Origin of the sequence: Stagnihabitans lacustris (genome assembly GCF_025950525.1) — a bacterium.
Taxonomy (GTDB): domain Bacteria; phylum Pseudomonadota; class Alphaproteobacteria; order Rhodobacterales; family Rhodobacteraceae; genus Stagnihabitans.
Window position 1 is genome coordinate 109,329 of sequence record NZ_JAPDGS010000005.1, and the last position, 56,333, is coordinate 165,661.

The 56,333-nt window shown below is 64.7% G+C and carries 51 protein-coding genes, 1 tRNA gene and 1 pseudogene (2 of these 53 cut by a window edge); 18 read left to right on the forward strand and 35 right to left on the reverse strand.

The window, feature by feature from the left end; translation table 11 throughout:
• From NX862_RS13495 to xylF, 5 genes are all read right to left on the reverse strand, one after another.
• On the reverse strand, positions 1–153 hold the beginning of the coding sequence (locus NX862_RS13495; RefSeq protein ID WP_264494445.1) for a YciI family protein. 204 nt of this gene lie to the left of the window's left edge; the window shows 153 of its 357 coding nt (coding positions 1–153); its start codon is at positions 151–153; its stop codon lies off the left edge, out of view.
• A gap of 340 nt (positions 154–493) precedes the next feature.
• The gene (locus NX862_RS13500) at positions 494–1,555 is read right to left on the reverse strand and encodes a Gfo/Idh/MocA family protein (protein ID WP_264494446.1); all 1,062 of its coding nucleotides are present in this window, start codon (positions 1,553–1,555) and stop codon (positions 494–496) included.
• On the reverse strand, positions 1,552–2,295 hold the full coding sequence (locus tag NX862_RS13505; RefSeq protein WP_264494447.1) for an ATP-binding cassette domain-containing protein: 744 nt from the start codon (positions 2,293–2,295) through the stop codon (positions 1,552–1,554). Before NX862_RS13505 ends, NX862_RS13500 begins: the two co-directional genes overlap by 4 nt.
• 1 nt (position 2,296) lies before the next feature.
• Positions 2,297–3,562, reverse strand: coding sequence for a sugar ABC transporter permease (locus tag NX862_RS13510; RefSeq protein ID WP_264494448.1), 1,266 nt, complete (start codon positions 3,560–3,562; stop codon positions 2,297–2,299).
• A 60-nt stretch (positions 3,563–3,622) separates the two neighbouring features.
• Positions 3,623–4,645: a D-xylose ABC transporter substrate-binding protein gene (gene xylF / locus NX862_RS13515; protein WP_264494449.1), complete on the reverse strand. Its 1,023-nt coding sequence runs from the start codon at positions 4,643–4,645 to the stop codon at positions 3,623–3,625.
• Between the two features lie 210 nt (positions 4,646–4,855).
• Here xylF and NX862_RS13520 point away from each other — a divergent pair, with 210 nt between their 5' ends.
• Complete coding sequence (locus NX862_RS13520) at positions 4,856–5,716, forward strand: MurR/RpiR family transcriptional regulator (protein WP_264494450.1); 861 nt, start codon at positions 4,856–4,858, stop codon at positions 5,714–5,716.
• 178 nt (positions 5,717–5,894) lie between these two features.
• Here NX862_RS13520 and NX862_RS13525 read toward each other — a convergent pair whose 3' ends face one another.
• Genes NX862_RS13525 through iolD form a run of 3 tightly spaced genes read right to left on the reverse strand, consistent with a single transcriptional unit; the run spans position 5,895 to position 9,476 of the window.
• The gene (locus tag NX862_RS13525) at positions 5,895–6,704 is read right to left on the reverse strand and encodes an SDR family oxidoreductase (protein WP_264494451.1); all 810 of its coding nucleotides are present in this window, start codon (positions 6,702–6,704) and stop codon (positions 5,895–5,897) included.
• On the reverse strand, positions 6,701–7,603 hold the full coding sequence (iolE, locus tag NX862_RS13530) for a myo-inosose-2 dehydratase (protein WP_264494452.1): 903 nt from the start codon (positions 7,601–7,603) through the stop codon (positions 6,701–6,703). Before iolE ends, NX862_RS13525 begins: the two co-directional genes overlap by 4 nt.
• 1 nt (position 7,604) lies before the next feature.
• Positions 7,605–9,476, reverse strand: a complete 1,872-nt coding sequence (gene iolD / locus NX862_RS13535; RefSeq protein WP_264494453.1) for a 3D-(3,5/4)-trihydroxycyclohexane-1,2-dione acylhydrolase (decyclizing) — start codon at positions 9,474–9,476, stop codon at positions 7,605–7,607.
• A 137-nt stretch (positions 9,477–9,613) separates the two neighbouring features.
• Here iolD and NX862_RS13540 point away from each other — a divergent pair, with 137 nt between their 5' ends.
• Genes NX862_RS13540 through NX862_RS13565 form a run of 6 tightly spaced genes read left to right on the forward strand, consistent with a single transcriptional unit; the run spans position 9,614 to position 15,610 of the window.
• A complete protein-coding gene (locus NX862_RS13540; protein ID WP_264494454.1) occupies positions 9,614–11,044 on the forward strand; it encodes an NAD-dependent succinate-semialdehyde dehydrogenase in 1,431 nt (476 codons plus the stop codon).
• Positions 11,041–11,847: an HpcH/HpaI aldolase family protein gene (locus tag NX862_RS13545; RefSeq protein WP_264494455.1), complete on the forward strand. Its 807-nt coding sequence runs from the start codon at positions 11,041–11,043 to the stop codon at positions 11,845–11,847. The genes NX862_RS13540 and NX862_RS13545 overlap by 4 nt, the downstream gene beginning before the upstream one ends.
• Positions 11,847–12,785 (forward strand): hydroxyacid dehydrogenase, encoded by a 939-nt coding sequence (locus NX862_RS13550; RefSeq protein WP_264494456.1) that lies wholly within the window; start codon positions 11,847–11,849, stop codon positions 12,783–12,785. The genes NX862_RS13545 and NX862_RS13550 overlap by 1 nt, the downstream gene beginning before the upstream one ends.
• Positions 12,785–13,897 carry a Gfo/Idh/MocA family protein gene (locus NX862_RS13555; protein ID WP_264494457.1) on the forward strand — a complete coding sequence of 371 codons (1,113 nt, stop codon included), beginning with the start codon at positions 12,785–12,787 and terminating at the stop codon, positions 13,895–13,897. The genes NX862_RS13550 and NX862_RS13555 overlap by 1 nt, the downstream gene beginning before the upstream one ends.
• A complete protein-coding gene (locus tag NX862_RS13560; RefSeq protein WP_264494458.1) occupies positions 13,894–14,814 on the forward strand; it encodes a Gfo/Idh/MocA family oxidoreductase in 921 nt (306 codons plus the stop codon). The genes NX862_RS13555 and NX862_RS13560 overlap by 4 nt, the downstream gene beginning before the upstream one ends.
• 1 nt (position 14,815) lies before the next feature.
• Entirely contained in the window at positions 14,816–15,610 is a 795-nt protein-coding gene (locus tag NX862_RS13565) for a TIM barrel protein (RefSeq protein ID WP_264494459.1), read from the forward strand.
• Between the two features lie 2 nt (positions 15,611–15,612).
• Here the strand turns inward: NX862_RS13565 and NX862_RS13570 are convergent, their stop codons facing one another.
• The 4 genes and pseudogenes from NX862_RS13570 to NX862_RS13585 form a co-directional block, all read right to left on the reverse strand.
• Positions 15,613–15,768, reverse strand: a complete 156-nt coding sequence (locus NX862_RS13570) for a hypothetical protein (RefSeq protein WP_264494460.1) — start codon at positions 15,766–15,768, stop codon at positions 15,613–15,615.
• A pseudogene (locus NX862_RS13575) lies at positions 15,765–16,508 on the reverse strand (GMC family oxidoreductase); the annotation flags it as partial. The pseudogene NX862_RS13575 and the gene NX862_RS13570, both read right to left, overlap by 4 nt.
• Before the next feature lie 49 nt (positions 16,509–16,557).
• Positions 16,558–17,544, reverse strand: coding sequence for a substrate-binding domain-containing protein (locus NX862_RS13580; protein WP_264494461.1), 987 nt, complete (start codon positions 17,542–17,544; stop codon positions 16,558–16,560).
• Between the two features lie 345 nt (positions 17,545–17,889).
• Positions 17,890–18,330, reverse strand: coding sequence for a hypothetical protein (locus NX862_RS13585; RefSeq protein WP_264494462.1), 441 nt, complete (start codon positions 18,328–18,330; stop codon positions 17,890–17,892).
• A gap of 104 nt (positions 18,331–18,434) precedes the next feature.
• Here NX862_RS13585 and NX862_RS13590 point away from each other — a divergent pair, with 104 nt between their 5' ends.
• The gene (locus NX862_RS13590; protein WP_264494463.1) at positions 18,435–18,845 is read left to right on the forward strand and encodes a SufE family protein; all 411 of its coding nucleotides are present in this window, start codon (positions 18,435–18,437) and stop codon (positions 18,843–18,845) included.
• A 104-nt stretch (positions 18,846–18,949) separates the two neighbouring features.
• Here NX862_RS13590 and NX862_RS13595 read toward each other — a convergent pair whose 3' ends face one another.
• On the reverse strand, positions 18,950–20,725 hold the full coding sequence (locus tag NX862_RS13595) for an aminopeptidase P family protein (RefSeq protein WP_264494464.1): 1,776 nt from the start codon (positions 20,723–20,725) through the stop codon (positions 18,950–18,952).
• A gap of 74 nt (positions 20,726–20,799) precedes the next feature.
• Positions 20,800–22,665, reverse strand: a complete 1,866-nt coding sequence (gene cobT, locus NX862_RS13600; RefSeq protein WP_264494465.1) for a cobaltochelatase subunit CobT — start codon at positions 22,663–22,665, stop codon at positions 20,800–20,802.
• Between the two features lie 220 nt (positions 22,666–22,885).
• Here cobT and NX862_RS13605 point away from each other — a divergent pair, with 220 nt between their 5' ends.
• On the forward strand, positions 22,886–23,470 hold the full coding sequence (locus tag NX862_RS13605; protein ID WP_264494466.1) for an NADPH-dependent FMN reductase: 585 nt from the start codon (positions 22,886–22,888) through the stop codon (positions 23,468–23,470).
• A 43-nt stretch (positions 23,471–23,513) separates the two neighbouring features.
• On the opposite strand, the gene NX862_RS13610 is transcribed toward NX862_RS13605, so the two are convergent.
• From NX862_RS13610 to cobS, 3 genes are all read right to left on the reverse strand, one after another.
• A complete protein-coding gene (locus NX862_RS13610; RefSeq protein ID WP_264494467.1) occupies positions 23,514–23,879 on the reverse strand; it encodes a hypothetical protein in 366 nt (121 codons plus the stop codon).
• A gap of 49 nt (positions 23,880–23,928) precedes the next feature.
• Positions 23,929–24,252, reverse strand: a complete 324-nt coding sequence (locus tag NX862_RS13615) for a thermonuclease family protein (protein WP_264494468.1) — start codon at positions 24,250–24,252, stop codon at positions 23,929–23,931.
• A gap of 373 nt (positions 24,253–24,625) precedes the next feature.
• Positions 24,626–25,642 (reverse strand): cobaltochelatase subunit CobS, encoded by a 1,017-nt coding sequence (gene cobS, locus NX862_RS13620; RefSeq protein ID WP_413694572.1) that lies wholly within the window; start codon positions 25,640–25,642, stop codon positions 24,626–24,628.
• 87 nt (positions 25,643–25,729) lie between these two features.
• On the opposite strand from cobS, the gene NX862_RS13625 reads away from it, so the two are divergent.
• Both NX862_RS13625 and NX862_RS13630 read left to right on the forward strand, forming a co-directional pair.
• Positions 25,730–26,524: a class I SAM-dependent methyltransferase gene (locus NX862_RS13625; protein ID WP_264494470.1), complete on the forward strand. Its 795-nt coding sequence runs from the start codon at positions 25,730–25,732 to the stop codon at positions 26,522–26,524.
• Positions 26,479–28,173 (forward strand): glycosyltransferase family 4 protein, encoded by a 1,695-nt coding sequence (locus NX862_RS13630; RefSeq protein WP_264494471.1) that lies wholly within the window; start codon positions 26,479–26,481, stop codon positions 28,171–28,173. The genes NX862_RS13625 and NX862_RS13630 overlap by 46 nt, the downstream gene beginning before the upstream one ends.
• 88 nt (positions 28,174–28,261) lie before the next feature.
• Here the strand turns inward: NX862_RS13630 and NX862_RS13635 are convergent, their stop codons facing one another.
• Positions 28,262–28,888 carry a J domain-containing protein gene (locus tag NX862_RS13635; RefSeq protein ID WP_264494472.1) on the reverse strand — a complete coding sequence of 209 codons (627 nt, stop codon included), beginning with the start codon at positions 28,886–28,888 and terminating at the stop codon, positions 28,262–28,264.
• 104 nt (positions 28,889–28,992) lie between these two features.
• On the opposite strand from NX862_RS13635, the gene NX862_RS13640 reads away from it, so the two are divergent.
• Together NX862_RS13640 and NX862_RS13645 are read left to right on the forward strand one after the other, a co-directional pair.
• Positions 28,993–29,250 (forward strand): BolA family protein, encoded by a 258-nt coding sequence (locus NX862_RS13640; protein ID WP_319800883.1) that lies wholly within the window; start codon positions 28,993–28,995, stop codon positions 29,248–29,250.
• 118 nt (positions 29,251–29,368) lie between these two features.
• A complete protein-coding gene (locus NX862_RS13645) occupies positions 29,369–30,622 on the forward strand; it encodes an aspartate kinase (RefSeq protein WP_264494473.1) in 1,254 nt (417 codons plus the stop codon).
• Between the two features lie 224 nt (positions 30,623–30,846).
• Here NX862_RS13645 and NX862_RS13650 read toward each other — a convergent pair whose 3' ends face one another.
• Positions 30,847–31,704 (reverse strand): hypothetical protein, encoded by an 858-nt coding sequence (locus tag NX862_RS13650; protein WP_264494474.1) that lies wholly within the window; start codon positions 31,702–31,704, stop codon positions 30,847–30,849.
• A 228-nt stretch (positions 31,705–31,932) separates the two neighbouring features.
• Here NX862_RS13650 and NX862_RS13655 point away from each other — a divergent pair, with 228 nt between their 5' ends.
• A complete protein-coding gene (locus tag NX862_RS13655; RefSeq protein ID WP_264494475.1) occupies positions 31,933–34,170 on the forward strand; it encodes a phosphoenolpyruvate--protein phosphotransferase in 2,238 nt (745 codons plus the stop codon).
• Here the strand turns inward: NX862_RS13655 and NX862_RS13660 are convergent.
• The 4 genes from NX862_RS13660 to NX862_RS13675 all read right to left on the reverse strand — a co-directional run bounded on the left by NX862_RS13660 (position 34,167) and on the right by NX862_RS13675 (position 38,891).
• Complete coding sequence (locus NX862_RS13660; RefSeq protein WP_264494476.1) at positions 34,167–35,699, reverse strand: DHA2 family efflux MFS transporter permease subunit; 1,533 nt, start codon at positions 35,697–35,699, stop codon at positions 34,167–34,169. The genes NX862_RS13655 and NX862_RS13660 overlap by 4 nt on opposite strands.
• Before the next feature lies 1 nt (position 35,700).
• Positions 35,701–36,768: an HlyD family secretion protein gene (locus NX862_RS13665; RefSeq protein WP_264494477.1), complete on the reverse strand. Its 1,068-nt coding sequence runs from the start codon at positions 36,766–36,768 to the stop codon at positions 35,701–35,703.
• Positions 36,765–37,217 carry a MarR family winged helix-turn-helix transcriptional regulator gene (locus NX862_RS13670; RefSeq protein ID WP_264494478.1) on the reverse strand — a complete coding sequence of 151 codons (453 nt, stop codon included), beginning with the start codon at positions 37,215–37,217 and terminating at the stop codon, positions 36,765–36,767. The genes NX862_RS13665 and NX862_RS13670 overlap by 4 nt, the downstream gene beginning before the upstream one ends.
• A gap of 183 nt (positions 37,218–37,400) precedes the next feature.
• Entirely contained in the window at positions 37,401–38,891 is a 1,491-nt protein-coding gene (locus NX862_RS13675) for an alpha-glucosidase/alpha-galactosidase (RefSeq protein ID WP_264494479.1), read from the reverse strand.
• 79 nt (positions 38,892–38,970) lie between these two features.
• On the opposite strand from NX862_RS13675, the gene NX862_RS13680 reads away from it, so the two are divergent.
• Positions 38,971–39,837: an AraC family transcriptional regulator gene (locus NX862_RS13680; RefSeq protein WP_264494480.1), complete on the forward strand. Its 867-nt coding sequence runs from the start codon at positions 38,971–38,973 to the stop codon at positions 39,835–39,837.
• Between the two features lie 75 nt (positions 39,838–39,912).
• On the opposite strand, the gene NX862_RS13685 is transcribed toward NX862_RS13680, so the two are convergent.
• From NX862_RS13685 to NX862_RS13715, 7 genes are all read right to left on the reverse strand, one after another.
• Positions 39,913–41,400, reverse strand: a complete 1,488-nt coding sequence (locus NX862_RS13685) for a tryptophan halogenase family protein (RefSeq protein WP_264494481.1) — start codon at positions 41,398–41,400, stop codon at positions 39,913–39,915.
• Between the two features lie 88 nt (positions 41,401–41,488).
• Positions 41,489–42,850 carry an alpha-glucosidase/alpha-galactosidase gene (locus tag NX862_RS13690; RefSeq protein WP_264494482.1) on the reverse strand — a complete coding sequence of 454 codons (1,362 nt, stop codon included), beginning with the start codon at positions 42,848–42,850 and terminating at the stop codon, positions 41,489–41,491.
• 10 nt (positions 42,851–42,860) lie between these two features.
• A complete protein-coding gene (locus NX862_RS13695) occupies positions 42,861–44,900 on the reverse strand; it encodes an alpha-galactosidase (RefSeq protein WP_264494483.1) in 2,040 nt (679 codons plus the stop codon).
• A complete protein-coding gene (locus tag NX862_RS13700) occupies positions 44,897–46,492 on the reverse strand; it encodes an ABC transporter ATP-binding protein (protein WP_264494484.1) in 1,596 nt (531 codons plus the stop codon). Before NX862_RS13700 ends, NX862_RS13695 begins: the two co-directional genes overlap by 4 nt.
• A 10-nt stretch (positions 46,493–46,502) precedes the next feature.
• Positions 46,503–47,600: an ABC transporter permease gene (locus tag NX862_RS13705; RefSeq protein WP_264494485.1), complete on the reverse strand. Its 1,098-nt coding sequence runs from the start codon at positions 47,598–47,600 to the stop codon at positions 46,503–46,505.
• Position 47,601: 1 nt separating this feature from the next.
• Entirely contained in the window at positions 47,602–48,621 is a 1,020-nt protein-coding gene (locus tag NX862_RS13710; protein ID WP_264494486.1) for an ABC transporter permease, read from the reverse strand.
• A 169-nt stretch (positions 48,622–48,790) separates the two neighbouring features.
• Positions 48,791–50,857, reverse strand: coding sequence for an ABC transporter substrate-binding protein (locus tag NX862_RS13715; RefSeq protein ID WP_264494487.1), 2,067 nt, complete (start codon positions 50,855–50,857; stop codon positions 48,791–48,793).
• A gap of 169 nt (positions 50,858–51,026) precedes the next feature.
• Here NX862_RS13715 and NX862_RS13720 point away from each other — a divergent pair, with 169 nt between their 5' ends.
• Positions 51,027–51,929 carry a helix-turn-helix domain-containing protein gene (locus NX862_RS13720; RefSeq protein WP_264494488.1) on the forward strand — a complete coding sequence of 301 codons (903 nt, stop codon included), beginning with the start codon at positions 51,027–51,029 and terminating at the stop codon, positions 51,927–51,929.
• A 58-nt stretch (positions 51,930–51,987) separates the two neighbouring features.
• Here the strand turns inward: NX862_RS13720 and NX862_RS13725 are convergent.
• Positions 51,988–52,064: transfer RNA gene (locus NX862_RS13725), tRNA-His, on the reverse strand.
• A gap of 74 nt (positions 52,065–52,138) precedes the next feature.
• A complete protein-coding gene (locus NX862_RS13730) occupies positions 52,139–52,651 on the reverse strand; it encodes a VPLPA-CTERM sorting domain-containing protein (RefSeq protein ID WP_264494489.1) in 513 nt (170 codons plus the stop codon).
• A 180-nt stretch (positions 52,652–52,831) separates the two neighbouring features.
• Between NX862_RS13730 and NX862_RS13735 the strand changes: the two genes are divergently transcribed.
• A complete protein-coding gene (locus NX862_RS13735) occupies positions 52,832–53,047 on the forward strand; it encodes a DUF6324 family protein (RefSeq protein ID WP_264494490.1) in 216 nt (71 codons plus the stop codon).
• 217 nt (positions 53,048–53,264) lie between these two features.
• Here NX862_RS13735 and NX862_RS13740 read toward each other — a convergent pair whose 3' ends face one another.
• The 3 genes from NX862_RS13740 to purD all read right to left on the reverse strand — a co-directional run bounded on the left by NX862_RS13740 (position 53,265) and on the right by purD (position 56,007).
• Complete coding sequence (locus tag NX862_RS13740; RefSeq protein WP_264494491.1) at positions 53,265–53,702, reverse strand: MmcB family DNA repair protein; 438 nt, start codon at positions 53,700–53,702, stop codon at positions 53,265–53,267.
• A 575-nt stretch (positions 53,703–54,277) separates the two neighbouring features.
• Positions 54,278–54,580, reverse strand: a complete 303-nt coding sequence (locus NX862_RS13745; RefSeq protein WP_264494492.1) for a hypothetical protein — start codon at positions 54,578–54,580, stop codon at positions 54,278–54,280.
• A gap of 164 nt (positions 54,581–54,744) precedes the next feature.
• Positions 54,745–56,007, reverse strand: a complete 1,263-nt coding sequence (purD, locus tag NX862_RS13750) for a phosphoribosylamine--glycine ligase (protein WP_264494493.1) — start codon at positions 56,005–56,007, stop codon at positions 54,745–54,747.
• A 270-nt stretch (positions 56,008–56,277) separates the two neighbouring features.
• On the opposite strand from purD, the gene NX862_RS13755 reads away from it, so the two are divergent.
• Positions 56,278–56,333, forward strand: the beginning of a protein-coding gene (locus NX862_RS13755) for a hypothetical protein (RefSeq protein ID WP_264494494.1). Its footprint extends 277 nt past the window's final position; the window shows 56 of its 333 coding nt (coding positions 1–56); its start codon is at positions 56,278–56,280; the stop codon falls past the right edge of the window.

Genomic DNA, 56,333 nt, shown 5'->3' on the forward strand with positions numbered 1-56,333 from the left:
CGGCTGTTTCAGCGGCTCGCCCAGAATGTAATGGCCCGAGGCGATCAGGCTTTCGTCGTAATCCAGCATGGCATTGCCAAAGCCGTCGCGCTCGGCCTGGGTCATGGCGGCGAACTTGGCTTCGTCCAGATAGATCAGGAACATGTATTTCATGGCGGCCTCCCTTGGGCATGGTGATGCCATGTAACCGGATGGGGAAGGCGGTTTTCGACAGGGGGTTGGGAAAAACTGGGGGTGGGTGGGAAAAAACTGGGGGGATGGGAAAAAACTGGGGGGATGGGAAAAAACTGGGGGGCGGAACGGGCGCTTTGGTCGAAATCGCCGGCCCCGGCGCGGTTATCTTCAGGTGCGATCTCCGCGCCCGGAGGTGAGGATGATCGACCTGTTTTCCGCGATGATGATAGAGGCGCTGCGCAATCCAACGGTCCCCAGGCCGCACAGAGGAGGTCTGGCGGCCTGGTTCAGACGGGTTTGGCGCCTTTAGGCCCCGGGGTCAGAGCAAAAGCCGATGCGTCGTGGGGGCAAAGCGGCGCTCCATCGTCGCATCCGGGTGGCGGGGGCGGGGCGGCAGGGTCAGGGGGACCGTGGCGCCGGTCCGGATGGCCTCTTCGATGGCCAGAAGGGCGGCCATGTCGGCCAGACCCTCGGCGCCATCGGCCTCGGGCGGCTGGCCCGTGGCGATGCAGTCCGAGAAATAGGCCAATTGCCCCGCGAAATGATCGACCGCTGGAAAGTCGGTGACGGTGACGCGGTCGCCTTGCCGCAGCCGCAGGGACATCGCCGGTTCGAAGCGGAAGGCCGGGTCGACCGTCAATTCGCCATGGGTGCCAAGGACGCGGTAATATTCGACCGCCTCGGTGCCAAAGCTGCAAAAGAACTGCGCGAGGCCTTGGGGAAAGCGCAATGTCACCGCGATATGGGCGTCGATCTCGGCAAATCGCGGGTCATCGGGGCTGTGGGCCATGGCCTGCACGGCCAGAGGCTCGGCGGCAAAGACATGGCGGGCGGCGTTCAGGCAATAGACGCCGATGTCCTGCAAGGGCCCGCCCCAATGCGAGGCCTGAAGCCGGTGGTTGCCGATGGCGCTTTGGAAGCCGAAGGCCGAGGAGAAATGCACCGGTTGCCCGATCTTGCCATCGCGGATCGCTTGCAGCGCCGCCAGCGTGCCGGGTTCATTGTGCAGCCGGTAGGCGGTCATCAGGAACCGCCCCGCGGCCTCGGCGGCTGCGATCATCGCGCGGGAGTCCTCCAGCGTCGTGGCCAAGGGCTTTTCCACCAGGACATGTTTGCCCGCCTTCAGCGCCCGGATCGCATAATCGGCATGCATCGAATTGGGCAGCGCGATATAGACCGCGTCGATCCGGTCAGAGGCCACCAGCGCGTCGTAATCGGCGTAGCCAAGCACCTCGGGGATGGCGTGGAAATCGGCCAGCTCCCGCGCGCGGGGATGGCCCGAGACCAGGGCCTGCACGCGGGAGTTGCCGGTGGCGGGGACGCCGGGCAGGAAGGCTTCTTGCGCGATCCAGCCCGCGCCGATGACAGCATAACGGATCATGCGCGCACCGGCTTCTTGCCCAGGATGATCATGGCCAGGATCTCTTCGTCGGTCACCTCGTCGACCTTCACCGTGCCGACCAATTGGCCATTCTTCATCACCGAGGCGCGGTCGCACAGCTTCATCACATTGTGGATGTCATGTTCGATCAGGATGATGCCCAGACCCTGGGCTTTCAGCTCCTGGATCAGCTCGGCCACCATCTGCGTCTCATGCGGACCAAGAGCGGCGGTGGGCTCGTCCATGATCAGGATCTTGGCGTTGAAATAGACCGCCCGCGCAATAGCCACCGACTGGCGCTGACCGCCCGAAAGCGCGGAGACCGGCACCGAGAACTTGCGGAAGTTTGGGTTCAACCGGCCCATGATGCGGCGGGTCTCTGCCTCCATCCGGGCCTCGTCGATGAAGCCCAGGCGGGTCATCATCTCGCGCCCCAGAAAGAGGTTGGCCGCCGCATCCAGGTTGTCGGACAGCGCAAGGGTCTGATAGATCGTCTCGATGTTCAGCGCGCGGGCGTCGCGGGGGTTCTGGATCGTCACCGGGCGACCCTCGACCAGGATCTGGCCCTGGTCCGCCTGATAGGCGCCGGACAGGCATTTGATCAGCGTCGATTTGCCCGCGCCATTGTGACCCAGAAGGCCCACGACCTCGCCCGGCATCAGGTCGATGGTGACGTGATCCACCGCCTTGATGCCGCCGAAGGAAATCGAGATGTCGCGCATCTCCAACAAAGGTGTCATGTCAGGCCCCCATGCGCTTGCGATAGAAGATGTCGATCCAGACGGCGATGATCAGCACGCCGCCCACGACGATGTTCTGAAAGGGCGTATCCACCCCGATCATCGCCATGCCCGATTGCAGGGACTGCATCACCAGGGCGCCCAGAAGCGCGCCATAGATCGTGCCGACGCCGCCGGCCAAGGCCGTGCCGCCGATGACCGTGGCCGCAATCACCTTGAGTTCGTCCAAAGTGCCGATGTCATTGCCGTGGCTTTGCAACCGCGCCTGCGCCACCAGCGCCGCCAGACCACACAGGAACCCCATCAGCGCAAAGATCTTGACCGTCATCATGCGGGTGTTGATCCCCGACAGCTCTGCCGCATCCGGATTGCCGCCGATGGCATAGATATAGCGCCCCAGCCGGGTCTTTTGCGCGATCACGGTCATGGAGACCGCCACCGCCACCAGGATCAGCACGGAAATCGGCAGGCCGTGATAGGCCACAAAGCCCTCGGGCACCGCCATGCCCTGCGCCTCGAAGATGCGCTTCAGCTTGCCGACCGGGATTTCATAGGAATTGACCAAGGCCACAAAGCCCAGGATGCCGCCCGCGATCATGGCGATCAGCAGGCCCTCGGCCCAGACCGGCTTGACCAGGAAGCCGTGGCGCTGCTTGCCGCGCCGGGCCGAAAGCACCGCAGCCGAGGCCGCCAGCGTGGCCAAAGCGCCCAGAACCCAGCTCCACTCCGGCCCCATCACGCCCTCGGTCCCGCCAAAGGCCAAAAGCCGCGGGTCCCGCAGGGCCACCGATTGGCCATTGGTCGTATACCAGGCGACGTTGCGCCAGATCAGCAGCCCGCCCAGCGTCACGATGAAGGACGGGATGCGCTGATAGCCCACCATCCAGCCGGTGGCGGCGCCAATCAGCGTCCCCGCGCCAAGGCCCACCACGATCGACACAACCAAAGTCGTCCCCGTGCCAAGCCCCGTCACCTGCACCAGCCATTGGGTCTGCAGCATCCCCATGATCGCCGAGCAGGTGGCCAGCACCGATCCCACCGACAGGTCGATATTGCGCGAGACGATGACAAAGACCATCCCCGTCGCCATGATGCCCACGGAGACCGTCTGCACCGAAATGTTGAAGATATTGCGCGCCGACAGGAAGGTTCCGCCGGTCTGATATTGAAACACCAGGCACAGCACCGCAAAGGCGATGATCATGCCAAACAGGCGCTTGTCCAGCTCCAGCGTGTCGGCAAGGCTGCGGCGGGTTGGGTCGCTCATGGGATTATCCTTGCAAAATGGCGCCGCCCCGGGTGGGACGGCGCCTTTCTCGCCCAAAGGTTACTTGCAGACGTCGACCGTGGCGCCGCCCTGGCAGAGCAGATCCTTGGTGATCCAGCCCGCATCCAGAACGACATTCAGGTTGGCTTGCGTGACCGGAACCGGCTTCAGAAGGACCGAGTTCAGCTCTTTGCCGCCCGGCGACTTGAAGACGGCCGAACCTTCGACCTCGGTCATGGCCTTGCCCGAAGCCAGCGCCACGGCGATCTCGCCTGCGGCCTTGCCAAGCGCGCGGCTGTCCTTCCAGACCGACACGGTCTGCGTGCCAAGCGCCACGCGGTTCAAGGCGGCCATGTCGCCGTCCTGACCCGAAACCGGCATCCCCGCCAGACCCTGCGCGGTCAGCGCCGCCACGACGCCACCTGCGGTCCCGTCATTCGAGGCCACAACGGCATCGACGCCGTTGTCGGTCTCGGTCAGGATCTGTTCCATGTTCTTTTGCGCATTGGCGGGCTGCCAATCGTCGGTATAGGCCTCGCCGACGATGGTGATGTCGCCCGCGTCGATGGCCGCTTGCAGGACCTCTTGCTGACCGCCGCGCAGGAAGTCGGCGTTCGGATCGACGGGCGAGCCCTTGATCATGACATAGCGGCCCTTGGGCATCGCCTCCAGCACCGCGCGGGCCTGCATCCGGCCCACTTCGACATTGTCGAAGGTCAGGTAAAAGGCGCGCGGATCGTCGATCATGCGGTCATAGCCGACGACCGGGATGCCGGCATCGGCGGCGGCATCCAGCGCCGGGCCGATCGAGGCCGAGTCCTGCGCCAGGATGATCAGCGCCGAGCAGCCTTGGGTGATCATGCCTTCGATATCGGCCAATTGCTTGGTGGCCGAGGTCTGGGCATCGGCCGAGACATAGGTGGCGCCAGCGGCATCCAGGGCGCCCTTGATCGCGGCCTCGTCGGTCTTCCAGCGCTCTTCGCGGAAGTTCGACCAGCTCACGCAAACGGACATGTCAGCCGCTTGGACAGTCGTGCTGAGCCCGGCCACCGCAACGGTGGCCAGCAAGATTTTCTTCATCATTTGTAGTCCTCCCTGGGAATATTGGCCTTTGAATACTGGCTTCCCGGGCCAGCAGGCATATTCTCCGGCCTTCATAAGATGCAGATTCGGTTTATTTGTCAATTTCAATCGTAGGCAATAGACGTTGCCAATGCGGTTTTCCACGTCGCAACGTCCAATGCTTGCGCGGGGGGCGGGGGGCCATTACTCTGACCTGCGAAGGAGCCGCCCATGTCCGACTACCGCCCGCCCGAGACCTATGAGGATCTGATCCGCCTGATCCATGACCGCTTTGAGAACACCTCGAAAAGCTATCAAAAGATCGCGGTTTTCCTGACGCAGAACCCCAATGACGTGGCGGTGATGTCGGTGAATGCCATCGGCGAGAAATGCGGCATCCATGCCTCGGGCTTTGTGCGCTATGCGCAGACCTTGGGGTATAAGGGCTTCAAAGAGATGCAGACGGTGTTCCAGCGCCGCCTGTCGACGGCCGCGCCGGGGTTCGACGCCCGCATCAAGGCGCTGGAGCATGAATTGGGCGCGACCGAGGGCGGGATCGGCCATCTGCGCGACCTTGTGGTGCGCGACATGGCCTCGTTGCAGGACCTTTTGGCCAATACCAGCGCCCATGACCTTGAGGCTGCGGCGGCCTTGATGGAGGCGGCGGATACGATCTATCTGGTGGGCCAACTGCGCTCGGAGCCGGTGGTAGGGCTGTTGCGCTATGTCCTGACGATGCTGGGCAAGCGGACGGTGCTTCTGGATGCCAGCGGCGGCCTGACGACCCATATGGCCAAGGTGGCGCGGCCCACGGATCTGCTCTTCGCTGTCAGCTTCCGGTTCTATGCGACCGAGGTGGTGAATGTCGTCGAAGAGACCGCCGCGCGGGGCGTGCCGGTTGTGGCGATCTCGGATTCGACGCTGTCGCCCTTGGCGAAGTCGGCGCGCGTGCTTTTTGCGGTGCCCGAGCATGAATACACCTTCTCGCGCAGCCTGGCCGCGCCGATGTGCCTTGCCCAGGCGCTTTGCGTGGCCATGGCAGGCCGCCAGCAGGGCGAAAAGCCGCGGATTCCGGTGGTCACGGGGCCGTAAACTCGGGGTGTACCCCGGGCTACGCTGTGGAAGCAAAGCGCCCTTGCGGGAAACGGACCTCTCGCCTCACGGGCGTAGGGCGGGATTTATCCCGCCGGCCCGGGGACATGGTGAAAAGGGCGAGACGGCTGCTCCGTCCCGCCCCCCTCGTTGCGGCTTCCCCATGGGAGTGGAGGTTTTACAGCCGCAAAGGTCCCTCGGGCACCGGCATGCCGCCGGCCACCGCGCCCCAGACGGATTGGTCGTAATTCACGATGGCGCCGGTCATCAGGCCCGCGTCGTCTGACACAAGGAAGTTGACCGCCCGCGCGGCCTCTTCGGGGTCGACGAGGCGACCGAAGGGGAGCGCCGCTTGCGCCTTGGCCTCCCAATCGGGGTCCTGTCCGGCCTGAAGCGCGCGTTCATTGTCCGATGCCATCCAGCCGACGTTCAGCTGGTTGACGCGGATGCGGTTGGCCATCACCGAAAACGCCGTATTGGCGGTCAGCGTGGTCAGGGCGCCTTTCGACGCGCAATAGGCGTTGATGAAGGGCTGGCCCGACAGCGCCGAGATCGAGCCGATGTTGCAGATCGCGCCTTGGATGTCCTTGGCGATCATCAGCCGGATCGCCTCTTGCATCAGGAAATAGGGGCCGCGGACATTGGTGGCAAAGAGCGCGTCAAATGTCTCGGGCGAGGTGTCGATGATCGTCCCCCGCGCGGTGGAGGCGCCGGCGTTGACCAGCACATCCAGCCGGCCAAACAGCCGATCGGTCTCGGCGATGACCTTGCGGCAATCCTCGACCTGCGCGAAGTCGGCCTGGACGAAATGCGCCCAGATCCCGTGTTCTTCCGCGATGTGCCGGGCGACCAAGGCGCCGCGTTCGGCATTGCGCCCGGTGACGACGATCCCCTTGGCGCCAGCGGCCGCCAAGCGCCGGGCAATCGCCGCGCCAAGCCCCTGCGTCGCCCCGGTGATGACGCAGACCTTGCCGTCCATGCGGTTCATGGCGCGACCTCATAGCCCGCAGCCGCCATCACCCGCAGCAACTCCTTATGGCCCTTCTTGGCCATCTCCAAAGGCGGAGAGACTTTCGGGTCCTGTTCCGCCTCGACGACGAACCAACCCTCATAGCCCTTGGCGGCCAGAGCCTTGACCAGAACTTCGAAGTCCAAAGACCCATCGCCCGGCACGGTGAAGGCGCCCTTGACCACGGCATCGAGGAAAGACTCGCGGCTGCGGTCCAGACCATCCACCACCTTGGCCCGGATGTCTTTGGTATGGACATGGGTGATGCGGGCGTGATGCTTCTCGATCACCGCCAGATTGTCACCGCCCGCAAAGGCCATATGCCCGGCGTCGAACAGCAAGGGCACGGTGGAGTGCTTCATCAATAGGTCCAGCTCCGCTTCCGTCTCGATCGCGGCGGCCATGTGGTGATGATAGGAAATCGGCATCCCGTTCCCCGCGCACCAATCGGCAAAGTCGCTGATCTTGCGGCCATAGACCGCAATCTCGGCCTCGCTCAGGCGGGGTTTGGTTGTCAGTGGAGCGGACTTCACGCCTTGGACGCTGCGCGCAGTCTCGCCATAGACGATGCAGGGCGCGCCTGCGGCCTTGAAGAAGGCATGTTGCGCGGCGATCCGGTCCTTTTCGACCTCGATATCCCCGTCCAACAACAGGCCCGAGAACCAGCCGCCACAGACCGAGATCCCGTGGCGGGCGAGGATCGGGCCAAGTTCGCCCATATCCATCGGAAAGCGCCGGCCGGTCTCCATGCCGGTAAAGCCCGCCTCGGCGGCTTGACGCAGACATTCTTCCAGCGACACATCGTCCGAGAGTTCGGCCAGGTCGTCATTCCACCAGGCGATGGGGGCAATCCCGAGTTTGGCTTTCAAGATGGGCATATTACACTCCGATACGTTGCTTGGCGCGGATGGCGATTTGTGCCTCGCGCGCTACCTTGACCGTCTCGCGGTCGGACACTTCCGGCACGCCCACATCCCAATCTGCGTCACCGGGGACCCAGGAATAGGCGTCGGTCGTGATGGTGATCAGGGTCGTGCGGTCATTGCCCCGCGCCCAGTCCAAAGCCTCTGCCAGGTCGGCCAGGCTTTCCACCTTGCGCGACAAGGCCCCCATCGAGGCCGCATGGGCCGCGAAATCGACATGCAGCGGGTTGGCCTTGTCGGTGATCCGGCAGTCCTTGAGCAGGTTGTTGAACCCCGGCACGCCCTTGAACTGCTGCAGCCGCGAGATCACCGCATAGCCGCCGTTGTCGCAGACCACGACGATCATCTTGTGACCCGACAGGACCGTCGAATAGATGTCCGAGTTCATCATCATATAGGTGCCATCGCCCAGCATGACGATGGGCGTGCCGCCAAGACCGCCGGGGCCGTCCTGAGCCATTGCACAGCCCCAACCGGCCGCGATCTCATAGCCCATGCAGGAGAAGCCGAACTCCAGATCAAAGGTGTTCGGGTCCTTGACGCGCCAGCCCTTGGCGACCTCGCCGGGGATGCCACCCGCCGCCGCGATCAAGGTGTCATTCGGCGCGGCCCAGTCGTTCACCACATGCACCACCTGCGCATAGGTCGGCACAGGGGCATTGGTGGGCAGCTGGTGGGTGTCCAAGAGCGCGTCCCATTCCGCGAACAAAGCTTTGGCGCGCGGCAGGTGGGCCTTTGGCGCGGCCCAATCGCCCAGGGCGGCGTCAAGCTCGGTGATCCCCTCCAAAGCGTCGCTGACGACGGCAAGCGCGCGGTGCTTCAAGGCGTCAAACCGCGCGGCGTTGATCGCGATGAACCGGGCGTCCTGCGCGAAGGCCGTCCAGGACCCCGTCGTGAAGTCCTGCAACCGCGTGCCGACTGCCAAGATCACATCGGCTTCGGCCGCCAAAGCATTGGCCGAGGTCGAGCCGATGATCCCGATCGGCCCGCAATGCACCGGATCGGCATGGGTCAGGCCGCCTTTGCCCGCGATGGTCTCGACCACCGGGATACCGTGCTTGACCGCAAAGGCCTGAAGCGCGGTTTCCGCACCGGAATAGCGCACACCGCCGCCTGCAATGATCAGCGGGGTCTTGGCGGTCTTGAGCAAAGCCGCCGCCTCGGCCAGGGTCTGCCGATCCGCGCGGGGGCGGGGGATGCGCCAGACGCGCTCTTCGAAAAACACCTCCGGGTAGTCGAAGGCCAGCTCCTGCGTGTCCTGCGGCAGGGCAAGGAAGGCCGGGCCGCAATCGGCCGGGTCCAGCATGGCGCCCACGGCCTGGGGCAAGGACTGGATCAGCTGCGCCGGATGGGTGATGCGGTCCCAATAGCGCGTCACCGCCTTGAAGGCGTCGTTCACGGTCAGCGTCGGGTTGTTGTAGTGTTCGACCTGCTGCAAGACCGGATCGGGCAGGCGGTTGGTAAAGGTATCGCCCGCGATCAACAGCAGGGGCAGGCGGTTGGCATGGGCCGTCCCCGCCGCCGTCACCATGTTAAGCGCTCCTGGCCCGATGGACGAGGTCGCCACCATCAGTTGACGCCGCCGTTTCGCCTTGGCAAAACCGATGGCGGCCAGGGCCATCGACTGCTCATTCTGGCCGCGCCAGGTCGGCAATTGGTCCTGCACGGCCTCCAAGGCCTCGGACAGGCAGGTGACATTGCCATGGCCAAAGATGCCAAAGACGCCGGCGAACAGCGGCACTTTCTCGCCGTCGATCTCGGTCATCTGCGCGCAAAGCCAGCGCACCAAAGCCTGTGCCATCGTAAGGCTGATCGTTGACTGGCCCATGTGAACTCCTCCCTGAGATTTGCCGGAACAATAAACTTGATCATTGAATATTGACAACAACAATCTTATGCAATGATGATTGCGTAAGCGGGTCCGGGATGGATTTTGCAGAAGTGCAGTTGGGGGAGAGAGCCGGGATGTATGAAAACTATGGACTATTCCTCGGGGGTGCCTGGGTGCAGGGCGCCGAGACCGCGGCGGTCTTTTCCCCGGTGACAGAAAAGCCCTTGGGTCTGTGCCCGCAGGCCGGTCTGGCCGAGACCGCCGCCGCCATCGAGGCTGCGGCACGCGGCCTGAAGGCCTGGGGGGCGACGGCCGCCTTTGCCCGCGCCGATGCGCTGCACAAGATCGCCGACGAGATGGCCCGCCGCACGGATGAGGCGGCGCGGATGATCAGCCTTGAGACCGGCAAGCCGATTGCGCAATCGGGCCGCGAATGGGGCCTGAGCGTCGACCAGTTCCGCTGGTATGCCGAGGAAGCCCGCCGGATCTATGGCCGCATCGTCGAATCCCGTGTGCCGGGCGGCCGGTTCGAGATCCACCACGAGCCGGTGGGCATCGTGGCCGCCTTCACCGCCTGGAACTTCCCCGCCGCCCTGATCGCGCGCAAGGTGGCGCCCGCGCTGGCTGCGGGCTGTTCGGTCATTGTCCGGCCCTCAAGCCAGACGCCGGGCGTGGCCATGGTCATGGTCGATTGCTGCCGGGCGGGGGGCTTGCCGGAGGGGACTTTGGGCCTGGTGGTCGGGCCGACTGCGACGACCTATGCGCCGATCATGGCGGACAAACGGGTGCGCAAGGTGTCGTTGACGGGCTCGACAAGGGTGGGTCAGCAGATGATCCGCGACGCGGCCGCCACGCTGAAAAAAGTCTCGATGGAGCTGGGCGGCAACGCCCCCGTCATCATCTATGACGATGCCGACCTGGAAGGCGCCCTGAACCTTGCCGTGCCGACCAAGTTTGCCAATGCGGGCCAGGTCTGCGTGACGGGCGACCGCTTTTATGTCCATGAGAGCCTGCATGACGCCTTTGTCGCGGGCTTTGCCGCGAGGGCCGAGGCGATCAAGCTGGGCGATGGCCTGGACCCAACGGTGGGCATGGGGCCGCTGATCAACGCAGGCCGCCTGGCCGAGATGGAAAAGATCGTGGCAGGCGCCGAGGCCGCGGGCGCGCGCCTGGTCACCGGCGGGGCACGGGCGGGCTTTAACGCGGGCCATTTCTATTTGCCCACGGTTCTGGCCGATTGCTCTGACGACATGGCGGTGATGGCCGAGGAAAACTTCGGCCCCATCGCGGCCATCACCCGTTTCCGCGACGAGGATGAGGTTCTGGCGCGCGCCAACAGCACCGATATGGGCCTGTCGGCCTATGCGTTCACGACCAACCCCGGGCGCGCGCGCCGCACCGTGGCGGGGCTCAAGGCCGGGATGGTGGGGATCAACTCCTTTGCCATGGCGGCCTCTGAGGCGCCCTTTGGCGGCACCAACCACTCTGGCATGGGGCGCGAGGGCGGCACGGAAGGCATCCGCGATTACCTGGACGTCAAATCCTCACAGGTGGTCTGGGCATGATCGCGAACCGTCTGAAAGCTTTGTGGGCCGAGGGGAAACCGGCGATCAACGGGTGGTGTTCCATCGGCAACCCCTTCACCGCCGAGATCATGGCGGCGCAGGGGTTTGATTCTGTGACCATCGACATGCAGCACGGCGCTTTGGATTATTCGGCCGTCCTGCCGATGTTCCAGGCGATGCGGGCCAGCGGTGCGGTCCTGATGGCCCGCGTGCCCTGGAACGAGCCCGGGGTGATCATGAAGGCGCTGGACGCCGGCGCCTATGGCATCATCTGCCCGATGGTGAACACCGCCGAGGATGCGGCGGCTTTCGTGCGCTGCCTGCGCTATCCGCCGCATGGCGAGCGCAGCTTTGGCCCGACCCGGGTCAGCTTTGCCGCCGGTGCGAATTACGCCGGCGAGGCCAATGACAACATGATCGGCCTTGCGATGATCGAAACGGCGGAGGCCTTTGCCAATGTCGATGCCATCGCGGCGACCCCGGGGCTGGACGGGCTTTACATCGGCCCCGCCGACCTGACGCTGTCCCTGACCCAAGGCCGCCTGGCCCCCGGCTTTGACCGCGAAGAGCCAGAGATGATTGCCGCCATCCAGACCATCCTGGCTGCGGCGAAAAAGGCCGGCATCCGGGCGGGCATCCATTGCGGGACGCCGGATTATGCCGCGAAAGCCATCGGCTGGGGCTTTGATCTGACCACGGTGGGCGGCGACAGTCGCTTTCTGGCGGCGGCGGCGGGGGCTGCGGTGACGAAGTTCCGCGAGTTGACCAAGGGCACCGCAAAAACCGAAGGGGGGGCTTATTGATGCCGCATCTTCTGGTGGCGGGGAAACTGCATCCTTCGGGGCTGGACCTTCTGCGCGGCTCTGGCCTCAGCTTTGATTACTTTGAGGCGATCACCGAGGCCTCCTATCAAGAGGCCCTGCCGCGTGCCGATGCCTTGGTGATCCGGACCCAACCCCTTTCGGCGGCATCGGTCGCCAAGGCGCCGGGGCTGAAGATCGTCTCGCGTCATGGCGTGGGCTATGATGCGGTGGATGTCGCGGCGCTGAACGCGCGGAACATCCCGCTGTGCATCGTGGGGGATGTGAACTCGGCCGGGGTTGCCGAACATGCGATGATGCTGATCCTGGCGGCCTCCCATCGGCTGATCGCGGCGGACCGGGCGACACGGGCGGGGAATTGGGGCTGGAGGAACGGCTTGCAAACCCATGAGGTTGCAGGGAAAACCCTGCTGATCCTCGGCTTTGGCCGCATCGGGCGGCATCTGGCGGGCATGGCGCGGGCCTTTGGCATGAAGGTCACGGCCTATGACCCTTTCGTCACCGATTGGCCCGACCTGGCCACCCGCGTCACCGACCTTGAGGCGGGGCTAGCGCTCGCCGATGCGGTGTCCTTGCACCTTCCGCGCGCCGACCGCTGCATCCTGGGGGCGGCTCAGCTTGCCGCGATGAAGCCCGGCGCCGTCGTCGTCAACACGGCGCGGGGGGGCCTGATCGACGAGGTGGCCCTTGCCGCAGCCCTGCAAAGCCACCTCGGCGGCGCGGGAATCGAGGTCTTTGACGCCGAGCCGCCAAGCCCGGACCATCCCCTCTTTGGGCTGGAAAACGCCATCCTCACCCCGCACAATGCTGCCCTGACCGTGGAATGTGCCGAGCGCATGGCCCTGGCTTCGGTGCAGAACGTGCTTGATTTCTTTGCGGGGCGGCTGGACCCCTCGCTGATCGTGAACAAGGTATCCTGATGAAAAAGCGTCTGAACATCGGCCTGATCGGCACCGGCTTCATGGGCAAGGCCCATGTCTATGGCTTTACCTCGGCCCCCAAGGTCTTTGATCTGCCCTTCGATCTGCACCTGCACACCGTGGCCGACATCACCCCCGAGGCGGCCGAGCGCGCCCGTCAGGCCCTGGGCTTTGAACAGGCCACCGCCGATTGGCGCACGATCATTGCGGACCCCGCGATTGACGTGGTCTCGATCACCGCGCCCAATGCGTTGCACAAAGAGATGTCCTTGGCCGCCATCGCTGCGGGCAAGCATGTCTATTGCGAAAAGCCGCTGGCGCCCTTGGCCAAGGACGCTTTGGAGATGACCTTGGCCGCCGAGGCCAAGGGCGTGAAAACGCAAGTGGGCTTCAACTACCTCTGCAACCCGATGCTGGCTCTGGCCCGCGACATGATCCAGGCCGGAGAGCTGGGCGAGATCCGTGGCTATCGCGGCATCCACTGCGAAGACTACATGGCCGACCCCTCGGGCAACTGGACCTTCCGCCACGACCCGGCGGGCGGCGGCGCTTTGGCCGATATCGGGTCCCATGCGCTGGCCACGGCCGAGTTCCTCTGTGGCCCCATCACCCGTGTCATGGGCCATTGTGTCACCATGATCCACGAACGCCCCGACGGGCGGGGTGGGCGCAAAGCGGTCACCGTCGACGACCTTGGCCGCGCCTTCCTGCGCTTTGAAAACGGCGCCAGCGGGTCCATCGAGGGCAACTGGATCGCCACGGGCCGCAAGATGCAGCATGACTTCGAGGTCTATGGCACCAAGGGCGCCCTGGCCTTTTCGCAGGAACATTTCAACGTCTTGAACTTCTTCAACACCCAAGACCCCAAGGGCCGCCAGGGCTTCCGCCGCATCGAGGCCTCGCCAGATCACGCGCCCTATGGGTTGTTCTGCGTGGCAGCAGGCCACCAACTGGGCTTCAACGACCTCAAGGCCATCGAGGTGGCGGGCTATATCCAGGCCATCGGCGGCGCGGCGGAGCCCTTCAACTTCCGCAAGGGCCTGCGCATCCAAACCCTGATCGAGACGATCCAGGCCTCCTCGCGCGAGGAACGCTGGATCGACGTGGCATGATCGCCGTTGGTGTCATAGGCCTTGGCGTCATGGGGGCCGACCACGCCCGCCTGTTGCGTGACGAGGTGCGCGGCGCCTATCTGGCCGCCACCTGCGACCCGGTGCGAGATTGCACTCACAGCGACCCGCTGGAGCTGATCCATGCGGTCGATGCCGTGGTCATCGCCAGCCCCGACGCGACCCATGCCGGCCTTGCGCTGGCCTGCATCGCGGCGGGCAAGCCGGTGCTCTGCGAAAAGCCGCTGGGGGCCACCTCTGCCGAGGCTTGGGAGGTGGTGCAGGCCGAAACCACCCTTGGCCGCCGTCTGGTGCAAGTGGGTTACATGCGCCGCTTTGACCCGGCTTACCTTGCGATGAAGGCCTGTGACATCGGCCCGCCTGCGCTGTTGCACAACATCCACCGCAACGCCCAGGCGCCCGATTGGTTCACCGGCGCCATGCCGATCACCAACTCTCTGGTCCACGAAATCGACATCTCGCGCTGGATGCTTGACGACGAGATCACCGAGGCCCGGGTGGTGGGCCAAGATCCGATGCTTGTGACGATGCGGACGGCCAAGGGCGTGCTGATTTCCACCGAGGTCTTCATGAACGCGGCCTATGGCTATCACGTCCATGCCGAACTGGTGGGGCGTCGCGGCACGGTCGCCATGGCGCAGCCCACCCGCATTGTCACCAACCGTGAGGGCCATCACGGCCATGGCTACCCGATGAACTGGGTGCCGCGCTTTGCGGAGGCCTACCGGGCGCAGATGACGGCCTTTGTGGCCGGTGTGGCCTCGGGCGTGCTGCCCGGTGCCACGGCCTGGGACGGCTATGCTGCAACGGCGATTGCCGAACAGATCATCCCGGGCCTGGCCTCTGGCTTGGCCCAGACCATCAGCCTTCCCGCCAAACCATCGCTTTACGAGGCTTGAGATGAAGCTTGCCATCAACCGGACCTGCGCGCCGGGGCTTTCCTTGCCCGACTTCATCGCGCTGGCCCAACGGGCGGGCGTCAGTGCCGTCGAGATCCGGGGCGACATCGAGGGCCGGGAGTTCGCCGATGGCACGCCTGCCGCCGCACTTCGCGCCCGGCTGGCCGATGCGGGTCTGGTCGTGGCCTCGGTCAATGCGCTGCAACGCTTCAACGACTGGTCCTCCGCCCGCGCCGAGGAGGCCCGCCGCCTGGTGGCCTATGCCGCTGACCTGGGCGCGCCGGGTCTGGTCCTGTGCCCCGTCCACACGCCCGAGACCTGGGACGACCCCGCCGCCAAGCTGCGCGAGGGGCTGGCGGCCCTGGCGCCGATCCTGCGCGCGCATGGCATCAAGGGCTATGTCGAGCCCTTGGGCATGACACATTCGACGATGAAGCGGCAGGACATGGCCGTGGCGGCGGTCTCGGCGATCGACGGTTGGGACTGCTATCAGCTGTGTTATGACACGTTCCAGTTCTTTCGCTGCGGCGATGACCTTCTGTTTCCTCAGCATATTGGCCTCGCGCATATGTCCGGCATCACTGCCCCGGGCGCGCCCGGCGATCTGACCGAGCCCGACCGTGGCCTGATCTTCCCGGGCGACCGGGTGGGCAACATCGCCCAGCTTCAGGCGCTGCGGGCTGCGGGATATGCGGGCTTCGTCTCGATGGAGCCCTTCTCGCCCAAGGTGCAAAACGACCCCGACCTGGCCCAGCACCTGCGCGCCAGCCTGGATTACGTCCAGGCCCTGATCTAAGGTCAAACCGACTCGGCCGGGCTGGCCCAGACCTGCACCGCCGGCGCAAGGGCGGTCTGCTCCGCGGGCGGCGCGTCCGGCCTGACAAAGACGGGCAGCCTGGCAAAGACGGGCAGCCTGGCAAAGTTGGGCAGCCTGGCAAAGACGGGCAGCGTCATGGCCGCCCCCCGATCATCTCGGCCGCCTTTTCCGCGATCATCACCACCGAAGAGGCGGTGCGCCCCGACACGACCCGCGGCCTGACCGAGGCATCGACGACCCGCAGCCCCGCGATCCCGCGCAGGCGAAGGTGCGGATCGACGACGGAACCCGCATCTGCCCCCATCCGGCAGGTGCCGACCGGGTGAAAGATCGTGGTCGCGATGTCGCCGGCCTTGGCGGCCAAGGCCTCATCGGTCTGAAAGTCGGGCCCGGGCAGTCATGCTTGCGGCGTATGGGGCGCCAGGGCCCGCGCCGTCGTAATCGCCCGCGCCTGACGGATCGAGGCCACGGCGATGGAACGGTCATTGTCGGTCGACAGGTGGTTCGGGCGGATTTCGGGCTGGACCTTGGGGGCGCGGGTTGTGGCATGGACATGGCCCACCGACGTCGGCCGCAGGTTCTCGCGCACCTCGGCCAGGTCATGCAGCGGCGTGATCCCCAAACCCGCCAACCGCGCCGATTGGCCGATCCCCGAAAGCTCCAGCAATTTCGGGCTGTTGAGCGCACCTGCCGAAAGGATCACCTCGCCCCCCGCGCGGGCCTGATGGACCGCCTGCAGGATCGGCCAGGACAGCCTTTGCCGGGCGACCCGCCATTCGCCCCCCGCGCCATCCAAGGGGCTTTCGCCGCCCCAGTGATCCTCAGACCTGCGAAAATGGGGCAAGACGTCGTCCCAGCCCCAGCCCGCACAGCCCAGCATGATCAGCCTTTCGGTGCGGCCCCGCCTTGCAGCGGGGCCAAGGGGCTTAGCGGCCCGCCATATAGGTCTCCAGCACGAAGCTTTCGGCATTCGCCTGGGTGATCACGGCAAAGCCAGTGTCCACAAAGGGGATCTGCATCGGATTGTAGCCCGAGACCTTATAGTCGTTGAACGGGTCGATCAGGCCGGGATGCGCGCCAAGGAAAGTGTTCATGAAACCCACTAAGCCCTGGATGCCCTGGTTCGGGTTCAAGGCCATATGGATATTGCCGGCCTTGATCTCTTCCAGCGTCGTCGGCGTGATATCGGCGTGCAGGATCAGCACCTTTTCGCCCGCGGCCTTGACCGCGGCCACGGCGCCCTCGGCGGAGCCCGCCTCGGGAATCCACAGTGCCGCGAGGTCGGGGTTGGCCTGCAACATGGCCGAGACGGCGGTGAAGGCCGCGTTCGGCTCCTGGTTCGTGGCCTGACACCCCACCAGTTTCATGTGGGGATAGGTCTTTTCCATACAGGCGATCAGGGCCGTCACGCGCAGGTCATGGTTGGACTGGCCGGGGTTCTCCAGCACGGCATATTCGGCCGCGTCGCCCCCCATCTTGACGATCTCTTCGGCGGCGAATTTCGCCTCGGCCAGGTTGTCCGAGGTGACATAGGCGGTGCGCTTGGACTTCGGGCTGTCGGCGGCAAAGGTCGTGACGGACACGCCGCTGTCCACCGCCCGGTTGATCGGGTCGATGAAGGGATCGGACTGCATCGGGTGCAACAGGATGCCCTTGGGCGCGGTCACGAGGTCTTGTTCAAAGGACGCGATCTGTTTGGTGATGTCATAATCCGGCGTGCCGGAGAAGACAGCGGTGCAGCCCAAAGCCTGGGCCGCCTGTTTGAAGCCCTCGAAATCCGGGACCCCATAGGGGTGGCCCATCATCACATAGGGTTCGCCGGGCTCACCGCGCAAACCGCCTTCGGCCTGGGCCGCCGTGGTCATGGCCGTGCCCAACAGGGCGCCCAGCACCAGTCCCTTCAGATCGTTCATTCGTTCCGTCCTCGGCGCCTGGCGCCATCCCTGCAATTTTTTCGCAAGTCGACAGACATTGCAAGAACTTGGATCGAGGGAGATTCCGGCCCGGTCAAAGGGGATCAGGAAAAATCCCGTTTCGTGAAATTTATTTCGGCGCGGGGGAGGGCGGCGGGGTTTGGGGTGTCGACGGGATGGGGGGCAAGCGTGCAGAGCGCAAACCGGCCGGGGCATCAAAGGGCGGGGCACCAGTAGGCCGGGGGGCAGTCAGCTGGGGGGCCATAAGAAAGGGGCGCCAGGTTCAGAAAACCCGGCCGAAGTAATCCCTGCGGCCACGCAAACCAAGCCGCAAGACCCTTGGGCTCAGGGCCGGACCGCGACCGCGTTTTCGGCCGCCTGAACCCGCAGGCTGGCGATCTGGCCCAGCTGGTAAAAGCTGAGCGCCGCGGCGGCGGTGACTTGGCGGCTGACCTCGGGGCCGGGGCCGGTGGTGGCCTCGGGCGCGCGGATGCGGAATTCAAACACCTTGACGCCCTCGGCGTCGACCGGCAGGCCCACCAGCTCGGCGTCGTAATAGCCCTGCGCCTCCATCACGCCGGTGGCGCGCAGGATGACCCCGGTCGAGGTCTCTTCGACCGTCACATCGGTGATGCGGTCCATGAAGCCGCGGCTGTCCTCCGGGACAGTAAAGCCGGTCGCATCGACGACCTGGGGCCGGCGCCGGAACCAGTTGACCGGGTTGAGCCTGCCGCCACACGCCGCGAGCGTCAGAAGCCCGCCCAATATGATGATCCGCCGCTGCATCCACGTCTCCCTTTGGGTCTGAGTATCCCATGGCGGGCGGCTTGAAAAGCGCCGGCTTTACCTTGGGACCGGCAGGGATTATCCCGGGGGCGCAGGAGGGTCCCATGGCCACAGACACATTCGAAGAGCTTGCCGAGACTTTCGCCTTCCTGGACGATTGGGAAGAGCGTTACCGCCATGTCATCGAACTGGGCAAGGCCATGCCGCCGCTGGAAGAGGCCTTCAAGGTCCCCGCGCTGAAGGTGCAGGGCTGTGCCAGCCAGGTCTGGCTGCGGCCCCTGGTGGCAGAGGGGCGCTTTGACTTTCAGGGCGAGTCGGATGCGATGATCGTGCGCGGGCTGATCGCGGTGCTGCATGCGCTGTATTCGGGCCTGACGCTGCCTCAGGTGCTTGCGGTCGATGCGGTGGCCGAACTGGGGCGGCTGGGTCTGAACGACCACCTGTCGGCGCAAAGGTCGAACGGGGTGCGCGCCATGGTGCAGCGCATCCGCGAAACGGCGGCAAGCGCCGGGTAAGGCTGGCGCAAAGCCGCCCCCGGGCTTGACCCGGGGCCTCGATGGTGGTTCTGGGCCTTGGGGGGCGCAAAAAGGTCGAGGTCCCGGGACAGGCGGTCCCTGTGCTAAAGCGCCGCGCAGGCCGCCCGCAGCCAGACAAGCGCGCCCTCTGACACCCGCGGCCCGATGAGCGTCAGAACCTGCGCATGATAGGCGTCCAGCCACTCACGCTCGGCCGGGGCAAGCCGGTCGACCAGGATCAGCCGTCGGTCCAGCGGCACGAAGGTCAGCGTCTCGAAGGCCAATTGGTCGCGCATGTCGCCCAGGGCGGGCGCCTCTTCGACCACGATCAGGTTCTCCAGCCGGATGCCAAAGGCGCCCTCGCGGTAATAGCCGGGCTCGTTGGACAGGATCATTCCGGGCTCGAACGGGACCTCCGACACGCGCGAAAGCCGCTGCGGCCCCTCATGCACCGACAAAAACGCGCCCACCCCATGCCCGGTGCCATGGTCGAAATCCTGGCCCGCCACCCAAAGCGGATAGCGCGCCACAGGGTCAAGGTCGCGCCCCGCAAGCCCCCGCGGCCAGCGCAGGCGCGAGATCGCCACCATGCCCTGCAACACGCGCGTATAGCACGCCCGCGCCTCATCGCCTGGATCGCCCATCGCCACGGTGCGGGTGATGTCCGTCGTCCCGTCCAGATATTGCGCGCCGGAATCCACCAAAAGCAGCGTATCGGTCCCCACCGTCCGGTTCGTCTCTTGCGTCACACGGTAATGCATGATGGCGCCATGCGGCCCCGCGCCGCAGATCGTGTCAAACGAGATGTCGTGAAAGGCATTGGACGCGCGCCGAAAGCCCTCCAGCGCCACGACGACGTCAATCTCGGTCAGGCCCGGATGGGGCTGATCCAGCCAGGCCAGGAATTCGACCATGGCCGCCCCGTCGCGCAGATGCGCCGCGCGCATCCCCGAAAGCTCGGCCGCGTTCTTGCGCGCCTTGGGCAGGCGGCACGGGTCATCGCCCCAGACGCAATCCGCCACAGCCAGGGACACCGCCAAAGGCGCCGTCCCCTTGTCGACGCGCACGCGGCCCGCGAGGCCCCTCAAAGCTGCCTCGAACCCGTCCGGAGCCTCAAGGACGACATCCCCCAGATGCGCCCGGACCCCGTCATCCAGCTTGGCCGCATCGACAAACAACCGCACCCCCCCATCCGCCCCCAGAATGGCAAAGCCCTGCACCACCGGGTTTTTCGGCACATCCGCCCCGCGGATGTTCAACAACCAGCAGATCGAGTCGGGCAGGGTGATGACCGCATGATCCTGCCCCAGATCGCGCAGGCCCGCCGCCAGTCGCGCCCGTTTGGCCGCCGCGGATTCCCCGGCGAATTCCAACGGATGGACAAAGACCCGCCCCACCACCGGCCCCGGCTGCCCCTCCCAGATCGCATCGACCTGGTTGGCCACGGCCTTCAACGTCACGCCCGAGCCCGCCAAGGCCGCCTCGATCCGCGCCACCTCGTCGGCCGTATGCAGCCAGGGATCAAACCCCACAACCCCCGCCGCCAGCTTCTCGCGCAGCCACTCCCCCGCCTTGACCTCGGGCCAGGGCACCGGGGTATAGGCCCCCAAGTCCACCTGCCCCTTGACCTGCGTGCGATAACGCCCGTCGATGAAGACCCCCGCCACATCGGGCAAGACCACCGCAAAGCCGGCCGAGCCCGTGAACCCGGTCAGCCACTGCAACCGCTCATCCCGGGCCGTGACATATTCGCCCTGATGCACATCGGCGCGCGGCACAAGGAAGCCCGAAAGCCCCTCGCGCATCAACTGCGCCCGAAGCAAAGCCAACCGCCCCGGCCCCTGGTCCGGCGAAGCATGGCTGTCAAAGGTCTGGAACATCACGCCCCCATTCATCTTTTCATAAATATCCCACGGGAGGGTCCGGGAGGGTGTGAAACCCTCCCGGGGCGTCCTCAGGCGCTCCGCTTGGCCTTGAAGGCCCGCTCGCGCTTTTTGGCATCGACCTCGAACAGCCCCGCCAGCTGTTCCGTCATCGCGCCGGCCAGCTGTTCCGCATCGGTGATCGTGACCGCGCGCTGGTAATAGCGCGTGACGTCATGGCCGATGCCAATGGCGATCAGTTCGACCGCGCGGCGCTTTTCCACCATGGCGATCACATCGCGCAGGTGCTTTTCCAGAAAATTCGCCGCATTGACCGACAGGGTCGAATCATCGACCGGTGCGCCGTCGGAAATCACCATCAGGATCTTGCGCTGTTCGGGCCGCGCCATCATCCGGCGATGCGCCCATTCCAGCGCCTCGCCGTCGATGTTTTCCTTCAAAAGGCCTTCCTTCATCATCAGCCCAAGGTTGGGCCGCACCCGCCGCCAGGGCGCATCGGCGGATTTATAGATGATATGGCGCAGGTCGTTCAGCCGCCCCGGACCCGAGGGCCGCCCGCTGGCCAGCCACCTTTCCCGAGATTGCCCGCCCTTCCAGGCCCGGGTCGTAAAGCCCAGGATCTCGACCTTGACGTTGCAGCGCTCCAGCGTCCGGGCCAGAACATCCGCACAGATCGCGGCAATCGAGATCGGACGGCCGCGCATCGAGCCCGAATTGTCCAGAAGCAACGTCACGCAGGTGTCGCGGAATTCGGTGTCCTTTTCCCATTTGAACGACAAAGGCGTCGTCGGGTTGGCCACCACACGGGCCAGACGGCCGGCATCCAGCACGCCTTCCTCCAGGTCGAACAACCAAGACCGGTTCTGCTGCGCCTGCAAGCGGCGTTGCAGCTTGTTCGCCAGCCTGGAAACTGCGCCCTTCAGGGGGTCCAGCTGCTGATCCAGATAGGCGCGCAGACGCTCCAGCTCGGCCGGTTCCGCCAGCTCTTCGGCGCGAATCTCCTCGTCGAAATCGGTCGTATAGACGGCATAGGTCGGATCGGCGTCGGAATGGGGCGCGGGCGGCGGAGGCTCCATCGGCGCCTCACCCTCGGGGAGTTCGGCCTCCTCGCCCTGTTCGACGTCGCTGTCCTCCATCGTCACCTGAGCTTGGGATTCGTCCTGTTCCTCTTCCTGCGCCTGTTCGGGGCTGGCCTCGGCCTCGTCGGAGTCCTCGGCATCCTGGCCCGCTTCTTCGGGTCCGTCTTCCTCTTCCTGCTCGGCGCCCTCGTCGGTCGGGTCGTCGCGGTCGGGGTCATCGCCCAACTGGTCGCCATACCCAAGGTCCGAGATCACCTTGCGCGCCAACCGCGCAAAGGCCGCCTGATCGGCCAGCACATCGTCGATATTCGAAAGCGTGCCCGCCGCCTGTTCCTCGATGAACCCGCGCCACAGGTCCATGACATGAGCCGCCGATTTCGGCAGGTCGCGCCCGGTCGCAAGGTGGCGCACCAGATAGCCCGCCGCCACCGGCAAGGGCGCATCGGACGCCGTGGTGATCTGGCCATAGCCCTTGCGGTCGGCCTCATGGGCGATCTTGGCGTCGATATTGGTCGCGGTGCCCGGCATGGCGCGCGCGCCCACGGCCTCGCAGCGCGCGACCTCCATCGCGTCGTAAATGTCGCGGGCCAGCTGCCCGGTGGGGGCATATTTCGCCGACAGCGCCTCGTTGTGATACTTGCGCCGCAGGGCAAAGGCATCCGCCGTCCCGCGTGCCAAAAGCACCTCGTCCCGCGTCATGCGGCGACTGACCTGGGGCAGACGCACGCCCTCTTTGTTCATGCCCGCAGGATCGACGGAATATGTCACCGTCATCTCGGGGTCATCGGCCATGGTGCGCGTGGCATCGGCCAGCGCTTTCTTGAACGGATCAGCGGGGTTGTCGGTGGGCTTGCTCATGCCCGCCAGACTGCACCCGCGCGCTTGCGAGTGCAAGAGCAGCGCCGCCGCCCAAGGCCGCTCCCGCCCGGGTTTTGCAGGGCTCTCTTTCCCCCGCGTAGCCCGGGGTATACCCCGGGTCTTTGTGCGCAAATGCACAAGCCCCGCGCCAACACAGTGAATTGAGCGAAAGGGGCAACAGGGCTATGTTCACCCCAAGCAACCAATCAAGGAACGCCAAATGTCCAAGCCCAAGATCGCTGTCATCGTCGGTTCCACCCGTCCGACCCGTTTTGCCGATATCCCCACGGCCTATATCGTCGACAAGGCCAAGGCCCATGGCGGCGTCGACGTCGAGGTCGTCGACCTGCGCGACTATCCGATGCCCTTCTTTGACGAAATGGCGTCGAATGCCTGGATGCCCTCGGTGAACCCGGTCGCCCAAGCCTGGCAGAAAAAGCTGGCCGAGTTCGACGGCTATATCTTTGTCGTGGCGGAATATAACCGCTCGATCACCGGCGTGCTGAAGAACGCGCTGGATCAGGCCTATGTCGAATGGGCGAAAAAGCCCCTGGGCATCGTGGCTTACGGCTCGGTCGGCGGCACGCGTGCGGCCGAACACCTGCGCAACATCGGGGTTGAACTGCAGATGGTTCCGGTCCGTCATGCCGTCCATATCGGCGGCGGCGACTTTTTCCGCGTCCATCCGGGCTTTGGCGGTTCGGGCAACCTGGCCGATATCGAAGCCTCGATCGGGGCCGGCGCCCAGTCGCTGTTGGACGACATGACCTGGTGGGGCAATGCCACCAAAGCCGCCCGCGGCTAAGCCTTTTGAAACGTCGGAAAGGGGGGCTTTGCGGCCCCCTTTTTCAGGCCTGGGGCAAAAGCCGCAGACAGGATTTCACTTGGGCCATGACCCGCAGCCGCAAGGCGGGGTGGCCCGCGAACGCCGCCCGTTGCAGCGCCTGCGCCGTGGCGGCCTTGGCCTCGATCCGCAGCGCCAGGCTGCGCCGGGCTTGACCCGGCGCCTGAACAGAGGACAGCAGATCGGTAAAGGCATCGCGCTGCTTTTGCGTCTGGTCGGCGGCAGGGTCCTGCATCAGCCACTGATGTTCCATCAAAGCCGAAAGCCGGCCGGTGCAGATGGCGAAGGTCCGCAAGGGATCGCACAGGCCGGGCAGGGCGCCGGACACCAGCACCACAAGGCCGAAAACAATGATGCGTCGCTTGCCCATAAGCAAGAGACTGCGCCTGATTCCCTATTCTTCGGTAAATCACCCGCGCTTAGCGGCACCAGTCCATCTTGCGCTTGGGCACATAGACCACGGCAAGCCCCGAGGCCAACATGACCTCGGTCAGATCGCGCCCCGCCACCTCGACCCAGGCCAGATCGCGGCCATAGCGGTCCTGGCCTTTGAAGGTCACGCCCGTCACCGGCCCTGCGGCCACAAGCCCCTCCATCAGCCGCGTGGCCTCCAGCCCCATCGCCTTTTCCGAGGCGCATTTCGGGCTGTAGATTTCGGGCGTGTCATAGCCCAGCAGCCGGACCTTATGCTTGGCCCCGTCACAAATCATGTGCAGCGTGTCGCCATCCGTGACCTTGGTCACGTGGCAGGCGGGCGCGGCAAAACCTGCAGATGCAAGCAAAACCGCGCAAGCGGCGAGAATGAAACGCATGTGACCTACCCCATGGACGCGACCCCTCGCGCCTTGGGAGAGGATGGGGGCCCGGGCGCGCGGCTGCAAGGGGATGGGGCGGAGTTTAGAGGCTTTACGGGGCGCTGGGTGGCAGGATTTGTCACCGCAAGGTCGCAGTTCCGGGCCTAGCCCATGGTCCGGTGGGGAGGAGGTGAAAGCCGCTCCGCCTTGCCCCGCAAAGCAAAACCCGGGGTTTACCCCGGGCTACGCTGTGGACGCAGAGCGCGCTTCTGCACGATCGCTGTCTTTTGGCTTGCGTGGCCCGGAATAGAACGCGGGGCTTTTACTTCATCGCCTGGCTGGCGGCCGACTCGGGCAATTCCTCGCCAAAGCAGCGCTGGTAGAATTCGGCGACCGTTTGCCGTTCAAGTTCGTCGCATTTGTTCAGGAAGGACAGGCGGAAGGCATAGCCCACATTGCGGAAAATCTCTGAGTTCTGCGCCCAGTTCAGCACGGTGCGCGGAGACATCACGGTCGACAGATCGCCGTTCATGAAGGCCGTCCGGGTCAGGTCGGCGACCGTCACCATCTGGTTGATCGTCTTGCGACCCTTTTCCGTGTTGTAATGCGCGTTTTTCGCCAGGACGATGGCGGCTTCGGCATCATGCGAAAGGTAGTTCAGCGTGGCGACCAAGGACCACCGGTCCATCTGCGCCTGGTTGATCTGCTGGGTGCCGTGATAGAGGCCCGTCGTATCCCCAAGACCCACGGTGTTCGCGGTGGCGAACAGGCGGAAGGACGGGTGGGGGGTGATGATCTCGTTCTGGTCCAGCAGGGTCAGCTTGCCGTCATGCTCCAGCACGCGCTGGATGACGAACATGACATCCGCCCGCCCCGCGTCGTATTCGTCGAACACGATGGCCACGGCGTTGCGCAAAGCCCAGGGGAGAATCCCCTCGTGGAACTTCGTCACCTGCTTGCCGTCTTCCAGCTTGATCGCATCCTTGCCGATCAGGTCGATCCGGCTGATGTGGCTGTCCAGGTTGACCCGCACGCAAGGCCAGTTCAGCCGCGCCGCAACCTGTTCGATATGCGTGGATTTCCCCGTGCCATGATAGCCCTGGATCATCACGCGGCGGTTATAGGCAAAGCCCGCCAGGATCGCCAACGTCGTATCGGGGTCGAATTTATAGGTCGGGTCGATCTCGGGCACGCGGTCGGTGCGCTCGGCAAAACCCTTTACCCGCATCTCGGTGTCGATCCCGAAGACATCGCGGACAGAGATTTCTTCGGTCGGTTTCATCACGGTATCCAGCATCTTGACGCGCCCAAATCTGTTGCGCCCCAACCTTTGACCCATAAGCCCAACAGGTGCAAGAGGGGCGGCGTTTACAGGCCCGGCGCCAGGCGTTAGTCATGACAGATAGATAACAGCCGCGAGCCCTTCGTGACGCCCAAAACATTGACCGAAACGACCCATTCGCTTTTGACCCGGACGCTGGCGCAGGGCGCCTCGCCTGACAGCCTGGCCGCGTCGCTGCGCATCCTGTGCAAATGGCGCGCCCAGCTGATCGGCAACACGATCCAGGCCCGCGACGGCGCCACCGTCCAGCACGGCCCCTTTGCCGGCATGAGCTTTTCGACCCGCTCGACCGAGGGGGCGCGGGCGGCGCGGCTTTTGGGCGCCTATGAGGCCAGTTTGATCCCGGTCATCGAAGAGATCGTGGCGCGCGATTACCCGTTGATCGTCGATATCGGCTCAGCCGAGGGCTATTACGCGGTGGGCCTGGCGCTTCGGATGCCGGGGGCGCGGGTGCTGGCGCGCGACGCCTCGGACCTTGCGCAGCGCGCCTGTCGGTCGTTGGCGCTGGAAAACGGCGTGGCCGACCGGGTCGAGGTCGGTGGGCTGTTCAGCCATGACGATTTCCAGGCCCTGCAGGGTCCGCGTCTGGTGATTTGCGACATCGAGGGGGCCGAGGTCGATCTTCTGGACCCCGACCGCGCGCCCTCGTTGCGCCAGACCGATATCCTGGTCGAATGTCATGACGGGTTGGTCGACCGCGCCACCCAGCGGTTGACCGAACGCTTTGCCGACAGCCATGACATCACACGCATCGAACGCGCCCTGGCGGGCGACTGCATCCCGCCCTGGATGGATGCCTTCAGCGACATCGACCGGCTTTTGGCCCTGTGGGAATGGCGCGCGGGCCCGACGCCCTGGCTGTGGATGAGGGCGAAATGACCACCAATGCGGCGATCTTTTATGCCTCGGACGGCTATCGGCCGGGCGACAAGGGCATCAACGGCCGCCGCGTGGCGGGGGAAAGCTTTCTGCGCGGCTTCGTCTCCCATGCCGAGGTCGATGAATTCGTCATCCTAACCAAGTCGAACCCCGAGGCCGAAGAGGTCCGCGCCCTGGTCAAGGCGCACCGCCCGGAAAAGTCCCTGCGGCCGGTGGGCTTTTTGCGGCCCGCCCAAATCGCCCCCTGCGAGGTGCTGTATTACCCCGCCGCCAATATTGCGGGCGAAAGCTGGCGGCGGGCGGACAGCGGGACGGGGGCCTGGGCGATCTGCGGGCTGACGCATACGACATCGACCCAGGGGATCATGAACGGTTTCTTTGATCTGCGCATGGCGCCGGTCATGGCATGGGATGCGGTGATCTGCACCTCACGCGCGGTTCAGGCCTCGGTTTCGACCCAGATGGACCTGATCGACGCCCATATCCGCCAAAGGTTCCAGACCGAGCCCCCGCCGCGGCCGATGCTGCCGGTGATCCCGCTGGGCGTTCATTCGGGCGATTTCATCCGGGACGAGGCGGCGCGGGCCGCCTTGCGCGACAGGCTGGGGGCGGGGCCGGATGACGTTGTCTTTGTCACCATCGCGCGCCTGACCCCGCATGAGAAGTTTGATCCGGTGCCGATTTATCTGGCGATGCAGGCGGCTCAGGCGCAGTTGGGCGACCGCAAGCTGCATGTCGTCTTTTGCGGCCAGTTCAAGCATGACTATGCCCGCAAGGTCTTTGCCGAGGGCGCCGCGCGGTTGATGCCGGATGTGGGCTATCTGGAGCTGGACGGGGCCAGCGCGTCGGACCGCAAGATGACGCTGTCGGGCGGCGATGTCTTTTTGTTCATGATCGACAATATCCAGGAGACCTTTGGCCTTGCGCCATTGGAGGGGATGGCGGCGGGCTTGCCGGTTCTGGCCTCGGATTGGGATGGGCTGAAGGATACGGTGACGCCAGAGGTGGGCTTTCGCGTGACATCCCGGATGCTGCCGCCTGGGCATATGGTGAATGAAAGCCTGCGCTTTCAGGGCGGGATCGACGAATACACCCAATATTGCGCGGCCGTGTCGGCCATGACCGAGCTGGACATGGCCGAGATGGTGGCCCGCATCCTGGACCTGGCGCGCGGCCCCGGGCTTCGGGCGCGGATGGGGCAGGCTGCGGCGCGGCGCGCGCGCGAGGTCTATGACTGGAAGGCGGTCATTCCGCAGATGCAGGCGCTTTGGGGCGAACAGGCCGCGATGCGCCGGGCGGCGGGGGGGGCGGCCTACCGGATAGCGGGGGTGGGCCTGCCGATTGCGCCCTCGCCCGGGTTGCTGTTCGGGTCCTATCCAAGTGCCGCGCTAGAGCCCGCGCGCGAGGTCTATGTGGCCAATCCCGCCGCCGGGGACCTGACCGCGATCCTGGCCTTGCGGAATTATCAGGGCCTGAACCGGATCTTTGCCGAACCCGCCCAGATTGCCGCGGTGCTGGAGGCGGTCAAGGCCGGAGAGGGCCGGGTGACGGCCCTGGCCCAAACGGTCAAGCTGCCGCAACTGGTGGTTGAGCGCGTGGTGATCTGGCTGTTGAAATACGATTTCATCCGGCGCGGCCCTGCCGACTGACAGGTGGTCAAGGTGGCATGATGCCCGGGGGGCAACCCGGGCTTCGGGGGCCAAAAGCGCAACAGGGGGCGGCCCGATCCGGGCGGCCTCAGTCCTTGAAAAACCGCGAATCCTTGATCTGGTCCCAGGCCCAGACGACCTGCTGCAGCTTTTCTTCATCCGCGCGGTTGCCGCCGTTCATGTCAGGATGAAGATCCTTGACCAAGCTTTTGTATTGCTTGCGAATTTCCGCCTTGGTCCAGGTGTCGCGGGCGTCCATGATCTCTAGCGCCTTGCGTTCGGTCGGCGGCAGTTTGCGGGTCGAGACCGCAGCCACGGGGGCCGATTTCGTGGCCTTGTCGCCCAAAATCTCCAACGGGTCATTCACCCCCAGCCGCGCCCAGGAATTGCCGTCGTCCTTGCGCGAGAAGGGCTTGGTCTCACGCTCCCACAAACGATCACGCTCTTGCAGGGCTGCGAATTCCTCGGCCGTTGCCGTGCCGAAGTAGTTCCACTTCAGGTTGTATTCCTTGATGTGGTCTTTGCAGAACCAATAGAACTCATCCAGCACATCGGGGGATTTCGGCGCGCGAAAGGCGCCCTTCAGCTTGCAGCCCGGGAAATCGCAGGCGCGGTTGGCCACCTCGGAGGCGCCGGTCATGCCGCGGCGGCCCGTCGTTTTCTTGGCTTTGGCCGAAGAGACGCGGATATCGAACTCGAAAGGGGCTTTGGACATGGGCTGCTCTTTTTTGGACTATTGCCGACAGGACGTTCCGAGTCGGGCCTTTTCGTTCTGGGGCCATAAGGATAGGACATTTCGCAGGACTTTGAAGGGGGCAGATGAAAATGGCGCTAAAGGACGAGATCGAGGCGCGTTTGCGGGCGGCTTTTTCGGTGACAGAGCTGCGGGTGGACAACGAAAGCCACAAGCACGCCGGCCATTCGGGCGATGATGGCACCGGGGAAAGCCATTTCGCGATCTATCTTCGGGCGGGCGAATTGGCGCCGATGGGCCGGCTGGCGCGGCACCGCGCGGTGCAGGCGGCCTTGGGCGACATCCATCAGCGGCTCCATGCCCTTGCGATGGATCTGGGGTGACGGGAGCGGCGGGGTGAACCCCGCCCTACGGGATTTCCGCTTGCAGCCGGACCCCGGGCCGCCTAAACAAACGCCGGTTTTAACGCCGGGCAGGGCCTGGCCGCAGGGGGGAGGCGCGATGCCGCTTCTGGTGATGAAATTCGGCGGGACCTCCGTCGCCAATCTGGACCGCATCGCAAATGCGGCCCGAAAGGTGCAGGAAGAGACCGCAAGGGGCTACAGCGTCATCGTCATCGTCTCGGCCATGTCGGGCAAGACGAACGAGCTGGTGGGCTGGGTCGAGGGCACGTCCAAGCTTTACGACACCAAGGAATACGATGCGATCGTATCCAGTGGCGAGAATGTGACGGCGGGGCTTTTGGCGCTGCGGTTGCAAGAGATGGGGATTGGCGCGCGGTCCTGGCAGGGCTGGCAAGTGCCGATCAACACGACCGATGCCCATTCGACGGCGCGGTTCGTGTCGATCCCGCGTGAGAATATCGACACGGATTTCGCGGGCGGCAACAAGGTTGCGGTCGTGGCGGGGTTTCAGGGCGTGACCGAGGCCGGGCGCATCACCACTTTGGGTCGCGGCGGGTCGGATACGACCGCGGTGGCCTTTGCCGCGGCCTTTGAGGCGGAACGCTGCGACATCTACACCGATGTCGATGGGGTCTATACGACCGACCCGCGCATCGTCTCCAAAGCCCGCAAGATGGAGAAGATCGCCTTTGAAGAGATGCTGGAGCTGGCATCTTTGGGCGCCAAGGTCTTGCAAACCCGCTCGGTCGAGTTGGCCATGCGCTATAAAGTGCGGCTGCGGGTTCTGTCCTCGTTTGAGGATACGGATGAAACTTCGGGAACGCTCGTCTGTGACGAGGAGGAAATCATGGAATCGAAAGTCGTCTCTGGTGTCGCGTTCAGCCGTGATGAAGCGAAAATGACCCTGGTGCGGGTTGAGGATCGCCCGGGCGTCGCCGCGGCCATCTTTGGGCCCTTGGCCGATGCCCAGGTGAACGTCGACATGATCGTGCAGAACATCTCGGAGAAGGTGGCGGGCGATACCAAGCTTTACACCGACATGACCTTTTCGTTGCCGGTCAATCAGGTCGAGCGGGCCAAGAAGGCGTTGGAAGACAGCCGCGCTTCGGGGGCTGTGACCTATGCCGAGCTGATCACCGATACGGAAACCGCCAAGGTGTCGGTCGTGGGGATCGGGATGCGGAGCCAGGTGGGCGTGGCGGCCAAGATGTTCGCGGCCCTGGCTGCGGAGAACATCAACATCAAGGTCATCACGACGTCCGAGATCAAGATCTCGGTGCTGATTGACCGGAAATATATGGAACTGGCGGTGCAGACGCTGCACGACACGTTTGATCTGGAACAGGCCTGAGGCTGAAGCTGTGACGGCGGCTTTCCTTTCGGCTTTTGCGCCCTGACGGGCCGCAAAAGCCGAAAGGAGGGGCGCCCCTGCGGGGCGCTGAAGCAAAAGCAACAAAGGGCGCCTTGTGGCGCCCTTTTCCTTTGGATCAGGGGTTCGGGCGTGGTTTGGGGGGTGCGGGCTTTGCCTATGCCGGGCTTTGCCTTCAAAGGTCCCGCCGTCCCGCGCGCGGCCTTTCAGGCCGGGCTTGGTTCGGCGGGAGGGGGCGCGCCCCTGCGGGGCGCGAAGAAGAGAGGGGCGAAGCGCGGGCCGCGGCCTTCGGCCTCGGCCCGGCGCTTTTTCCGGCGGCCCGAGCGCAGCAGGACCACGGTCGAGCCCACGACATTGGCCACCTGTTCATAGGCCACCCGGCGTTGGTCCGACCCGCTGGCCGAGCGCAAAAGCACCAGCTGCGTGTCCTCGATGATCCCCGCCGCCACGTTCAGATCGGCACTGGCGCGCACCGGGGTCAGCGGCTCGGACGGCGCCCGGCGGCCTGTGCGGCCCGAGATCGTCGGCTTTGCGCTGTCCTGGTTCTTTTCAACCCATTCCGACAGCCTTTGACCGCCCCCCAGCAGCGCATTGCGCGCCTTGCCATAGCCGCCGCGCCAGGGCAGCGTCGAGCCGATCCGTTTGTAGGCCTGGGCGATGCAGTCGGGGATATAGCCCGGCTCATAGCGCGTGCGGCACCAGCGGTTGGCCTCTTCGATCTCGGCCAAAAGCGCCTTGGTCGCCTCGGGCGTGATGCCCACGGCATCGGCGGGCACGCCAGCGGGCGGGGGCTCTTGCGCCGGATCGCGGTCGCTGGAGCCATAGGCATCGTCTTGCTGCCCCGTATCCTCGCCCGTATCCGGTATCGTCGGTTCCTCGGACACCTGGCCGCCGCTGCATGCGGTGGAACAGCCGCCCTCGGGCAGGCTTTGCACCAGGACCAGCGGCAGTTTGGTCCCGGCCCCAGCAGGGGTTGGGGGCAAGGGTGTCAGGGCGAAGGCGGTTGCCAGGTTGGGCAGCAAGAGGCCCAAGGCCAGGGCAAGGGGGAAAAGGGCGCGAGTCATCATGGCCTCGATCAATGGAATGGCGTCAGGATACATGGCGCGGGGTCAGGCGTCCACCGCCTCGCGCGGGTTTGCCGGGCGCCCCTTGGCGTGACCCGGGACCCAAGGGGGCAAAAATGCCGCCGCCTCGGGGATTTTCCGCAACCGGCGCGGGTTTTTCCGCGGTCGGGACTTCCCCCGCGCGCCTTGACGGGCAATAAGGGGAAAACATTGGTTTGGATGGACAGGATGGGTGATCGGAGGGAAAGCGACAGCCGCAGGCTTTTGCGCCGCCTGCGTGACGTGCTTTCCATGCCGGTCAAGGGCCAGGAGCGGCTGGACCGCATCACCCATCTGATCGCCTCGTCCATGGGGACAGAGGTCTGTTCGATCTACCTGTTCCGCGACAGCGAGACGCTGGAACTGTGCGCAACCGAAGGCCTGCGCAAGGATTCGGTGCATAAAACCCGGATGAAGCTGGGCGAGGGCCTGGTGGGCCGCGTCGCCCGCACCGGCCTGCCGGTCAACACCGCCAATGCCCCCGCCGAAAAGGGCTTTCGCTATATGCCCGAAACCGGAGAGGAGATTTATTCCTCGTTCCTGGGCGTGCCTATTCAACGGGTTGGCGAAAAGCTGGGCGTTCTGGTTGTGCAGTCGAAATCGGCGCGCAGCTTTGACGAGGACGAGATCGACGCCATCGAAGTCGTGGCCATGGTCTTGGCCGAGATGACCGAACTTGGCGCCTTTGGCGGCGACACCGGCCTTGCGCTGCACAAACAACCGGCGATGTTTCGCGGCACCAGTGGACAGGAGGGCGCGGCGGAAGGCCGGGTCTGGCTGCATGAGCCGCGCGTGGTCATCACCAATCCGGTCGCCGACGACCCCCTGACCGAGATCGACCGCATCCGGGCGGCGGTGGGGGAACTGCGGGTCTCTATCGACGATCTGATGGAGGCCGAGGCGCTGGACAAGGAGCAAAAGGCTGTCCTTGAAGCCTATCGGATGTTCGCCCATTCGCGCGGCTGGCTGCGCCGGATGGAAGAGGACATCCAGAAGGGCCTGTCGGCCGAGGCGGCGGTGGAAAAAGAACAATCGGCGGCCCGCGCCCGGTTGGAACAGGTGCCGGATGCCTATCTGCGCGAACGCCTGTCCGACCTTGACGACCTATCGAACCGGCTTTTGCGCATCCTGACGGGGCAGGGGCGTGACACCGGTGCCAATATGCCGGAAAACCCGGTGCTGGTCGCGCGCAACATCGGGCCTGCGGAGCTTCTGGATTATGGCCGCAAGCTGAAGGGGATCATCCTGGAAGAGGGCTCGGTGGGCTCTCATGCCGCCGTCGTCGCCCGGGCCTTTGCCATTCCGATGGTCATCCACGCCAAGGGCATCGTCGCCGAGGCGCTGAACGGCGATGCGATCCTGTTGGACGGCGATCAGGGCATCGGCCATCTGCGCCCCGAAGAGACCGTGGCGCGCAGCTTTCGCGACAAGATCGCCATGCAGACCGAGGCGCAAAAGCGTTATGACGGCTTCCGCGACCTGCCGGCCCTGACGATCGACGGGGTGACGCTGGAACTGCATATGAACGCGGGGCTGATGGCCGACCTGCCGTCCTTGGTGGGGTCAGGCGCGCTGGGGGTGGGGCTTTTCCGCACCGAATTGCAATTCCTGATCCGCAACAAGATGCCGCAGCGCGCCGAACTGGCGACGCTTTATGCGCGGGTCCTGGATGCGTCCAAGGGCAAGCCGGTCTGTTTCCGCACGCTGGATATCGGGTCGGACAAGGTGCTGCCCTATATGAAGCCCAATGACGAGCCCAACCCCGCGATGGGCTGGCGCGCGCTGCGGGTGGGTCTGGACAAGCCGGGCGTGTTGCGGATGCAGCTGCAGGCGCTGATCCGGGCCTGCAACGGGCGGCCCCTGACCGTCATGTTCCCCTTTGTCAGCGAGTTTGGCGAGTTCAAACAGGCGCGCAGCCATGTCTTTCGCGAGCTGCACCGGGAAAAGAGCCTGGGCCATCCGGTCCCCTCCGAGGTCAAGATCGGCGCCATGCTGGAGACGCCCTCTTTGGCCTTTGCGCCGGATGAATTCTTTCGACTGGCCGATTTCCTGTCGATTGGCGGCAATGACCTGAAACAGTTCTTCTTTGCCGCCGACCGGGAAAACGAACGGGTCCGCAAGCGCTATGACGTGCTGAACTTCAGCTTCCTTGGCTTTATGGAGCAGATCATCGCCCGCTGCGCCCCCTTTGGCACGCGCCTGTCCTATTGCGGCGAGGATGCGGGGCGGCCGATCGAGGCGCTGGCCTTTGCGGCGCTTGGCCTGCGGGTCCTGTCGATGCGCCCGGCCTCGATCGGGCCGGTCAAGGCGCTGCTGCGGGTGGCCGATCTTGGGGTGGCGCGCGCCCTGATGGACGAGGCGCGCGACCGCGGAGCGGAATCCGCGCGCGAGGCGCTGTCAGGCTATCTTGCGACGCTGCAGGCCTAATCCGCGTGGACCATGGGTGCTGCGGTGGCCACCCCGGGTTTGCGCAGGATCAAAGCCAGCGGAATGGCGGCCAAAGTCACCAGCATCATCAGCCAGAAGTCGTCGATATAGCTGATCATCGCGGCCTGTTGGTTCACCAGCCCGTCCAACTGCTGCAAGGCCGTCGCATTGCCCGCAGCCCCCAGGGGTGAGACCTGGCGCAGCACCGGGTTGAACGGGTTGATCGTGGCGCCAAGCTCGACATGGTTGATCTGGATGTTGCGCGTCAGGAACAGCGTGACGATGGAAATCCCGATGGAGGACCCGATGTTGCGCACCAGGGAAAACAGGCTCGTGGCATCGGCGCGATAGCGCGCGTCGATGGTTGAAAAGGCGATGGTGGACAGGGGCACAAAGACCAGGCCCAGGCCAAGCCCCTGCACGACCCCGGTCCAGATCACCGGCCATGACCCCATCTGCGGCGAGAATCCGGTCATCTCGTAAAGGCTTAGCGCGGTCAGCAAGAGCCCGCCAATCACCAGGATGCGCGCATCGACGCTGCGCACCAGCTTGCCCACCAGGATCATGGAAATCATCGTCCCCACGCCCCTTGGCCCCATCACCAGCCCGGTCGTGATCACCGGATAGCCAAAGATGCGCGACAGCATCGGCGGCAACAGCGCCAACGAGGCCAAAAGGATGATCCCGATGACAAAGATGAACACCAGCCCGGTCGCAAAGTTGCGGTCGGCGAACATGCCGGGCTCCAGGAAGGGCTGCGCGCTTGTGTTGATATGGATGACGAAGACCCAAAAGCCGGTCAGCGCCAGGCCAAGGTAAATCCAGATCTCGATGGCGTTAAACCAATCAACCTCGCCGCCGCGGTCCAGGATCATCTGCAGCGCGCCGATGCCCAAAGACAGCATGGCAAAGCCAAAGAAGTCGAACCGCCGCGGGCGCAGGGTGGATTTCGGCAAGAAGGCCGCGCAGCCGAGGATGGCGATGATGCCGATGGGCAGGTTGATCAGAAAGACCCAGCGCCAATTATAGCTCTCGGTCAGCCAGCCGCCCAAGGTCGGCCCGATGATCGGCCCCACCATGATCCCGGCCCCCCACATGGCCATGGCTGACCCCGCCTTTTCGCGCGGGTTGATGTCCAGAAGGAAGGTTTGCGACAAGGGCACGATGGCCGCGCCAAAGAGTCCCTGGACCAGACGGAAGATCACCATCGAGGGCAGCGACCAGGCCACTCCGCAGGCCAGCGAGGCCAGGACAAAGCCTATGATCGACACAAGGAACAGTTCCCGCTTGCCGATGCGGTCCGACAGCCAGCCCGTGACCGGCGTCATGATGGCCGCGGCGACGATATAGCTGGTCAGGACCCAGGTGATCGTGTCCTGACTGGCCCCAAGGTCTCCCGTCATCGAGGGCAGGGCCACATTGGCGATGGTCGTGTCCAGCACCTGCATGATCGTGGCCAGCATGATCATGACGGTGATCAGGCCGCGGTTGGGATATTCCCCATTCGGTCCAAGGCCTTGCTGTGACATGTCACTTCCCCGCGCCGGGGATCAGGTCGGTCCAGGACCGGGTGATCCCGGTGTCCACCGAGGCCTCTGCGCTCATCCCAGACACCACCGGCACCGCGCCGACACTGTCCAGCACGATGCGCACCGGCACGCGCTGCGTGACCTTGACCCAGTTGCCCGTGGCATTCTGCGCCGGGATCAGCGCGAATTCCGACCCGGTGCCGGCGCCAATCGTCTCGACATGGCCCGACAGTTTCACGCCGCTGTCGACGTCAAAGCTGACCTCGGCCGGTTGACCCTTGGCGATATGGGCCAGTTGGGTTTCCTTGAAATTCGCCTCGACCCAGACCTGACCCGCGGGCAGGAACGAGAACAGCCCCACCCCCGCCGTCAGATATTGCCCCGGCTTGAACGAGGTCGCCTGATAGACCACCCCGTCATCGGGTGCGGTAACTTGGGTCAGCGAGAGTTTATAGGCCGCCTGATCGCGGGCCGCCAGCGCCGCGGCCACGGTCGGATGGGCGTCGACCTCGACATCGGGCGCGCCGCCAAGCGCGGTCAGGGCATTGGCCACGGTCACACGGGCGACGGCGGCGGTTTCTTCGGCGCGGCGTGCGGTGTTCTGCGCCTCTTCCAGTGCGGTCGCCGTGCCCACGCCCTTGTCGGACAGGGCCTGTTGCCGGGTCAGTTGATCGGCTTGATAGGCCGCGTCATCCTCGGCCACCTTTTCCTGGGCCAAAGCCGCCTGATAGGCGCCCTTCAGTTGGGCCACGGCAAGACGGGCCTGATCCACCCCGATCTCGGCCTGAGCCAGCGCCAGGCGGTAAGGCTGATCATCGACGGCGAACAGCAGATCGCCCTTCTTGACCGTCTGGCCATCGGCAAAGCCGACCGAGGTCACGCGCCCCGAGATATCCGAGGCAATCGTGATCCGCGCCTGGTGAAAATAGGCGTTGTCGGTGGATTCGTAGCGCCCGCCCGTGACCCACCAGGCCCCGGCGCCCACCAGCAAGGCCAGCGGCAAAGAGATCATCAACAGCCGTTTGCGCGAGGGTTTGGCCTGGGTCAGGGTCAGCGTTTCACTCGTCATTTCGGGTCCTTTCGGCCAAGCTCTTCGGCCTTCGTCAGATTTTGGATGATCACGCCAAGGTCATCGGTCAGCGCCTGGCGGGCCGAGGGGGAAAGCCCCTCAAGTGCCTCGGCATAGACGGCATCGGCATGGGATTTCACATGGGCAAAGGCGGCCTGCGCCTTGTCGGTGGGCAAGACGCGCCGGATGCGGCGGTCCTTGGGGTCATGGGCGCGTGTCACCCAGCCCTGAGCCTCCAACCGGTCCAGCTGGCGGCTGACCGAGATGGGTTCGATGTCCAACAGGTCGGCAAAGCGCGACTGCGCCGCGCCGCCCTCGGTCTTGCAGACCAAAAGCAGCATGCGCCATTGCGCCGAGGTCAGGCCGAATTCCCCCGACCGCGCCTCGAACCGTTTGCGGACCAGGCGCGAGGCATCATGCAGAAGAAGGCCAAGAGAAGGTTTTTCCATAAGCCGTGACTATAGTAAGCCAGGCTTACGATCAACCGCCCGAGTGTTGCGGATTTTACATGGCGGGCATGCAGGACCTTGGTTCCGCAGCCTGGCCCGCGGGTCTTGGGCGGCCCCAAAAAAAACCGCGCCCGAAGGCGCGGTCCAAGTTCGCGGGCCCGGGGGGAGCCTTTGGGCCCGCGTTTATCCCATGACTTTGGTGCCAAGCCCGTGGCCGGCGGAAACCTTTGCCGCCGATTTCGCCCGCAGCTCCTCGACCGAGCGCACATCCATCCGCGCCGCGCCGTTCCACTCGCGGGTCTTGACGCGCGGGTTTTCCAGCCGCTTGCGCGCGGCCGGGATCGCATCGGCATATTGCGGCAGCCATTCGGCCTGGGCCACCAGCATCTCGTCGACCATCTGCCAGACCTCTTCGGGGGTGCAGATCGCGCCGACCAGGGGGTCATGCAGGACCGATTGCTTCAGCAATTCGACATCCCCGGTGATCGCGGCCTTCATCCCCATGCGCTGGACGTTCACCGATGCGCTGCAGGTCGCGGCACAAGCATCGGGCAGGGTGATGCCCTCGACCATGTTGATCCCGAAGCGGTCGACAAAACCGGGGCTTTCGATGATGCAATCGGCAGGCAGATTGCGGATCACGCCGCCGTTTTTCACATTGAAATGCCCGCGATAGGTGCGCCCCGTCTCCAGCGCCTCCAGGATATGGCTGGCATGTTCATCGGTGCGCTTGTAGTCGGACAGGGGCTTGCCGGCCTCCTCCAGGAACTTGGGGAAATCCGTCTCGAACCAATTGCGGTTTTCGGTGGTATACCGCAGATAGCCGCCGGTTTCGCCGTGAATCCATTCGTCAAGGCTGATCCAGTCCAGGATCTGATCGGGACGCTTGCGATACCAGGGCAGGTATTCCGACAGATGGCCGTTCGACTCGGTCGAGTAAAACCCGAACCGTTTCAGCACGTCGATGCGCACCTTTTCCTGTTTGGAAAACAGCGGGTGACGTTCAAAGGCTTCGGTCAGCTCTTCGCGGCTGACCTTGCGGCCGTTGTGGCGGATGTCCAGATACCAGGTCTGGTGGTTGATGCCCGAACAGACGATGTCGGTCTCATCCATCGGCACGCCAAGGGCGTTTGCGATCTGGCGATGGCCGTTTTGCACCCCGTGACACAGGCCCACGGTGTTGACCTTCCCATGGTCGATGGCGGCCCAGGTCATCATGGCCATCGGATTGGCGTAGTTGAGCAAAAGCGCGCCGGGCTCGGCCACCTCGCGGATGTCCTTGCAAAACTCCAGCATGGCATGGATGCCGCGCTGCGCATAAAGGATACCCCCGGCGCAGATCGTATCGCCGACGCATTGATCGACGCCGTATTTCAGCGGGATGGAAATGTCGCTGGCAAAGGCCTCAAGGCCCCCGATGCGCACCACGTTCATCACGTAACGCGCGCCTTCTAGCGCGCGGCGGCGGTCGGTCGTATGGGTCAGCCGGGTTTTCAACCCGTTGACCGCGATGATCCGCCCGATGATGCCCGCGATCATCTCCAGATTGTGACCGTTGATATCGGTCAGCGCGAATTCGACGTCCTCGAACTCGGGGACCTTCAAAAGGTCGGAAATCAGCTTCTTGGTAAAGCCGACCGACCCGGCCCCGATGATGGCGATCTTGAATGTCATGGCATCCTCCCTGTTGCCCGACACTAGCCGGAGGCCCCGCGATCCTATACAGGAAATCCATGCCTGATCGGGGAATTTCATGCTATCCGCGCTTTTGACCCATGGACATGACGTGGCGCAGGTCCAGGCTCCACGCCCGCCTGGGCTGCAGTGCTTTGCTGTGGCTGCGGGCTATGAACAGCGCCGCAATGAGACCTATTCCTGGGACGGGATGCAACGCGGCGCCTCGCCCTTTCTGGTGATCCAGCACACGCTTTTGGGCGAGGGGCGGCTGGACTATGCCGGCACCCGCTATCGTCTAAAGCCGGGGGATTGCATGCTTGTGACCATGCCCCATGCGCATCGCTATTGGCTGGAGCGCGGCGGGGAATGGGAGTATTTCTGGCTTCTTCTGACCGGACGCGAGGCGCTGCGCCTGGCGCGTGAGGTGCTTTCGGTGTCGGGCCCGGTCCTGCGCCCCGATGGCGAACAAACCGACCGGCTGGCCGCCGCCTGCCACGGGCTTGTGACCGCGCAACCCACGACGGGGGCGGCCTCGGCCCTGGCCTATGGCGCGATGGCGGCGCTGCATGACGCGGCCTTTGCCACCCCCCGCGCCCCCGCGTTGGCCCCGCATCTGTCGCGTACCCTGGCTTATGTGGATGCAAACCTGGCCGAGCCCCTGACCGTGGACCGCCTGGCCCAGGTGGCGGGCCAAAGCCGCGCCCATTTCGTGCGCCAGTTCAGCGCGGCCCTGGGTCTGCCGCCCTCGGCCCATGTCGAGGCCCGCCGCCTGGACCGGGTCGAACGCCTGCTTCTGGCGACCGAGCTGACCGTGGATCAGATCGCGCGCATGGCGGGCTATGCCGATGGCAATTACCTGGCCAAGGTCTTTCGCCGCACCCGTGGCCTGTCACCTTTGGCCTGGCGCGCGACCCGGGCCGAGGCCTCCGGCGGGAATATTTAGATCAGTGCGAAAGGGAAAGATGGCTTTCATACTGACCCAAATATCCCGGGGGGCGGGGGCGGGGGGCGCCCCCGCTCAGCTGACCTTCTCGCGCAAGGAGTCCAGCCAAGCGCGGTGCGGCAGACATTGCCCGGCCGCCCTTGTGTATTCGGCCACCAGCCCCGCATGGGCGGCCCGCGTTCTGTCCCGCAACGGCGCGTCCGCCATCTCGGCCCGCGCCGCCGCGCGCGACAAAAGCCCCAGCCCATCCAGAACTGGGGTGTAAAGCTGGCCCTGCAGATGCGGCAGGCCCAGGGCAAAGGGCGCGAAGTCACTTGGCCGGGGCAGGCGCGTCGCCCAAAGGTCCAGCCGGTCTTGCAGCGCCCCGGGCAGGGACCCCGCCACATCGCACCAAAAACCCGAGTCGCGCCGCTCGGTCACATAATGCAGCCGGATAAAGTCGCGGAAGTCGTCAACCTGGGCCCCCACCGCCGCATTATACCGCGCAGCCCCATCCGGCAGCGGCAGCCATTCCGCCAGCATCATCAGCTGCGTGATCGTGCCATGGATCGAGGTCGCCTCCAAAGGCTCCAGGAAGGACGATGCCAGCCCCAGCGCGACGCAATTCCCGATCCAGGGCGCGCGCAGGCGCCCGGCGTCGATCTTGATATCCCGCCGCGGCTCGATCTTGTGACCCAAGGCCGCCTCCACCTCGGCCTGAGCCGCCTCGGGGCCGATATGGGCATCGGAGTAGACATAGCCCATGCCAAAGCGCTCTTGCGTCGGGATCTGCCACAGCCAGCCGTTCTTTTGCGCCCAGGCGACCGTCATCGGCGGAATCTCTTGCCCCGGTTTCAGGTCCACCCAAAACGGCATGGCGCGGTTGACCGGCAAGACATCGGCATAGCTGATCCACTCCGCACCCAAGCCCAGGATCAAGGCCCGCTTGAACCCCGAGGCATCGACAAAGAAATCCCCCTCGACCCGCGCGCCCGAGACCATGCGCAAAGCCGCAATCCCCGCCGCACCGGTCTCGATCCCCGCGACCTCGTCGTCGATCACCGCTATCCCGCGCGCCTTCCTGCGCAGCCAAGCCCCCACCAACGCCTGATCAAAGTGATAGGCGTGGTGAAACGGCCCCGCCGCCACCTGCCGCCCGCCCCGCAAAGCCACCGGCGCGCGGCCCTTGTCCATCAGGTGCTGGAACAGATGCGCCTGGCCCACCGAACGCCCCGCCGCCACCGCATAGGCGTCCAAGGGCAGCCCGCCCGTCACCAAACCCGGATCGTCGATCGGCCCATCGTAGTGATGCCCGACCCGCCGCCAATCGCGGTGCCTTATGCCGTATTTGATCGTGGCCCCGGTCTCGCGCAGGAATTCGGCCTCTGACAGCCCGAAATGCCCCAGCATCTGACGAAACACCGCCGTGGACCCCTCGCCCACGCCAATCGTCCCGATCCGCGACGATTCCACCACCGTGACCGCGGCGCCCCAGCCCTTCCGCGCGGCGACATCCGACAGCATCATGGCGGCCAGCCACCCCGCCGTCCCCCCGCCCACGATCACGATGCGCTTCGGTGTCATCTTCAAACCCTTCTTGCGCCTTTCATACTGGCACAAATACTCCACGGGGAGGTCTGGAGGGGTGTGAAACCCCTCCAGCGCCCGCCGTTCACGCCACCTTGACCGTCTTGACCCGCGCCCATTCCGGCAACCAGTCGCCATGCGCCGCCAGAAGATCCGTCGTCAGGTCCCAGATCTGCTGCAGATCCAGTTCAGCCCCGGTATGAGGGTCCAACATGGCCGCGTGGTAGATATGCTCGACATTCTCGGTCAACAGCGCCTGCACCGTCAGCTCTTGCACGTTGATATTCGTGCGCATCAGGCCAATCAGCTGCGGAGGAATATCATGCACCACAGTGGGTTGCAGCCCCATATGGTCGACCAGCGTCGGAACCTCGACCGCGCACCCCTTGGGCAGTTGGGGAATGAAGCCGCGGTTGCCGTGGTTGCCATAGATCACCGAAGGCTCACCGGTCACGACCGAATTCACGATCTGGCTGGCATATTCATGGCTTTCCTTGACCTCGACCGTCTCGGCATTCTTCAGCGTTTCGGCCTCGCGCTTCCACCGCGCGATCTGTTCGACGCAGCGCTTGGGATATTCGTCCAGCGGGATGCCGAATTTCTCGATCAGGTCGGGCCGGTCGCGCTTGATGAACCACGGAGTATATTCCGCGAAATGCTCGGAGCTTTCCGTCACGAAATAGCCCAGCCGCGTCAGCATCTCATACCGGACCTTGTTCGGGCAGCGCGGGTTCCAATGCGAGGGCTTGGGGAAGCGCCCCTCGCGGTAGCCCTTCAGCAGGTCGGGATAGAGGTTCTTCCACGACCCATCCGCCTGTTTGTGTTCAAAGGTCGTGTAAAACGCCATGTGGTTGATGCCTGCCGCCTTGTAGCGGATTTCACCCACCGGAATGTCCAGATCGCGCGCCAGCTCATAGGCTGTGCCCTGCACCGAATGGCAGAGCCCCACTTGCCGAATGGTCGGGTATTTCTCGGCCATGGCCCAGGTGTTGATGGCCATCGGGTTCACATATTGCAGCATGATGGCGTTCGGCGCCACCTGAAGCATATCCTCACAGATCGACCACAGATGCGGCACGGTGCGCAGGCCGCGCATGATGCCGCCGATGCCCAAAGTGTCCGCGATGGTCTGGCGCAGGCCGAACTTCTTCGGGACCTCGAAATCGGTGATCGTGCAGGGGTCATAGCCGCCGACCTGAAAACAGCAGACGACAAAGTCGGTGCCGTCCAAAGCCTGACGCTGGTTGGAAAAGGTCCGCACCCGCGCCTTGCCGCCAAGCGTCGCGGCCAGCTTGCCCACGATGATCTCGGATTCGGCCAGGCGTTCGGGGTTGATGTCCATCAGCCGGATTTCGGCATTGGCCAGCGCCGGACGCGACAGGATGTCGCCCGCGATGTTTTTGGTGAAGACGGCGGAGCCTGCTCCGATGAAGGTGATTTTCGTCACGATGTTCTCCTTAAAGGCGGGTGCCTTCGATCACGTAAAGGGTTGCGGGCCAGGACAGCGGCAGGGCCAGCCCCTGCGCCATCAGCGCCTGCCCGGACAGGGTCAGGCTTTGGGTCTTCAGCGCCACCGGCCCGCGTGAGGGTCCGGGCGCCGTGCCGGGATTGCGCAGGGTGACGCGGTAGCGCGCGGTGGGCTCCAGCCCGGTCAGGCGCAGGGGCAGGGGCAGTTGCGCCTCTGGCATGTCGGTCTGGACGGCAAAGGCCACAAAGCGCGCGCCGTCCTTGGCGATCTGGATTTCGCCGGTGCGGCCGGGTTCGCTCTCCAGTTGGCGGATCTCGCCCGCGTGCATCCAGTCGCGGTTGGCCTTATACCAAGCGGTCACTTCGGTCAGCAGCGCCTCTTCCGCGGGCGTAAATGCGGTCAGGTCGCTTTCAAACCCCATATGGCGCATGGCCGCGACCCAGGCGCGCAGCTCCATCGGCAGGTTGCGCCCGGTCGTATGGGCGTGGAAGGCGCCGACATGGGAGCCCACGACGGCGGCCGGCAGGAACAGGCTGGCGGTGGCCTGCATCCGCACCCGCTCCAGCGCGTCGATGCAATCGGACAGCCAGACGCGGGTGGTCTGGGTCAGGATGCCATAGTCGATGCGACCGCCGCCCGAGGCGCAGCTTTCGATCTCGACCCCCGGATGGGCCTCGCGCAAGCGGGCCATCAGGTCCATCACGCCGCGCCCCTGCGCCGCATCCAGCACCGGAAGCAGGCGGTTGTGGTCCCATTTCAGATAGTCGATGTCGTTCTCGGCCAGGACCTTGGAGATGGCCGCGAACAGGTAATCGCGCACCTCTTGGCGGCCAAGGTCCAGCACCAGCTGATAGCGCCCCGTCACCTGATCCGCCCGCCCCAAGGCCCAATCGGGATGGGCGCGGTAAAGGTCGCTGTCGGGGTTGACCATCTCGGGCTCGACCCAGAGGCCGAAAGTCATGCCCAAAGATTTCACCTTGTCGATCAGGGGCTTTAGCCCATGGGGCCATTTCTGCCGGTCAATCGACCAATCCCCCAATGAGGACTTGTCGTTGTTGCGCCCCTTGAACCAGCCATCGTCCAGCACAAACCGCTCTGCCCCGATGCGGGCGGCACGGTCGGCCATGTCGGACAGGGTGGGCAGGTCGTGTTGGAAATAGACCGCCTCCCAGCAGTTGTAATGCACCGGGCGGTTCGGGCGGACCCAGGGCACCAACCGGTCGCGGACATGGGCCTGCAGGACCACCGCCGCATCGTTGAACCCCGCGCCGGACCGCGCCACGGTCAGGACGCCGGTTTCAAACCGCGTGCCCATCCCGTTCGACCCGTGAACATGGCCGAATTGCACCTGACGGCGACCACAGGGGAGTTCCTCGGCCAGCATCCGGTGACCGCCGGGCCAGCCATAGGCGTAACTCGTGACCTCGCCCCGCGTGGCACTGGCGCCGGGCGTGCAGGTCAGCGCGAAGGGCGGGTTTTCCTGCCCCGACCGCCCCTGCCGCGCCTCGCGCAAGCGCGCACCGGGGGCAAAGCGGTGGCGGTGCTGGTGCAGTTCGCCAACCCAGCGGCCGGAGAATTCGACGATCTCGTCCTGACCCGGCGCCACGGGCAGAACGGGGGCGCAAAGCCACTCCAGCCGGATGGGCGCATCCGATTCCACCACCGCTTGCAGCGCCAGAACCCCGTCCAAAGCGATCTCGGCGCGGTAGGTGATCCCCAGCGCCTCATCCCGTGCCGTCACGGTCAGTTCCGCGCCCGAGGCCGCAACATGCGCCCGAAATCGCGGCACCAGTCCCGCGATGACCAGCCCCGGCTGGCCCATGAAATGCCCATCGCCCACCGGGCAAAGGGTCAGCGGCGCCAGTTCGTCCAGCATCCCGCCGTTCAGGTCCAACGCGGTGGACAGCAGGAATTGCCCCAGGTCCTCGCCGTCAGGAAGGCGCGGCCCGAAATAGGCGATGCGGGGCAAAGAGGCGGTTTCCTCCAGCACCAGGGTCGAATGGGCGTCGTCGATACGGTATTGGGTCATGTCGCAATCTCGAAGGCCGCCCGCACAAGGCGGCGGGTATAGTCGGTTTGGGGCCGTTCCAGCACATCGGCCACGGCGCCCTGTTCCACGATCTGCCCGTTTTGCATGACAATCACGCGGTGGCAAAGGGCCCGCACGACTTTCAGGTCATGGCTGATGAAAAGGTAGCTCAGCCCCTTTTCCGCCTGCAATTTCCGCAGAAGTTCGATGATCTGCGCCTGAACCGACAGGTCCAGGGCCGAGGTCGGCTCGTCCAGCAGGATGAATTCCGGCTCCAGCGCGATGGCCCGCGCGATGGCAAGCCGCTGGCGCTGCCCACCCGAGAATTCATGCGGAAAGCGGTTCAGGATGTTGTCGGGCAGGCCGGCATCGCGCAAGGCCGCTTGCACACGCGCGACGCCACCGGGCAGGCGGTTGACGATCAACCCTTCCTCGATGATCTGGCGCACCGACATGCGGGGGTTCAGACTGGCGAAAGGGTCCTGAAAGACGATCTGCATCTTTGACCGCAGGGGCTTCATCTGGGCGCGGTCAAAGGTCTCGATCCGCTGGCCCTGAAAGGTCACGGCGCCTTCGGTCAGGGTGTTCAGCCGCAAAAGCGCCTGGCCGAAGGTGGTCTTACCCGAACCCGACTCGCCCACCAGCCCCAGGGTCTCGCCGCGCCGCAGGTCCAGGGACAGGCCATCCACCGCCTGCAGCGCGTGGTTGGTGCCGCGAAAGGCCCCGCCGCGACGCAGGTTATAGGTGACGCGGATCTTGTCGCCCGACAGGACGATATCCTGACCCGGGGGCAGGGGGTTGGCCTGGCCCTTGGGTTCCGACCCCAAAAGCCTGCGCGTATAGGGGTGCTGCGGATCGGTAAAGATCGCCTCGGTCGGACCGGATTCACGCACCTGGCCATGTTGCATGACATAGACATGATCCGCGAATTGCCGGACCACGGTCAGGTCATGGGTGATCAGGATGACGGCCATCCCCGTGCGCGCCTTTAGCTCTTTGATCAGCCCAAGGATTTCCGCCTGAACCGTCACATCCAGCGCCGTCGTGGGCTCGTCGGCGATCAGCACATCGGGGTTGTTCGCCAGCGCCATGGCGATCATCACCCGCTGGCGCTGACCGCCCGAAAGCTGATGCGGATACTGGTTCACGCGGGCCTCGGGGTCCGGGATCTGCACCTCGCGCAAAAGCTCGATGGCGCGGGCCCAGGCGGCGGGCTTGGTCATCTTTTGATGGATGCGCAGCGCCTCGGACAGTTGCGCGCCGATCTTGTAGACCGGGTTCAGCGAGGACATCGGCTCTTGAAAGATCATCGACATCCGGTTGCCGCGCAGCTGGCGCATCTGGGTCGGGCTGGCCTTGGCCAGGTCCTGCCCTTTGAACAGGATGCGCGTCTGCGCCCCCACCACCGCGCGTTTCGACAAAAGCCGCATCAAGGCCCGCGCCGTCACCGACTTGCCCGAGCCCGACTCTCCGACCAGCGCGATGGTCTGCCCCCGCGCCAGGGTGAAAGAGACATCGCGCACCGCCTCGATCGTGCCGCCCAGCACATTGAAGGTGACGCCGATGTTTTGCGCGTCGATCACATGTTCCATTTCAGGCACCTCAATAGGGGTCGACGGCATCGCGCAAGCCATCGCCCAAAGCGTTGAAGGCAAAGACCGCAAGCAGCACGAAACCCACCGGCGAGAGTATCCAGGGGTAGGACCCGATGGCCGAGAAGGTCTGCGCGTCCTGCAACATCAACCCCCAGGAAATCAGCGGCGGCTTGACGGCGAAGCCCAGGAAGCCAAGGAAGCTTTCCAGCAGGATGATCGACGGGATGCCAAGGGTGACGCTGACGATGACATGGGACAGCACATTGGGCAGGATATGCCGTGTGATGATCCGCCCATCACTGGCCCCCACCGCCACGGCTGCGCGGACATAATCCACCCGCGCCATGGACATCGTCTTGGACCGCACCTCGCGCGACAATTGCGCCCAGCCCAGCCCCACGATGACCAGGATGACAAAGCCCAAAAACACCGGAGAGGGCGCCGTGGGCGGGATCAGCGTCGTCAGCGTCAGATACAAAGGCAGCTGCGGGAAGGCCAGGACGATTTCGACAAAGCGTTGAAACCACATGTCAAAACGCCCGCCGATATAGCCCGAGGTGATCCCCATCAGCGTCCCGATGGCGGTGATCAGGGTGATCGAGACCAGCGAGATCATCAGCGTCAACCGCGCGCCATAAATCCCCCGCGACAGGATATCGCGGCCCAGCTTGTCGGTGCCCAAAAGGTGCAGGGGCTGGCCATCGGACAGGCCGACCAAACGGGTCTGCATCGGGATCAGGCCCATCAGGTGATAGGGCTTTGCCGCGACGAAAAACGCCAGCGGGCGGGGGTTTTCAAGGTCAGGCCCCATCAGCGGCTGATAGGTCACGGGGTCCAGCTCGTCGCTTTCAACGATGGCATAGACCGTGGGCCAGGGGGCGAAGTCGATCTGATCGGGCGGCGCAAAGCTGACCGTCGGCTGGTTCGGGTCCATCGGCGCCACGAATTCGGCGAGTATGGCCGACACAAGCAGCAACAGCACCAGACCCAGCCCCAGCATCCCGGGCACAGAGCGGCGGAACCTCCGCCAGACCAGCGCGCCATAGCTTTGGCTTTGCGTGTTGACCGTCGAGACGCGGTCGTCGGTTGTTTCGATATCGGTCATGTCAGCTTCCCACCCGGATGCGCGGGTCCAGAAGGGCCAGAAGAAGGTCGGCGATGATATTGCCGATGATCAGCGTCGCCCCCAGCACCAAAAGCAGCGAGGCGGTCACAAAGACATCGCCAATCGCCATGGAGCCCACGATGGCCGGCCCGATCGTGGCCAGGCCAAAGACGATGGCGACCTCGATTTCGCCGGTCAGCATATAGGGCAGGACAACGCCCTGATAGGCGATCAAAGGGTGCAAAGCATTGGGCACGGCATGGCGCAGGATGACGGCGCTTTCGCTAAGCCCCTTGGCGCGGGCGGTTTCCACATATTGCGCGTTCAGCGTGTCCAACAGGTTCGCCCGCATGACCCGCATGTTATAGGCCAGCCCGCCAAAGGTCGCGACCGCGATGACCGGCCAGACATGGGTGATCAGGTTCCAGGCCTTGCCCCAGTTGAACCAGATGCCGTCAAACCAGTCCTGCCCGCCGTATTTGGTGGAAAAGAAGGACCCGATCTCTTGGACGTTCAGCTTGTAGGCCAGGATATACAGGATGATCAGCGCCAGCAGGAACCGCGGGATCGTCATGCCCAGAAAGCTGACAAAGGACAGGACCGTGTCGACCCAGGTATATTGCCGCGTCGCGGCCAGGATGCCGAAGGTGATCCCGATGACCGAGGCCAGCAGGTGACAGGTCAGCGCAATCAGGATGGTCTTGGGCAAGCGCTGTTCGATCACATCCAGCACGGGCTTGTTGTAGGCATAGCTTTGGCCGAAATCCAGCCGCGTCACGATGCCCCAGATCCAGCGGCCATATTGCACGAGCAGCGGATCGTTCAGCCCGTTCTTCTCGCGGTATTCCTGGGCAAAGGCATCGGCGGCCTCGATGGTCGCATTGCCTTGGGTGATCAGGTTGGTGCGCAAGAAGTCGGCATAGTCGCCGGGCGGGGCCTGGATGATCATGAAGGTGATCAACGACATGACGAAAAGGACGGGTATGGATTGTCCGAGGCGGATGGCCAGGAAGCGGAGCATGTCTCACCTGTTGGAAAAGAGGGGGGCGGGGCAAAACCGCCCCCTTGGCCCCGGGGGCCGGTTCCGGGCGGGAAAGACCCGCCCGGATTGGTTCAGCCTGGGCGGGAAAGACCCGCCCGGGCCTTGGGCAAGCCTGCCGCGGATCAGCGACCCGCGGCAGGCTGTCCGATCACTCGACCGAAACCGGACCCTTGGACCCGGGTTCGCCGGGCAAGGTGTTCGGATGCAGCTCGGCGCCGATCTGCTTGTCTGCGGGCACAAAGACGCGCTCGCGGATGATGTTGTCCTCGGCCCAGTTATACATGAAGATGGGCGCCCCAGCCGGGATATTGGCAAAGCGCTTGTTCACGATCAGCGCGCCGGGATAGGCGGTCAGGCCGATGCCGTCGAGGTTTTCGGTATAGACCTTCTGATATTGCTTCATCAGGTCCGACCGTTCCGCCGCATCGCGAGAGCCGATGAACTTGTTCACGATATCGACCATGGCCTTTTCGTGATCCAGAAGGTCCAGCTCTCCGGTGCCATTGGCGCGGTGGTTCACGTCCACCGAAGGACCGGTCGGCGCCAGAGCCGTGGTGTTCTGCACCACGGTGATCAGCTCGGTCCCGTTGCGGATGATGATCCAGTCATACTTGCCCGCGTCGCGCGCATTGTCGAAATCCTTGCCGGTCAGTGCGCTGAGCGTCACTTTCAAGCCGATTTCGCCCATCATCGCCACCACGCCCTCGGCGAGGTTCTTGTCGGTGGTATAGTCCGACTGGGTCAGAAGAGTGACGTTCAGGTTCGCGCCACCCGCCACGTTGACGAAACCATCGCCATCGCTGTCGGTCAGGCCAGCCGCTTCCAGGGATGCCTTGGCCGAAGCCGCGTCATAGGGATAGAAGACGGTCGAGTCCTTGTCGTAATAGGACGTTCCCGCATAAAGGCCGCCCGGATAGGGCACGGTAAAGGGCCCCTTGACCAGGCTGTCGCCCAGGCGCTGACGGTCCATGCCATAGCTGATCGCCTTGCGGAAATCCAAGGACCGGTTCAGTTCGCGGATCGCCTGACCCTCGGCCGAAGGCTCGCCCCAGCCATTGCCCGACAGGTTCGGGTAAAGCGTATAGCCGATGGTGCGCGGGCCAAAGGCCAGCTTGGCGGGCGAGGCGGGATCGGCGGCCTTCTTCAAGGCCTCGACGTAGTTTTCGGCCTGTTCCAGGTTGGAAAAGTCGCCCGTGCCGGCCACGGCCTGCACGTCGCGGTCGCCCCAGGTGGAGAGGCGATATTGCATCTCGTCCAGATAGGGCAGCTGGTTGCCGGCCTCGTCGACCTTCCAGTAATAGGGGTTGCGGCGCAGCACGACCACATCGTCGGGCCGATGCTCGACCACGGTCCAGCCGCCCATCACGGGGAAGTTCATGTAATCGGCCGGGAAGGCCTTCTGGAAGCTGTCGTAATCCTTGCCGCCATACTTCGGATGCTGCGGTTTCAGCACATGGCTCGGGCCGGGGCAGAAGTTGCCATAGGCCATGTTATACAACACCGACTCCGGGAAGGCGGTCGGGAAGGTCAGGGTAAAGGTGAAGTCGTCGACATTGGCATAGACGCCATCCGCATAGGTGGCGGCCGAGGCCCCCATCAGCGGCGTGACGTTTTCATCCATCACCACGTCGTTGAAGTAGAATTCGGTATCCGCCGTGGTAAAGGGCGCGCCGTCCGACCACTTGGCGCCCTCGACCAGATGCACGGTCAGGGTCTTGCCGTCTTCGGACCATTCCCACGACTTCGCGAGGTTCGGCATCGGCGTCAGGTCAGCTGCGTTGATCTGGAACAGCGGACCGGTCCGGGTCAGACATTCCACCAAGGCGATGTCGATCCCGCCCCAGCCATAGGATTGACCCGCCCAGAAGTTCCAGCCCTCGGGACGGCCGCCGATCACATGGCGCATCACATCGCCGTAAACGCCATTGCCGTCGGGCATGTTGGCGGTCTTGTAGACCATGGGTTCCTTGGGCAGACGCTCTGCCACCGGGGGCAGCTTGCCCGCGTCCACGAAAGCCTTGACCCAGGCCGGTTCATTGTAGGACGGCAGGGCCTTGAATTCGGCGACATCGGCGCGGTTGACGAAAACGGGCTCGCCCTGGGCGTCGAATTTCGGGGCATCCGGCGGGGTCGTGGGGGCCATCACTTCGGCACTCACGGCGTAAGCGGACACACCCAGCAGAAGCGCTGCCATCGCAGCGCGCTGGATCATCATGGTTTATCTCCTCCCGATGGCCCCGTTCGGGGGCCGATTTTTCGCGTGACGGTTGCGAAGCCGGCGGCGGTCCTCGCCATCGCCGGTGATCCACCTTGCGGCATGAAGGGGCTTGCCAACAATGGCGGATTGCCAGATTCTATTCCGGGTTTCTAAGATCGGGGGGATCGTGAAGGATTTGACCGAAGAAGAGCGTCTCAAGGGGGCGCCCAAGCACGAGCGGCACTTCTATTCCACCTCCCGCGCCTTCGGCCGGTTCGGCATCCGCATCTTTGAACCCCAGGTCATGGGGCGGCCGCATTGGCATGGCCATATCGAGGCGAATTTCGCCCTGCATCACACAATGCGCTATGATGTTGATAATGAAACGCTTGTCGTGCCGCCGGGTCGGCTTGCGATCTTCTGGGCCGGGATTCCGCATCGGCTGACCGAGGTGACGCCCACGGGCGACCAACCGCCGCGGCTGGCCAATATCTACCTGCCGCTGGATGCCTTCCTGATGATGAACCACATCATGGCGCTGCAGGTTGCCATGCTGGGCGGCGGGATGATTCTCTTGCCGGAAACCCTCTGCGACGAGGCCTTGATGCGGCGCTGGTATGCCGATTACCGGTCCGGCGACTTCGAGCGGACGGAAATCATGAAGATGGAGCTGAACGCGCTGTTCCGCCGCGCTTTCCTGACGGCGCCCGAATATCTGCGCTTGCCGCGCAACGATGCGGCGGGGGAAAGGGCGCTGTCCTCGGCCCATATCCGCCATGTCATCGCCATGGTGCGCCTGGTGCTGGAAAACCTGGACAAGCCGCTGAAGAACGCCGAGATCACCGCGGTCACAGGCCTGCACGAGAACTACGCCCTGTCGCTGTTCACCCGGGTGATGCAGACGCCCTTGAAGCAGTTCGTCTTGCGGATGCGGCTGATGCGGGCGCGGGCGCTGCTTGTGGAAAGCGCGCTGGCCATCGCTTCGGTCGCCGAGGCCTCGGGCTTCACCTCGATTTCGCAGTTTTACCACCAGTTCAAGGCGGCCTATGGCGCCAGCCCGAACGAGGTGCGCACCCAGTATCTGGGCTAGGGGGCAGGCCGAGGCGCAAAGTCAAAAGCCCCGCGCCGGGGCGCAGGGCTTTGGAAGATGGTACCGCCTACCCGGTTCGAACGGGTGACCCCTAGATCCACAATCTAGTGCTCTAACCAGCTGAGCTAAGGCGGCACACGGGGGCTGATTAGGGCCAAGTCCTGACCGGGTCAACCCGAAAAATCGTCAGCCCCCGCAATGCGGGCTGTTCACGCCCGGCTGCGACGGCGGGCCATCACGCCCAAGCCCCCCAGCGCCGACAGAAGCAACCCAAGACCCGCAGGCACCGGAACGGTCGGCACCACGACCGGGGTGATCGTCACGTCGGTCGTGGGATGACGGACCACGCCGGTTGCATTGGTCAAACCCGCCAGGGAATTGGCGCTGGTCAGACGAATCGAGCAGCAACCGGTGTCGCCCTTGCCGAATTGCAGGAAGTTCCACGCGGTCAGCACCCCGGCCGAAACCGTAAAGGTGTTGATATAGGCCCCAACGGCATATTCCCCAAGGCCAAAGCCCAGAGCATTGGTGTTGCCCGTCACCTTGAGGCTTGTCGCGGCCCCGGTGGCATTGTCATTCAGGCCCGCGATCGTGCCCGTCACAGTGCCGCCGCCATTGATGGCCGCATTGACGAAGCTGAAGTTGAAACTCAGCGTCGCAGCTGAAGCCGCCCCTGCAGAAAGGGCCAAGGCCATGGCGATGGCCGCAAACGTCTTGGTCATTCTGGTCTCCGTTGCAATTGTTATACACTTGGATACCACGTTCGTCCGGCTTTCCCAATCGCAATTTCCGGGCTTTCCTGCGCCCTCCCCCCATCCCCTGCCGCTTTTGGGGCGCGGACAGCCCCGGCCATGTTGACAGGCCGGGGCCTGCATCTCATACCCGGCAAAACGGAGGACCCCATGGGCATCGACAAGCAAAGCGACGTCTCCGCCAATATCCAGATCGGGCCGACCGATCAGGGCATGGTGCGCATCTATATCGAGGCCGACAACGGCACCGAGATCCCGATGGATTTCGACCCCGACGAGGCGCTGGAAATCGCCGAGGAGTTGCGCGCCGCCGCCGAAGCCGCCCGCGACATGGGCGGCAAGCCGTCGCCAAAGAAAAAGCGCTGACCGGGGCGGGGCGCCGCTCGCAGACCTTCGCTCGCAGACCGCCGTTCTCTGGCCGCCGATCTCTGGCCGCCGCTCTCGGGTCCTGCGCTTGTGAACCTTGCGCGCGGCGCGGGCGGGGCTGGCTTGAGCCGACGTCAGGCGCTGGGGACTGGCCCCACCAGCGCTGGCCCCACCCGGCACAGGCCCCATGGCAGGCTGGCCCTAAAACAGTCTGGCCCTATAACAGGCTGGCCCCGCCCTGGGCGCGCGGATCGCGCAGCGCTTGCAGCCTGGCCGCCGCCTGCCGGGCAAATCGCAGCATCATGGCCTTGCGTCTTGGCGCGGACAGCGGTCTGTCCTCGCCCATCCGGATGATCTCGCCGTCCCAGGCGTCGGCGCGGATCAATCCGGTTCCCTCGGGCAGGATATCGACCGGGAAATCGCCATCCACGGCCCAGAAAAAGCGGTCGCAAAACTCCAGGTAGCTCCGCCACTTGCGATCCGCCGCATAATCCGCCCGCGAGGATTTGCACTCGATCACCCAGATTTCGCCCCTTGGACCCAGGGCCATGAGGTCAACCCGCAGCCCCGGCGCCGGGATCATCTCTTCGAGGCTTGCGAAATCCAGCGCCCGCAAGGCCCGCGCCACCCCGCGCGCCAGGCGCTGACCGGGCATGAGGCGTCCCACCTCCGCGGCCTCTGCCTCCCCCGACGGGGGTAAACCCGGCTGGGACAAACCCGACCCCGAAACACCCGACCCCGAAACACCCGACGGCCCAGCGGATCGCATCTCCGGCCCGGCATGCCCCTGTTGCCCCTTCGGGACCTCGTCCATCGCCACGCCCCGCTTGCCCTTGCGCCCGCCCCCCATGAGGCCTACATTCCCCCTTGGCGGGTTCTGCTCCTCTCGTGCAAGGCTACTTTTCCAGTGGCCGATAAGCAAGCGAACGGGGGCTGGCTCTGGCAGGATCCTGGTCCTGCTACCTGGCGCCCACCTGAGACCTCTGGCTCTCGGGAAAACCCAAGCCTTCACGGCCGCTGCGGGCCCGCCACCTTCACCAAGATCACCAGCAAGGCCGCGCGCGATCTGGCTGCGTCGGCAGGGTGCAGACCCTGGCCCGGGAGCGCTGGTGTCGTCTTGCCACCAAAGACCGGCCGGTGATCTTGGCCGAACCGGTCCACAGGCGCCAAACGAAAAGGCCGGGGGGTCAATCCCCCCGGCCTTTTCGCGCCCCCTTGGGCAGATATCGTTTAGCGCCGCATCCCCGGGCGCTTGGTGGCCGTGACCTCGACCCGGATCGGGATCAGCTTGCCACCGCGCGGACCTGCGTCATCCTCGGCCAAGGCCATGACGGCGATGGCGAATTGCACCCCGGCAAAGACGACGCCGTGAAAGACCCAAAGCATCAGGGCCGCCACAAGTCCCATATCGCTGCCCATGACCAGATGCCCGATCCCCGCCACATCCAGCGCCACCAGCGCAAAGACAAACGCGGCTGCGACCCCGAAACCGAAGGCCACTTGGGTGATGTAAAGGCGGATAAGCTGCGGCATGATTCCTCCCGGACGCTCTTCCTGTCATCGAAGCGTAACACGGAGAAATTTCAAGGGAAGTCGAAAATTTGACACAATCTGTCGCAGCCGCGGAAATCCGCCGCTGCGACGCAGAACCGCCTATTTTGGAGCGCAAGACTGCAACACCAGACTGCATGTCCAGACTAAAGCGCTCTCCAGCCGATATCCGACCGACAGAAGCCCTCGGGCCAGTCCAGGTGGTCGATCATCGCATAGGCCCGGTTGCGCGCCTCTTCCAGGCTGGTCCCCCGCGCGGTCACGTTCAAGACGCGCCCGCCATTGGCCACGATCCGCCCGTCCTTTTCGGCCGTGCCCGCGTGAAACACCATGTGGCGGCTGTCTTCGGGCACGCGGCGAAGCCCATGGATGACCGAGCCCTTGCCATAGGCCCCCGGATAGCCCCGCGCCGCCATCACGACCGTCAAGGCATGGTCATCGGCCCAAGTCAGCTGCGCCTGATCCAAACGCCCCTCGGCGCAGGCCAAAAGCAGGTCCAGAGCCTGCCCCCCAAGCCGCATCATCAGCACCTGGGTTTCGGGATCGCCAAAGCGGGCGTTGTATTCCACCAGCCGGGCGCGGCCATTCTCGATCATCAGGCCTGCGTAAAGCACGCCTTGATAGGGCGTGCCGCGCCGCGCCATCTCGTTGATCGTCGGCATCACGATTTCGGCCATAGCCTGATCCTGGATCGCCTGGGTCAGGACCGGGGCAGGGGAGTAAGCCCCCATCCCCCCGGTGTTCGGTCCCTTGTCGCCGTCAAAGACCCGCTTGTGATCCTGCGCCGTCCCGACCGGCAGCGCGTTGACCCCATCGGTCAGGATGAAAAAGCTGGCCTCTTCGCCCGCCATGAACTCTTCGATCACGACCTCGGCCCCCGCCGCACCAAGCGAGCCGCCGAACATGTCGTCGATGGCCTCGGTGGCCTCGGCCAGGGTCATGGCCACAACCACGCCCTTGCCCGCGGCCAGACCGTCGGCCTTGATCACGATGGGCGCGCCCTGGGCCGTCACGTAATCGCGCGCAGGCGCCGCCTCGGTAAAGCGCGCATAACCGGCCGTGGGCGCCCCGCAGGCGTCACAGATGGCCTTGGTGAAGGCCTTTGAGGCCTCAAGCTGCGCCGCCGCCTGCGAGGGGCCAAAGGTCAAGATACCCGCCGCCCGCGCCGTATCGGCCACACCGGCGGCCAAAGGCGCCTCGGGGCCGATGATCAGGAAATCCACCGCGTTTTCGGCGCAAAAGGCCACGACCGCGGCGCCGTCCAGGATGTCGATATCGGCCACTTCGGCCAGGCCCGCAATCCCCGCATTGCCCGGCGCCACGATCAGCCGGTCGGTCTTGGGGTTCTGCTTGACGGCCCAGGCCAGCGCATGTTCGCGCCCGCCGCTGCCGAGGATGAGGATGTTCATGGGGGATTTCCTCTGTTCAATGGGGTTGGGGCCTCTTAGGCTTTGGCTCTGGCTGGAGCAAGAGGTTTGGGGCAAGAGGTTTGGGACCCAAGGGTTTTGGGGGCGATGGTTCAACGCCGATGCGGCAGGGCCTGCGGCCTGTGCCCTTGCACTCTGTGCGCCCGATCATGACAGTCCCGGCCCAAGCCTTTCCGGCAGGCCTTTGAACGGCCCAGTTGGTGGTCCAGTAGGCGGGGCGCCCCCTGCCGCAGATGCAAAAGGAGCGTTCGGATGCAAAGGTTCAAAAGGCTGCGGCTGGGGATGATTGTGGGCCTGGGGGTCGTGCC

Coding starts and splice junctions, on each gene's coding strand:
- NX862_RS13500 (WP_264494446.1), bottom strand. CDS start 1,555: ATGATCCGTTATGCTGTCATCGGCGCGGGCTGGATCGCGCAAGAAGCC.
- NX862_RS13505 (WP_264494447.1), bottom strand. CDS start 2,295: ATGACACCTTTGTTGGAGATGCGCGACATCTCGATTTCCTTCGGCGGC.
- NX862_RS13510 (WP_264494448.1), bottom strand. CDS start 3,562: ATGAGCGACCCAACCCGCCGCAGCCTTGCCGACACGCTGGAGCTGGAC.
- xylF (WP_264494449.1), bottom strand. CDS start 4,645: ATGATGAAGAAAATCTTGCTGGCCACCGTTGCGGTGGCCGGGCTCAGC.
- NX862_RS13520 (WP_264494450.1), top strand. CDS start 4,856: ATGTCCGACTACCGCCCGCCCGAGACCTATGAGGATCTGATCCGCCTG.
- NX862_RS13525 (WP_264494451.1), bottom strand. CDS start 6,704: ATGAACCGCATGGACGGCAAGGTCTGCGTCATCACCGGGGCGACGCAG.
- iolE (WP_264494452.1), bottom strand. CDS start 7,603: ATGCCCATCTTGAAAGCCAAACTCGGGATTGCCCCCATCGCCTGGTGG.
- iolD (WP_264494453.1), bottom strand. CDS start 9,476: ATGGGCCAGTCAACGATCAGCCTTACGATGGCACAGGCTTTGGTGCGC.
- NX862_RS13540 (WP_264494454.1), top strand. CDS start 9,614: ATGTATGAAAACTATGGACTATTCCTCGGGGGTGCCTGGGTGCAGGGC.
- NX862_RS13545 (WP_264494455.1), top strand. CDS start 11,041: ATGATCGCGAACCGTCTGAAAGCTTTGTGGGCCGAGGGGAAACCGGCG.
- NX862_RS13550 (WP_264494456.1), top strand. CDS start 11,847: ATGCCGCATCTTCTGGTGGCGGGGAAACTGCATCCTTCGGGGCTGGAC.
- NX862_RS13555 (WP_264494457.1), top strand. CDS start 12,785: ATGAAAAAGCGTCTGAACATCGGCCTGATCGGCACCGGCTTCATGGGC.
- NX862_RS13560 (WP_264494458.1), top strand. CDS start 13,894: ATGATCGCCGTTGGTGTCATAGGCCTTGGCGTCATGGGGGCCGACCAC.
- NX862_RS13565 (WP_264494459.1), top strand. CDS start 14,816: ATGAAGCTTGCCATCAACCGGACCTGCGCGCCGGGGCTTTCCTTGCCC.
- NX862_RS13570 (WP_264494460.1), bottom strand. CDS start 15,768: ATGACGCTGCCCGTCTTTGCCAGGCTGCCCAACTTTGCCAGGCTGCCC.
- NX862_RS13580 (WP_264494461.1), bottom strand. CDS start 17,544: ATGAACGATCTGAAGGGACTGGTGCTGGGCGCCCTGTTGGGCACGGCC.
- NX862_RS13585 (WP_264494462.1), bottom strand. CDS start 18,330: ATGCAGCGGCGGATCATCATATTGGGCGGGCTTCTGACGCTCGCGGCG.
- NX862_RS13590 (WP_264494463.1), top strand. CDS start 18,435: ATGGCCACAGACACATTCGAAGAGCTTGCCGAGACTTTCGCCTTCCTG.
- NX862_RS13595 (WP_264494464.1), bottom strand. CDS start 20,725: ATGTTCCAGACCTTTGACAGCCATGCTTCGCCGGACCAGGGGCCGGGG.
- cobT (WP_264494465.1), bottom strand. CDS start 22,665: ATGAGCAAGCCCACCGACAACCCCGCTGATCCGTTCAAGAAAGCGCTG.
- NX862_RS13605 (WP_264494466.1), top strand. CDS start 22,886: ATGTCCAAGCCCAAGATCGCTGTCATCGTCGGTTCCACCCGTCCGACC.
- NX862_RS13610 (WP_264494467.1), bottom strand. CDS start 23,879: ATGGGCAAGCGACGCATCATTGTTTTCGGCCTTGTGGTGCTGGTGTCC.
- cobS (WP_413694572.1), bottom strand. CDS start 25,642: ATGGGTCAAAGGTTGGGGCGCAACAGATTTGGGCGCGTCAAGATGCTG.
- NX862_RS13630 (WP_264494471.1), top strand. CDS start 26,479: ATGGCGCGCGGGCCCGACGCCCTGGCTGTGGATGAGGGCGAAATGACC.
- NX862_RS13635 (WP_264494472.1), bottom strand. CDS start 28,888: ATGTCCAAAGCCCCTTTCGAGTTCGATATCCGCGTCTCTTCGGCCAAA.
- NX862_RS13640 (WP_319800883.1), top strand. CDS start 28,993: ATGAAAATGGCGCTAAAGGACGAGATCGAGGCGCGTTTGCGGGCGGCT.
- NX862_RS13645 (WP_264494473.1), top strand. CDS start 29,369: ATGCCGCTTCTGGTGATGAAATTCGGCGGGACCTCCGTCGCCAATCTG.
- NX862_RS13650 (WP_264494474.1), bottom strand. CDS start 31,704: ATGACTCGCGCCCTTTTCCCCCTTGCCCTGGCCTTGGGCCTCTTGCTG.
- NX862_RS13655 (WP_264494475.1), top strand. CDS start 31,933: ATGGGTGATCGGAGGGAAAGCGACAGCCGCAGGCTTTTGCGCCGCCTG.
- NX862_RS13660 (WP_264494476.1), bottom strand. CDS start 35,699: ATGTCACAGCAAGGCCTTGGACCGAATGGGGAATATCCCAACCGCGGC.
- NX862_RS13665 (WP_264494477.1), bottom strand. CDS start 36,768: ATGACGAGTGAAACGCTGACCCTGACCCAGGCCAAACCCTCGCGCAAA.
- NX862_RS13670 (WP_264494478.1), bottom strand. CDS start 37,217: ATGGAAAAACCTTCTCTTGGCCTTCTTCTGCATGATGCCTCGCGCCTG.
- NX862_RS13675 (WP_264494479.1), bottom strand. CDS start 38,891: ATGACATTCAAGATCGCCATCATCGGGGCCGGGTCGGTCGGCTTTACC.
- NX862_RS13680 (WP_264494480.1), top strand. CDS start 38,971: ATGCTATCCGCGCTTTTGACCCATGGACATGACGTGGCGCAGGTCCAG.
- NX862_RS13685 (WP_264494481.1), bottom strand. CDS start 41,400: ATGACACCGAAGCGCATCGTGATCGTGGGCGGGGGGACGGCGGGGTGG.
- NX862_RS13695 (WP_264494483.1), bottom strand. CDS start 44,900: ATGACCCAATACCGTATCGACGACGCCCATTCGACCCTGGTGCTGGAG.
- NX862_RS13700 (WP_264494484.1), bottom strand. CDS start 46,492: ATGGAACATGTGATCGACGCGCAAAACATCGGCGTCACCTTCAATGTG.
- NX862_RS13705 (WP_264494485.1), bottom strand. CDS start 47,600: ATGACCGATATCGAAACAACCGACGACCGCGTCTCGACGGTCAACACG.
- NX862_RS13710 (WP_264494486.1), bottom strand. CDS start 48,621: ATGCTCCGCTTCCTGGCCATCCGCCTCGGACAATCCATACCCGTCCTT.
- NX862_RS13715 (WP_264494487.1), bottom strand. CDS start 50,857: ATGATGATCCAGCGCGCTGCGATGGCAGCGCTTCTGCTGGGTGTGTCC.
- NX862_RS13730 (WP_264494489.1), bottom strand. CDS start 52,651: ATGACCAAGACGTTTGCGGCCATCGCCATGGCCTTGGCCCTTTCTGCA.
- NX862_RS13735 (WP_264494490.1), top strand. CDS start 52,832: ATGGGCATCGACAAGCAAAGCGACGTCTCCGCCAATATCCAGATCGGG.
- NX862_RS13740 (WP_264494491.1), bottom strand. CDS start 53,702: ATGCCCGGTCAGCGCCTGGCGCGCGGGGTGGCGCGGGCCTTGCGGGCG.
- NX862_RS13745 (WP_264494492.1), bottom strand. CDS start 54,580: ATGCCGCAGCTTATCCGCCTTTACATCACCCAAGTGGCCTTCGGTTTC.
- purD (WP_264494493.1), bottom strand. CDS start 56,007: ATGAACATCCTCATCCTCGGCAGCGGCGGGCGCGAACATGCGCTGGCC.